The sequence below is a fragment of the Modestobacter sp. VKM Ac-2977 genome, from assembly GCF_026968045.1.
Taxonomy (GTDB): Bacteria; Actinomycetota; Actinomycetes; order Mycobacteriales; family Geodermatophilaceae; genus Modestobacter.
The window spans coordinates 55826-113145 of sequence record NZ_JAPVBQ010000001.1; the positions used below are offsets into that span (position 1 = coordinate 55826).

48 protein-coding genes, 1 tRNA gene, 1 other RNA gene and 1 pseudogene (2 of these 51 running past the window's edge) are annotated in these 57320 nt (G+C 73.5%); 31 read left to right on the plus strand and 20 right to left on the minus strand.

Annotation, left to right across the window (positions count from 1 at the left end; all coding sequences use genetic code 11):
* Nucleotides 1–251, minus strand: the 5' portion of a protein-coding gene (locus O2V63_RS00280; protein ID WP_269165585.1) for a serine/threonine-protein kinase. Its footprint begins 1654 nt before the window's first position; only the first 251 of its 1905 coding nucleotides appear in the window; the start codon lies at nucleotides 249–251; the stop codon falls past the left edge of the window.
* A gap of 31 nt (nucleotides 252–282) precedes the next feature.
* Nucleotides 283–630, minus strand: a complete 348-nt coding sequence (locus O2V63_RS00285; protein ID WP_269165586.1) for a hypothetical protein — start codon at nucleotides 628–630, stop codon at nucleotides 283–285.
* A 139-nt stretch (nucleotides 631–769) separates the two neighbouring features.
* On the opposite strand from O2V63_RS00285, the gene O2V63_RS00290 reads away from it, so the two are divergent.
* Nucleotides 770–854, plus strand: a tRNA-Ser gene (locus tag O2V63_RS00290).
* Between the two features lie 66 nt (nucleotides 855–920).
* Here O2V63_RS00290 and O2V63_RS00295 read toward each other — a convergent pair.
* A pseudogene (locus O2V63_RS00295) lies at nucleotides 921–1766 on the minus strand (DMT family transporter); the annotation flags it as partial.
* Between the two features lie 71 nt (nucleotides 1767–1837).
* Here O2V63_RS00295 and ffs point away from each other — a divergent pair.
* The 3 genes from ffs to O2V63_RS00310 all read left to right on the plus strand — a co-directional run bounded on the left by ffs (nucleotide 1838) and on the right by O2V63_RS00310 (nucleotide 5033).
* Nucleotides 1838–1933: signal recognition particle sRNA small type (ffs, locus tag O2V63_RS00300), an RNA gene on the plus strand.
* Nucleotides 1934–2007: 74 nt separating this feature from the next.
* On the plus strand, nucleotides 2008–2676 hold the full coding sequence (locus tag O2V63_RS00305) for a YceI family protein (protein ID WP_269165587.1): 669 nt from the start codon (nucleotides 2008–2010) through the stop codon (nucleotides 2674–2676).
* A gap of 92 nt (nucleotides 2677–2768) precedes the next feature.
* A complete protein-coding gene (locus O2V63_RS00310) occupies nucleotides 2769–5033 on the plus strand; it encodes a DNA polymerase III subunit gamma and tau (protein WP_269165588.1) in 2265 nt (754 codons plus the stop codon).
* 15 nt (nucleotides 5034–5048) lie between these two features.
* Here the strand turns inward: O2V63_RS00310 and O2V63_RS00315 are convergent, their stop codons facing one another.
* The 3 genes from O2V63_RS00315 to O2V63_RS00325 form a co-directional block, all read right to left on the minus strand.
* On the minus strand, nucleotides 5049–6233 hold the full coding sequence (locus O2V63_RS00315) for a cation:proton antiporter (RefSeq protein ID WP_269165589.1): 1185 nt from the start codon (nucleotides 6231–6233) through the stop codon (nucleotides 5049–5051).
* Nucleotides 6233–6715, minus strand: a complete 483-nt coding sequence (locus O2V63_RS00320; RefSeq protein ID WP_269165590.1) for a cation:proton antiporter regulatory subunit — start codon at nucleotides 6713–6715, stop codon at nucleotides 6233–6235. Before O2V63_RS00320 ends, O2V63_RS00315 begins: the two co-directional genes overlap by 1 nt.
* Before the next feature lie 63 nt (nucleotides 6716–6778).
* Nucleotides 6779–8029, minus strand: a complete 1251-nt coding sequence (locus O2V63_RS00325) for an MFS transporter (RefSeq protein WP_269165591.1) — start codon at nucleotides 8027–8029, stop codon at nucleotides 6779–6781.
* Between the two features lie 96 nt (nucleotides 8030–8125).
* On the opposite strand from O2V63_RS00325, the gene O2V63_RS00330 reads away from it, so the two are divergent.
* The 5 genes from O2V63_RS00330 (at nucleotide 8126) to O2V63_RS00350 (ending at nucleotide 12028) form a co-directional block, all read left to right on the plus strand.
* Complete coding sequence (locus tag O2V63_RS00330; RefSeq protein WP_269161278.1) at nucleotides 8126–8461, plus strand: YbaB/EbfC family nucleoid-associated protein; 336 nt, start codon at nucleotides 8126–8128, stop codon at nucleotides 8459–8461.
* Between the two features lie 43 nt (nucleotides 8462–8504).
* The gene (recR, locus tag O2V63_RS00335) at nucleotides 8505–9104 is read left to right on the plus strand and encodes a recombination mediator RecR (protein ID WP_269165592.1); all 600 of its coding nucleotides are present in this window, start codon (nucleotides 8505–8507) and stop codon (nucleotides 9102–9104) included.
* A gap of 316 nt (nucleotides 9105–9420) precedes the next feature.
* Nucleotides 9421–10515, plus strand: a complete 1095-nt coding sequence (locus tag O2V63_RS00340; RefSeq protein ID WP_269165593.1) for a methionine ABC transporter ATP-binding protein — start codon at nucleotides 9421–9423, stop codon at nucleotides 10513–10515.
* Nucleotides 10512–11171, plus strand: a complete 660-nt coding sequence (locus O2V63_RS00345; protein WP_269165594.1) for a methionine ABC transporter permease — start codon at nucleotides 10512–10514, stop codon at nucleotides 11169–11171. Before O2V63_RS00340 ends, O2V63_RS00345 begins: the two co-directional genes overlap by 4 nt.
* 35 nt (nucleotides 11172–11206) lie before the next feature.
* Nucleotides 11207–12028, plus strand: coding sequence for a MetQ/NlpA family ABC transporter substrate-binding protein (locus O2V63_RS00350; RefSeq protein ID WP_269165595.1), 822 nt, complete (start codon nucleotides 11207–11209; stop codon nucleotides 12026–12028).
* 46 nt (nucleotides 12029–12074) lie between these two features.
* On the opposite strand, the gene O2V63_RS00355 is transcribed toward O2V63_RS00350, so the two are convergent.
* On the minus strand, nucleotides 12075–12428 hold the full coding sequence (locus O2V63_RS00355) for a Rieske (2Fe-2S) protein (RefSeq protein WP_269165596.1): 354 nt from the start codon (nucleotides 12426–12428) through the stop codon (nucleotides 12075–12077).
* A gap of 157 nt (nucleotides 12429–12585) precedes the next feature.
* Here O2V63_RS00355 and O2V63_RS00360 point away from each other — a divergent pair, with 157 nt between their 5' ends.
* The 7 genes from O2V63_RS00360 to O2V63_RS00390 all read left to right on the plus strand — a co-directional run bounded on the left by O2V63_RS00360 (nucleotide 12586) and on the right by O2V63_RS00390 (nucleotide 22746).
* Nucleotides 12586–13344 carry a VOC family protein gene (locus O2V63_RS00360; RefSeq protein ID WP_269165597.1) on the plus strand — a complete coding sequence of 253 codons (759 nt, stop codon included), beginning with the start codon at nucleotides 12586–12588 and terminating at the stop codon, nucleotides 13342–13344.
* Between the two features lie 166 nt (nucleotides 13345–13510).
* Entirely contained in the window at nucleotides 13511–15622 is a 2112-nt protein-coding gene (locus O2V63_RS00365; RefSeq protein WP_269165598.1) for a TPM domain-containing protein, read from the plus strand.
* A 181-nt stretch (nucleotides 15623–15803) separates the two neighbouring features.
* Entirely contained in the window at nucleotides 15804–17441 is a 1638-nt protein-coding gene (locus tag O2V63_RS00370; protein WP_269165599.1) for an ABC transporter substrate-binding protein, read from the plus strand.
* A gap of 89 nt (nucleotides 17442–17530) precedes the next feature.
* Nucleotides 17531–18640 (plus strand): ABC transporter permease, encoded by a 1110-nt coding sequence (locus O2V63_RS00375; protein ID WP_269165600.1) that lies wholly within the window; start codon nucleotides 17531–17533, stop codon nucleotides 18638–18640.
* 1 nt (nucleotide 18641) lies between these two features.
* Nucleotides 18642–19838 carry an ABC transporter permease gene (locus O2V63_RS00380; RefSeq protein ID WP_269165601.1) on the plus strand — a complete coding sequence of 399 codons (1197 nt, stop codon included), beginning with the start codon at nucleotides 18642–18644 and terminating at the stop codon, nucleotides 19836–19838.
* Nucleotides 19835–21523 (plus strand): dipeptide ABC transporter ATP-binding protein, encoded by a 1689-nt coding sequence (locus tag O2V63_RS00385; protein ID WP_269165602.1) that lies wholly within the window; start codon nucleotides 19835–19837, stop codon nucleotides 21521–21523. Before O2V63_RS00380 ends, O2V63_RS00385 begins: the two co-directional genes overlap by 4 nt.
* A 146-nt stretch (nucleotides 21524–21669) precedes the next feature.
* Nucleotides 21670–22746, plus strand: a complete 1077-nt coding sequence (locus tag O2V63_RS00390; protein ID WP_269165603.1) for a calcium/sodium antiporter — start codon at nucleotides 21670–21672, stop codon at nucleotides 22744–22746.
* Nucleotides 22747–22788: 42 nt separating this feature from the next.
* Here O2V63_RS00390 and O2V63_RS00395 read toward each other — a convergent pair whose 3' ends face one another.
* From O2V63_RS00395 to O2V63_RS00430, 8 genes are all read right to left on the minus strand, one after another.
* Complete coding sequence (locus O2V63_RS00395) at nucleotides 22789–23754, minus strand: pirin family protein (RefSeq protein ID WP_269165604.1); 966 nt, start codon at nucleotides 23752–23754, stop codon at nucleotides 22789–22791.
* Nucleotides 23755–23764: 10 nt separating this feature from the next.
* Nucleotides 23765–24763, minus strand: a complete 999-nt coding sequence (locus O2V63_RS00400) for a pirin family protein (protein ID WP_269165605.1) — start codon at nucleotides 24761–24763, stop codon at nucleotides 23765–23767.
* A 118-nt stretch (nucleotides 24764–24881) separates the two neighbouring features.
* The gene (locus O2V63_RS00405; protein WP_269165606.1) at nucleotides 24882–25832 is read right to left on the minus strand and encodes a glycoside hydrolase family 88 protein; all 951 of its coding nucleotides are present in this window, start codon (nucleotides 25830–25832) and stop codon (nucleotides 24882–24884) included.
* A gap of 13 nt (nucleotides 25833–25845) precedes the next feature.
* Nucleotides 25846–27243, minus strand: coding sequence for a GH1 family beta-glucosidase (locus O2V63_RS00410; protein WP_269165607.1), 1398 nt, complete (start codon nucleotides 27241–27243; stop codon nucleotides 25846–25848).
* A gap of 109 nt (nucleotides 27244–27352) precedes the next feature.
* The gene (locus O2V63_RS00415; RefSeq protein ID WP_269165608.1) at nucleotides 27353–28450 is read right to left on the minus strand and encodes an ABC transporter ATP-binding protein; all 1098 of its coding nucleotides are present in this window, start codon (nucleotides 28448–28450) and stop codon (nucleotides 27353–27355) included.
* A gap of 52 nt (nucleotides 28451–28502) precedes the next feature.
* Entirely contained in the window at nucleotides 28503–29414 is a 912-nt protein-coding gene (locus O2V63_RS00420) for a carbohydrate ABC transporter permease (RefSeq protein ID WP_269165609.1), read from the minus strand.
* Between the two features lie 9 nt (nucleotides 29415–29423).
* Nucleotides 29424–30410, minus strand: coding sequence for a carbohydrate ABC transporter permease (locus O2V63_RS00425; RefSeq protein ID WP_269165610.1), 987 nt, complete (start codon nucleotides 30408–30410; stop codon nucleotides 29424–29426).
* A gap of 147 nt (nucleotides 30411–30557) precedes the next feature.
* Nucleotides 30558–31889, minus strand: a complete 1332-nt coding sequence (locus tag O2V63_RS00430; protein WP_269165611.1) for an ABC transporter substrate-binding protein — start codon at nucleotides 31887–31889, stop codon at nucleotides 30558–30560.
* A 198-nt stretch (nucleotides 31890–32087) separates the two neighbouring features.
* Here O2V63_RS00430 and O2V63_RS00435 point away from each other — a divergent pair, with 198 nt between their 5' ends.
* From O2V63_RS00435 to mnhG, 12 genes are all read left to right on the plus strand, one after another.
* Nucleotides 32088–33116 (plus strand): LacI family DNA-binding transcriptional regulator, encoded by a 1029-nt coding sequence (locus O2V63_RS00435; protein ID WP_269165612.1) that lies wholly within the window; start codon nucleotides 32088–32090, stop codon nucleotides 33114–33116.
* Nucleotides 33117–33198: 82 nt separating this feature from the next.
* The gene (locus O2V63_RS00440; protein ID WP_269165613.1) at nucleotides 33199–34839 is read left to right on the plus strand and encodes a circularly permuted type 2 ATP-grasp protein; all 1641 of its coding nucleotides are present in this window, start codon (nucleotides 33199–33201) and stop codon (nucleotides 34837–34839) included.
* A complete protein-coding gene (locus O2V63_RS00445) occupies nucleotides 34833–35783 on the plus strand; it encodes an alpha-E domain-containing protein (protein ID WP_269165614.1) in 951 nt (316 codons plus the stop codon). Before O2V63_RS00440 ends, O2V63_RS00445 begins: the two co-directional genes overlap by 7 nt.
* A 5-nt stretch (nucleotides 35784–35788) precedes the next feature.
* Nucleotides 35789–36688 (plus strand): transglutaminase family protein, encoded by a 900-nt coding sequence (locus tag O2V63_RS00450; protein WP_269165615.1) that lies wholly within the window; start codon nucleotides 35789–35791, stop codon nucleotides 36686–36688.
* Nucleotides 36689–36757: 69 nt separating this feature from the next.
* Entirely contained in the window at nucleotides 36758–37402 is a 645-nt protein-coding gene (locus O2V63_RS00455) for a dihydrofolate reductase family protein (protein ID WP_269165616.1), read from the plus strand.
* A gap of 60 nt (nucleotides 37403–37462) precedes the next feature.
* Complete coding sequence (locus tag O2V63_RS00460) at nucleotides 37463–39280, plus strand: ABC-F family ATP-binding cassette domain-containing protein (protein ID WP_269165617.1); 1818 nt, start codon at nucleotides 37463–37465, stop codon at nucleotides 39278–39280.
* A gap of 169 nt (nucleotides 39281–39449) precedes the next feature.
* Complete coding sequence (locus O2V63_RS00465) at nucleotides 39450–42332, plus strand: Na+/H+ antiporter subunit A (RefSeq protein ID WP_269165618.1); 2883 nt, start codon at nucleotides 39450–39452, stop codon at nucleotides 42330–42332.
* Complete coding sequence (locus O2V63_RS00470; RefSeq protein ID WP_269165619.1) at nucleotides 42329–42856, plus strand: Na(+)/H(+) antiporter subunit C; 528 nt, start codon at nucleotides 42329–42331, stop codon at nucleotides 42854–42856. Before O2V63_RS00465 ends, O2V63_RS00470 begins: the two co-directional genes overlap by 4 nt.
* Entirely contained in the window at nucleotides 42853–44607 is a 1755-nt protein-coding gene (locus O2V63_RS00475; RefSeq protein ID WP_269165620.1) for a Na+/H+ antiporter subunit D, read from the plus strand. Before O2V63_RS00470 ends, O2V63_RS00475 begins: the two co-directional genes overlap by 4 nt.
* A complete protein-coding gene (locus O2V63_RS00480; RefSeq protein ID WP_269165621.1) occupies nucleotides 44604–45188 on the plus strand; it encodes a Na+/H+ antiporter subunit E in 585 nt (194 codons plus the stop codon). The genes O2V63_RS00475 and O2V63_RS00480 overlap by 4 nt, the downstream gene beginning before the upstream one ends.
* Nucleotides 45185–45532, plus strand: a complete 348-nt coding sequence (locus O2V63_RS00485) for a monovalent cation/H+ antiporter complex subunit F (RefSeq protein WP_269165622.1) — start codon at nucleotides 45185–45187, stop codon at nucleotides 45530–45532. The genes O2V63_RS00480 and O2V63_RS00485 overlap by 4 nt, the downstream gene beginning before the upstream one ends.
* A complete protein-coding gene (gene mnhG / locus O2V63_RS00490; protein ID WP_269165623.1) occupies nucleotides 45529–46041 on the plus strand; it encodes a monovalent cation/H(+) antiporter subunit G in 513 nt (170 codons plus the stop codon). The genes O2V63_RS00485 and mnhG overlap by 4 nt, the downstream gene beginning before the upstream one ends.
* Nucleotides 46042–46084: 43 nt before the next feature.
* Here mnhG and leuA read toward each other — a convergent pair whose 3' ends face one another.
* Nucleotides 46085–47818 carry a 2-isopropylmalate synthase gene (gene leuA / locus O2V63_RS00495; protein WP_269165624.1) on the minus strand — a complete coding sequence of 578 codons (1734 nt, stop codon included), beginning with the start codon at nucleotides 47816–47818 and terminating at the stop codon, nucleotides 46085–46087.
* A gap of 156 nt (nucleotides 47819–47974) precedes the next feature.
* Nucleotides 47975–48691 carry a helix-turn-helix domain-containing protein gene (locus O2V63_RS00500; protein WP_269165625.1) on the minus strand — a complete coding sequence of 239 codons (717 nt, stop codon included), beginning with the start codon at nucleotides 48689–48691 and terminating at the stop codon, nucleotides 47975–47977.
* A gap of 320 nt (nucleotides 48692–49011) precedes the next feature.
* Between O2V63_RS00500 and O2V63_RS00505 the strand changes: the two genes are divergently transcribed.
* Both O2V63_RS00505 and O2V63_RS00510 read left to right on the plus strand, forming a co-directional pair.
* A complete protein-coding gene (locus tag O2V63_RS00505) occupies nucleotides 49012–50277 on the plus strand; it encodes an aspartate kinase (protein ID WP_269165626.1) in 1266 nt (421 codons plus the stop codon).
* A complete protein-coding gene (locus O2V63_RS00510) occupies nucleotides 50274–51326 on the plus strand; it encodes an aspartate-semialdehyde dehydrogenase (RefSeq protein WP_269165627.1) in 1053 nt (350 codons plus the stop codon). Before O2V63_RS00505 ends, O2V63_RS00510 begins: the two co-directional genes overlap by 4 nt.
* A gap of 246 nt (nucleotides 51327–51572) precedes the next feature.
* Here the strand turns inward: O2V63_RS00510 and O2V63_RS00515 are convergent, their stop codons facing one another.
* Nucleotides 51573–53378 (minus strand): S9 family peptidase, encoded by a 1806-nt coding sequence (locus O2V63_RS00515; RefSeq protein ID WP_269165628.1) that lies wholly within the window; start codon nucleotides 53376–53378, stop codon nucleotides 51573–51575.
* Nucleotides 53379–53547: 169 nt separating this feature from the next.
* Between O2V63_RS00515 and O2V63_RS00520 the strand changes: the two genes are divergently transcribed.
* The gene (locus tag O2V63_RS00520; RefSeq protein ID WP_269165629.1) at nucleotides 53548–54822 is read left to right on the plus strand and encodes an MFS transporter; all 1275 of its coding nucleotides are present in this window, start codon (nucleotides 53548–53550) and stop codon (nucleotides 54820–54822) included.
* Nucleotides 54823–54855: 33 nt separating this feature from the next.
* Here O2V63_RS00520 and O2V63_RS00525 read toward each other — a convergent pair whose 3' ends face one another.
* Both O2V63_RS00525 and O2V63_RS00530 read right to left on the minus strand, forming a co-directional pair.
* Complete coding sequence (locus O2V63_RS00525) at nucleotides 54856–55947, minus strand: hemolysin family protein (RefSeq protein ID WP_269165630.1); 1092 nt, start codon at nucleotides 55945–55947, stop codon at nucleotides 54856–54858.
* Nucleotides 55944–57320, minus strand: the 3' portion of a protein-coding gene (locus O2V63_RS00530; protein WP_269165631.1) for a hemolysin family protein. The gene runs 15 nt beyond the window's last position; 1377 of the gene's 1392 nt are visible here — the last part of the coding sequence; its start codon lies beyond the right edge, outside the window — the gene reads right to left on this strand; it ends in the stop codon at nucleotides 55944–55946. Before O2V63_RS00530 ends, O2V63_RS00525 begins: the two co-directional genes overlap by 4 nt.

Below are 57320 nucleotides of genomic sequence, written 5' to 3' on the forward strand. Positions count from 1 at the left end.
TCGACCATGTCGTAGACGGCGACGGCGTGTGGATGGGTCAGCCGGGCGGCGATCCGGCCCTCGCGCATCGCCGCCTCGCGGTGCCCGGCCGTCGTCTCAGGGTCGCTGCCGAGCGGGATCAGCACCTGCTTGACCGCGACGTCACGGCCCAGCAGCTCGTCCCGAGCCAGCCAGACCGCCCCCATCGCCCCGCCGCCGAGCCGGGAGCGCAGTAGGTAGCGCCCGGCCACCCGGGCGCCCGGCGCCGTCACCCCAGCCCTGCTCGCACCCGGCCCACCCGCGTCAGGCGGAGACCGGGGCCCCGTACCGGCGCGCGTACTCGGTCTGGGCACCCTCGGGCAGCGCGTCGTAGAGGTCGGCCAGCTGGTCGACCGAGCTCTGCGGCAGCTCGTCGAACAGCTGCCGCCAGCTCGGCGGCTCGTCGTGGCTGCGGGTCAGCAGCAGCTCCCACGCCCGGGTCTGCCGCTCGCGCTGCGCCCGCCCGGCGACCAGGCCGGAGAGGTACTGGTCCTTGGCGGCGTCCTTCTCGGCGCGGGTGGCGTCGGGCGGGAGGTTGCTGGGGTCGGTCTCCTCCAGTGCGGTGACGATCGCCGCGACCACGTCGGGGCGTACCTGTTCAGCGCTGCTCATGTCGGTCCTCCCGGTGTCCGGTCCGTGCGGCGGTCGCCGTCCCGTAGATCACTCAACCACTCTCCGGCCCCGCTGGCCGCTCGGGTGGAGGGGAGCGGCTGACCGCCGTGGACCCGACCGGTACAGTGGCCCGCGCACTGGAGGATTCGCCTAGTGGCCTATGGCGCTCGCTTGGAAAGCGGGTTGGGTGCAAGCCCTCGGGAGTTCGAATCTCCCATCCTCCGCACGTAGAGCGCCGTCACGGCGCCGAGCATGAGCACGCCCCCGACCAGTGCGGTCGGGGCGAGCCGCTCCCCGAGCACCACGGCCGCCAGCGCGGTCGCGGTCAGCGGCTCCAGCAGCGTCACGATCGAGGCGACCGCGGCCGGCACGGCCCGTACCCCGGTGAAGAACAGCCCGTACGCCAGCGCGGTCGGCACCAGCCCGAGGTAGACCAGCAGCGCCAGCCCCAGCGGGTCGGCGGTGAGGTCGAGCCCCTCGGCCAGCGCCACCGGCGTCAGCAGCACGGCGCCCACCGTGAAGCCCACCGTCGTCGTCGGCACCCCGGCCGGGGCACCGGCCGACAGCAGCACGACGGCGGCGTAGGCGATCGCGCAGCCGACCGCGGCCAGCGCGCCCAGCACGACCGAGTCCCCGCCGTCGCCGCCCGCGGAGACCCCCACGAGCAGCACCAGCCCGGCCAGCGCGACGACCAGGGCGCCCCCCGTCGCCCGGTCGGGGCGGCCGTGCCCGAGCGCGGCGGCGCCCACGGCGACCAGCAGCGGCGCCAGGCCCAGCGCGACCAGCGTCGCGATGCTCACCCCCGCCGTGGCCACGGCGGCGAAGTAGGCGGCCTGGTAGGCCGCCAGCCCTGCGCCGACGCCGGCCAGCCGCCAGCGCAGCGACCGCGACCAGGCCACGGGCTGGACGGCGGACCGCGCCGCGCGGCGCCGTCCGAGCAGGTGGACGGCGAGCAGGGCGACGGCGCCGACGGCCATCCGGTGCCAGGCGACGTCCAGCGGGTCGAGGTCGGTGCGGTCGGCGACCAGGTCACCGCTGATGCCCGCGGTCCCCCAGCACAGCGCGGCGAGGACGACGAGCACGAAGCCCCGGGCGGACGGGGAGGCCGGGCCGGGCTGAGGGGTGCGCCCGGTCATGCGGCGGGAGCGTACGGGGGGTGCCGGCGGCGGGTGCGGCGTCCGTCGCGGTCGCGTCCTCTACAGTGGGCGTCGACCCCTCGTGCGGCGTCACCCTGTGAACCTCCCCAGGGCCGGAAGGCAGCAAGGATAAGCGGGCTCTGGCGGGTGTGCGGGGGGTCCTTTCTCTTTCCCGACGGTTCCCAGGCTCCTCCCAGGTTCGTGCGCTGCAATGCACCCACCTTCGAGCGGGGGAGTGGCCGTGCCCAGTCGTCGCACCTGGTGGATCACCGGCGGGGCCGTGGCGGTCGTCGCCGCAGGCGCGATCGGTGGGCCGCTGGTCTACGCCGCCCTCGAGGAGGACGCACCCCCGGCGCCGACGGTCCAGGCGCAGCCGGAGGAGGTCGCCCTCACGCCGGACACCGACGGCACCTGGACCATCGCCCCGAGCTCCACCGCGGGCTACCGCGTGGACGAGGTGCTCAACGGCGCCGACGTCACCGTGGCCGGCGTGACCGACCAGGTCACCGGCACCGTCGTCGTCTCCGACGGGGACCTCGCCGACGCCGACGTGACCGTGGACGTCGCCTCGATCACCACCGACAGCGGCCGCCGCGACTCCTACTTCCGGGACAACGTGATGGACGTCGACGCGCACCCCACCGCGACGTTCTCCGTCACCGAGGTGGCCGACCTCCCGGAGGTCACCGGCACCCCGGTCACCGTGCCGGTCACCGGCGAGCTGACCCTGGCCGGCGTGACCCAGCAGGTGCAGACCGAGATCTCCGTGGTCCGCACCGCCGAGGGCATCGACGTCTCCGGCTCCGTGCCGGTGACCTTCGACGACCACGGGATCGACCCACCGAACCTGGGCTTCGTCCGGGTGGAGGACTCCGGTTCCGTCGAGTTCCTCCTGCACCTCACCCTCTGACCGGGCCGCGTCAGCTCTTCGGCCTCGTCCAGAGGCTCGCCGCGAGCTTGCGAGCGGTGAGGGGGACGAGGTCCTTTGGGTAGCCTCGCGGCGTGGCTCTGGCGCTCTACCGCAAGTACCGTCCGGCGACCTTCGCCGAGGTGGTCGGGCAGGAGCACGTCACCGCACCCCTGATGAACGCCGTGGACGGCGGGCGGATCAACCACGCCTACCTGTTCAGCGGGCCGCGGGGCTGCGGGAAGACGTCGTCGGCGCGGATCCTTGCGCGCTCGCTCAACTGCGAGCAGGGGCCCACCTCGACCCCCTGCGGCGTGTGCGGCTCGTGCATCGCGCTGGCCCCCGACGGCCCCGGCTCGATCGACGTCATGGAGATCGACGCGGCCAGCCACGGTGGTGTCGACGACGCCCGTGACCTGCGCGAGAAGGCGTTCTTCGCCCCGGTCCACAGCCGCTACAAGGTCTACATCGTCGACGAGGCGCACATGGTGAGCTCGCAGGGCTTCAACGCCCTGCTCAAGGTGGTCGAGGAGCCGCCGGAGTTCCTGGTCTTCGTCTTCGCCACCACCGAGCCGGAGAAGGTCCTCCCGACCATCCGCTCGCGCACCCACCACTACCCGTTCCGGTTGGTGCCGCCCAGCACGCTGCGCGGCCTGCTGGAGAGGACGTGCGAGGCCGAGGGCGTCACCGTGGAGCCGACGGTGTTCCCGCTGGTCGTCCGGGCCGGCGGCGGCTCGGTGCGCGACTCGCTGTCGATCCTCGACCAGCTGCTGGCCGGCGCCGGCCCCGAGGGGGTCACCTACCGGTCGGCCGTGGGCCTGCTCGGTGTCACCGACGAGGCGCTGCTCGACGAGGCCGTCGACGCCCTGGCCGCCTCCGACGCGCCGGGCGTCTTCCAGGCCGTCGACCGGGTGGTCGAGGCCGGGCACGACCCCCGCCGCTTCGCCACCGACCTGCTGGACCGGCTGCGCGACCTGATCGTGCTGGACGCCGTGCCCGAGGCCGGCGGCAACGGCCTGCTCGACAGCCCGCCCGACCGGCTCGACGTGATGAGCCGGCAGGCCCAGGCGCTGGGGGCGGCCACGCTGTCCCGGCTGGCCGACACCGTGCACGAGGGCCTCACCGAGATGCGCGGGACGACGGCTCCCCGGCTGCTGCTGGAGCTGGTCTGCGCCCGGATGCTGCTGCCCGGCGTCGACGGCTCGGCCACGGCCACCCTGCAGCGCCTGGAGCGGCTGGAGCGGCGGATGTCGATCGCCGGCGAGCACGCCGGCCGCCCGGAGACGACGGCCGTGCCGGCACCGGTGCGCGAGCCCGCCCGGCCGGCTCCGGCGCCGGCCCCGACGGCCCCGGCTCAGGCAGCTCCGACGCCGGCTCCGGCGGCTCCGGCCCAGACCCCGGCCGCCGAGCCGGCAGCGCCCCCCGCCGCCGCGCAGCCCGGCCGGCCGGCCTACGTGCGTCCCTCGCAGGCCCGCTCGGCGCCGGCCACCCCGACGCCTGCCCCGGTGTCCCCGCCCGCTCCGGAGGGGGACGACGGCTGGCCGGTGACCGCCCGCCCGGGCGCACCGGCCCCGGCGCCGTCGGCCTCCCGGCCGCCGGCCGCCGAGCCCCCGCGGCCCCGGTCGGAGGGGTCCTCGACGTCCGAGGTCCCGCTGCCGCCCGAGCCCACCGACGACGAGGACTGGCCGCAGCCGTCCCGACCCGCCGCTCCGGAACCGCGCCGGGCCACCCCACCGGCCGCCGACGCCGCTCCTGCCCCCACGCCCACGCCCGCGCCCGGGGCGGCCGCGGAGTCGGCGCCTGCCCCACGCGGCGGCGAGCCGACGCCGCTGGTGTCGGCGACCCCGCAGGCGCCCGCCGATGACGACGCCGCGCTGACCACGGCCGACGTCCGGCGGATCTGGCCGGAGCTGCTCAAGGTGGTGCGCGGGCACAAGCGCACCACCGAGGCGCTGCTCAAGAGCGCCCAGGTGCACGACCTGACCAACGGGGTGCTCACCCTGGCGGCCACCTCGCCGGCGCTGGCCAAGATGCTGGGCGACGACCTGAACAAGGACGTCGTCCGGCAGTCGCTGCAGGAGCTGCTCGGCGTCCGCTGGAAGGTGCAGGCCGTCGTCGACGGCGGACCGGGTTCGGCCGGGATCGCGGGCGGCGGTCCGGGCGGGGCACCGGTGTCACCGGAGGCCGCGCGGGCCGCCGTGCAGGCCGCGGAGTCCGCCGAGGCCGACGAGCTGATGGCCGAACGGGCCGCCGACGCGGACTCCGGCGGCACCGCGGACAACGCACCGGCGCTGGACCCCGAGGCCGCCGCGCTGCAGCTGCTGCGCACCCAGCTCGGCGCGCGGCCGATCGACAGCTGACCGGCGCACCGGCTCCTACGGCGTGGACCGTGGCGGCGCGGACCGCTGGGCGAGCCGGCGCACCCAGGGGTCGACCAGCCGTGGGGTCAGCGGTCCCAGCACGGCGAGGATCAGCACGTAGGCGGCGACCGTCGAGCCGAAGGCCGCCGGGACGCTGCCGAGCACCAGCCCGGCGATGATGATCGAGAACTCGCCGCGGGCCACCAGCGCGGCACCGGCGCGCACCCGTGCGGGTGGCCCGACCCCGGCCCGGCGCCCGGCGATCCAGCCGGTGCCGAACTTGGTGACGATGCCGACGGCGGCGAGCGCGGCCGCGGGCAGCAGGGCGGCCGGCAGCTGGGTCGGGTCGGTCGAGAGTCCGAAGAAGACGAAGAAGACGGCGGCGAACAGGTCGCGCAGCGGCGAGAGCACGTCCCCGATCCGCTCGGCGACCTCACCGGAGAGGGCGATGCCGAGCAGGAACGCGCCGACCGCGGCCGACACGTGCACCGCCTCGGCGGCGCCGGCGACGAGCAGCGCCAGCCCGAGCACCCGGAGCAGCAGGATCTCGTTGGACCGCGCCCCCACGAACCGGGTCACGGAATGGCCGTGGCGCACCGCGACGGCCAGCACGACCGCGAGGGTGGTCAGCGCGACGGTGACCGACAGCACCGCGTCACCGGTGCTGCTGGCCGCCACGACGCCGGTGAGGACCGGGAGGTAGGCGGCCATCGCCAGGTCCTCGATGACCAGCACGCCGAGCACGGCCGGTGTCTCCCGGTTGCCGAGCCGGCCGAGGTCGGTGAGGAGCTTCGAGATGATCCCCGAGGAGCTGATCGCGGTGACGCCGAACAGGGCCAGCGCGGCCGTCGGGCCCCAGCCCAGGAACAACGCCAGCGCGGCGCCGGGCAGGCCGTTGAGCAGCAGGTCGGCGACACCGACCGGCGCCTGGCGACGCAGGTTCTCGACCAGGTCGCCGGCGGTGTACTCCAGCCCGAGGACGAGCAGCAGCAGCACGACGCCGACCTCGGCGCCGGTGGAGAAGAAGCCCTCCGGCGCGTCCAGCGGCAGCAGTCCGCCGGTGCCGAAAGCCAGCCCGGCCAGCAGGTACAGCGGGATGGGGGACAGGCCGATCCGGCCGGCCAGCGAGCCGAGCAGCCCCAGCCCGAAGACGACGGCGCCGAGCTCGAGCAGCAGGACCGCGGTGTGCCCGACCTCCATCAGCGGGGGTTGAGCAGGTCACCGACCGCTGCGACACCGTCCGACGTCCCGACCACGACCAGCCGGTCCTCGACCTGGAACCGGAAGTCCGGGGTGGGGGAGGCGATCATCTCCTCGCCGCGGACCACCGCGACCACGGAGGCGCCGGTGCGGGTCCGGATGGCCGCATCGCCCAGGGTGGCGGCGACGTAGGGGGAGCCGGGCTCGATCGGCACGCCCTCGGTGGCCAGGCTCTCCACCTGCTCGCGCAGCCGGGACAACCGCTCGGTGATCCGGGGCGCGCCCAGCAGCTCGGCGACGACCTCGCTCTCCTCGGCGGTCAGCTCGATCGTGGCCGCGGTGGCGTCCGGGTCCCGCTCGTCGTAGAGGACGACGTGCCGGGCCCCGTTGCGCTGGGAGATGATCCCGACCCGCCGGCCATGGGCGGTCACCAGGTCGTGGCGCAGCCCGATGCCCGGCAGCCGCGTCTCCTCGACGTCCATCCGGCGTCCCCTCCTCCTGCTCCGTGCCTGCGCCGTCCCGCCCATCGTGCCGGGCCGCGGTGCTCAGTGGGCAGCGACCCCCGGCGTCCGGTCCAGTGCCCGGAAGCGGGTCAGGGCGGCGACCGACAGCACCGGGCCGGCGGCGAGCAGCACCAGCGTCCACCGCCAGGAGACCGCGTCGGCCAGGTAGGGCAGCGCGCTGATCGTCACGGTGGTGAGCAGGAAGCCCGTCGCGGTCTGCACGGTCAGGGCGGTGCCGACCCAGCGCCGGTCGGAGACCTCGCTGAGCAGGGTGGAGAACATCGCCGAGTCGGCGATGACGCTGGCTCCCCAGACGCAGACGAAGACGGCGAACACCCCCGTCGGCCACGACCAGGCCCACGGCGAGAGCAGACAGCACACGCCGCTGGTGGCCACCGCGACGGTGGCGACCGGCGCCCGGCCCCACCGGCCGGCGAGCCAGCCGGCCAGCACGCAGCCCGCGGCGCCGCAGATCCCGAACGCGGTCAGGGTCAACAGGGCGATCCGGGCGGTCGGCAGGGTGGGGTCGTACACGTCCCGCGAGGCGGTCATCCAGACCGCGGCCCAGGTCCAGAGGGCGTAGAGCTCCCACATGTGCCCGAGGTAGGCGAGGTTCACCAGCCGCGGGCGGGCCGACCGGAAGCCGGCGAGGGCCTGCGCGGCGCGGGGGCGGGCGCCGACCGCCAGGTGCGGCCCGGCGCGCAGCAGCCCGAGCGCCAGCAGGGCGGCGACCGCACCGCTGGCCGCGGCGGCGACCAGCACGGTCCGCCACGAGTCGCCGAGGACGCCGACCAGCAGCTGCGGCAGCAGCGAGCCCAGGGTGAGCGCACCGATCAGCACGCCGAGCGCCAGCCCTCGGCCGCGGGCGCCGAACCAGGAGGCCATCAGCTTCATGCCGATCGGGTAGACCAGCGCCAGGCCCGCCCCGGTGAGGAAGCGCAGCGCGATGCCGACCAGCGGCCCGTCGGCCAGGACGGCGACGCCGAGGGTGCACGCGGCGGCGGCCCCGGCCCCGGTGGCGAGCAGCCGCTCGGGGCGCACCCGGTCGGCCAGCCCGGTCGTCGCCGAGGCCAGCGCGCCCACCACGAAGCCCAGCTGCACGGCGACGGTGAGGCCGACCCCACCGGCCGTGCCCAGCTCCCAGTCGCGGCGCAGCACCGGGAGCACCGCGGAGGCGGAGAACCACACCGCCAGCGCCAGCACCTGGGTCAGCGCGATGAGCGCCAGCTGCGACCACGGCCCGGTGCGTGCCCCGCCCACGGGGCTGCGGACCGGTACGCCGTCGGTGGCCACGGGACGACCCTGCCACCGACCCCGGCCGCACCACACGTCGGCCCGGCGCGGGAGCGCGTGCGGCGGGCTGTCGGTGCCAGCACCTACGCTCGGACCATGCGACCCGGTGGCCAGCCCGACATGCAGCAGATCATGAAGCAGGCACAGCAGATGCAGCAGCAGTTGGCTGCTGCGCAGGAGGAGCTGGCCCGCGCCGAGGTGACCGGTTCGGCCGGTGGCGAGCTGGTCACCGTGACCATGACCGGCAGCGGTGAGGTCACCGCCGTCACGATCGCCCCGGCCGCCGTCGACCCCGACGACGTCGAGAGCCTGCAGGACCTGGTGGTCGCGGCCGTCCGTGACGCCCAGCGCGCCGTCGGCGAGCTCACCGCCTCCACGATGGGCCCGCTGACCGGCGGTCTCGGTGGCGGGCTGGGTCTCCCCGGCCTCTGATCCACCCGGGTGCGCACACCGCCACCCGCATCGAAGGAGAACCGTGTACGAGGGCGCTGTCCAGGACCTCATCGACGAGCTCGGGCGGCTGCCCGGCGTCGGTCCCAAGAGCGCGCAGCGCATCGCCTTCCACCTGCTGGCCGCCGAGTCGACCGACGTCGGCCGGCTCGTCGCCGCGCTGCAGCGGGTGCAGGCCGAGGTCCGCTTCTGCGTGACCTGCCACAACGTCGCCGAGACCGAGCAGTGCCGGATCTGCCGTGACCCGCGGCGCACGCTCGACGTCATCTGCGTCGTCGAGGAGCCCAAGGACGTCGTGGCGATCGAGCGGACCCGGGAGTTCAAGGGCCGCTACCACGTGCTCGGCGGGGCGATCAGCCCGATCGAGGGGATCGGCCCCGACGACCTGAAGGTCAAGGAGCTGATGACCCGGCTGATGGACGGCCAGGTCACCGAGCTGATCATCGCCACCGACCCGAACCTGGAGGGCGAGGCGACCGCCGCGTACCTGGCCCGGCTGGTCGGCCCGCTGGGGCTGGCGGTGTCCCGGCTCGCCAGCGGGCTGCCGGTGGGCGGCGACCTGGAGTACGCCGACGAGGTCACCCTGGGCCGGGCGTTCGAGGGCCGCCGCCGCATCGACGCCTGATGAAGGACCCCCTTGCCCCCACGCCTCGCGAGCTCGGCGCGGGCCCCTGCAAGGGGGCCGTACTGGTTGAGCGTTCGATCACAGCGACCCCTGGGAACTGGCGGGTGCAGGAGTCACCGGGCACTCTGGACGAGTGGTCGGGCCCGGTTCGTTGACGCGTCGTCGCGCCATCGACCTCATGCGCCTGGCCGGCACGCTCTGTCGGTGAGCCGACACCCCTGACCGGAGGTCCGCGCCGCGCCGTTCGGCGCCGAGCCAGCTGGACTCCGGCCGTGGGGAGCTGTGCCCGCCGTCCGCTCCACCTGCGAGGACTCCCGTGATCGAGCTGTCCGACGTCCGCAAGGTCTTCCCCGCCCGCCGCACCGCCGGCGAGGTGGTCGCCCTCGACGGCGTGAGCATGTCCGTCGCCCGTGGTGAGTTCGCCGGCGTCGTGGGCCCCAGCGGCTCGGGCAAGAGCACCCTGGCCCGGCTGGTGAACCTGCTCGAGCGGCCGACCTCGGGCACGGTCACCGTCGACGGCCGGGTGCTCACCGACCTCGACGCCGCCGGAGTCCGGGAGGCCCGGCGCAGCATCGGCATGATCTTCCAGCACTTCAACCTGCTGGACTCCCGCACCGCGGCCGGCAACGTCGAGCACCCGCTGGAGCTGGCCGGGCTCGGCCGTACCGAACGCCGCCGCCGGGTCGCGGACCTGCTGGACCTGGTCGGCCTCGCCGACCGGCACGCCTCCCGGCCGGCGCAGCTCTCCGGTGGGCAGAAGCAGCGGGTCGCGATCGCCCGCGCCCTGGCCGCCCGCCCCTCCGTGCTGCTCTGCGACGAGGCCACCTCGGCCCTCGACCCGGCCAGCACGACCGGCGTCCTCGAACTGCTCCGGCAGGTGCGCGCCGAGCTGGGGCTGACCGTGCTGCTCATCACCCACGAGATGTCGGTCGTCCGGGCGGTCTGCGACAGCGCGGTGCTGATGAGCGAGGGCCGGGTGGTCGACGGCGGCCCACTGGCCGACGTGCTCGCCCGGCCGGGCTCTGCACTGGCAGCCCAGCTGGTCCCGGCGCCGGCCACGCCCGCCGTGGGGGAGCGCGGAGGCGCGCTGGTGCTGGTCACGGTCACCGACGCCACCCCGCACGGCGCCGTCCTGCAGACCCTGACCGCCGAGCTCGGCCTGTCGGTCGAGGTGGTCGGCGGGTCGGTGGAGACCGTCGCCGGCCGACGCTTCGGCCGGCTGCTGCTGCGGGTCGAGGGGGACGACGGCCGGCTGGACCCGGCGCTGGCGCGGCTGCGGGCCGGCGGAGCCCTGGTGGAGCGGGCCGCCGCCGGTGACCCCCGCCCCCAGCCGGACGCCGACGACGCACCCCGCCCAGATCGCGAGCCCGACGTGCAGCGGCTCGCCGACGCCCCGGACGTGCAGCGATGAACGACTGGTCCCGGATCGCCCCGCAGCTGCTCGACGCGACCGGAGAGACGCTCTACATGGTCGGCGTGGCCACGGCGCTGACCGTGCTGCTCGGCGTGCCCCTCGGCGTGCTGCTCACCATCACCGCGCCCGGGGCGCTCGCCCCGCACCCGCTGCTGAACCGGGTGCTCGGCCTGGTCGTCAACCTCGGCCGCTCGCTGCCCTTCATCATCCTGCTGGTCCTGGTCGCCCCGGTCACCCGCGGCATCGTCGGCACGACCATCGGCTCGACGGCGACGATCGTGCCGCTGACCATCGGCGCCGTCCCGTTCCTGGCCCGGCTGGTCGAGACCAGCCTGCGCGAGGTGGCGCACGGCAAGGTCGAGGCGACCCTGGCCATGGGCGCGCGGCGCCGCGAGGTCGTCCGCACCGTGCTGCTGCCCGAGGCGCTGCCGTCGCTGGTCGCCGGCGTCACCGTCACCGTCGTGGCGCTGATCAGCTACTCGGCGATGGCCGGCGCGATCGGCGGCGGCGGGCTCGGCGACTTCGCCATCCGCTACGGCTACCAGCAGTTCCGCACCGACATCACGTTGGCCACCGTCGTCCTGCTGCTCGTGGTGGTCCAGCTCCTGCAGTGGGCCGGCGACCGCTGGGCCCGCCGGCTCGCCACCTCCTGACCGTCCGTCCCGTTCCACCGAGGAGAGAACCGATCATGCGCACGAAGAACCCCCTGGCCGCTGCGGCCGCCGTCGCCACCGCCCTGACGCTGAGCGCCTGCGGTGGGGGCTCCGCCGAGCTGTCGGCCGAGGACGAGCCCCTGCAGGTCGGGGCGTCGCCGGTGCCGCACGCGGAGATCCTCCGTTTCGTCGACGACGAGCTGGCCGATGAGGCCGGTCTGGACCTGGAGATCGTCGAGTTCACCGACTACGTCCAGCCCAACGTCGCCCTGGACGACGGCTCGATCGACGCCAACTACTTCCAGACGATCCCCTACCTGGAGGAGCAGGAGGCCAACGCCGGCTACGACTTCACCGCGCTGGAGCCGGTGCACATCGAGCCGCTGGGCATCTACTCCGACACGCTGACCGACCTCGCCGCGCTGCCCGACGGTGCGACGGTGGCGATCCCCAACGACCCGACCAACGCCGGTCGGGCGCTGCGGCTGCTGGCCGCCAACGACCTGATCACGCTGGCCGACACCGGTGACGCGGCGCCCACCGCGCTCGACATCGAGGGCAACCCCAAGAACCTGGAGATCCAGGAGATCGAGGCGGCCCAGCTGCCCCGGTCGCTCGTCGACGTCGACGCCGCGGTGATCAACGGCAACTACGCGATCGACGCCGACCTGTCGCCGGCCGAGGACGCCCTCGCGCTGGAGGAGGCCGAGGGCAACCCCAACGCCAACCTGGTCGTCGTGCGCGCCGGCACCGAGGACGACGAGCGGATCGGCCAGCTGGAGGACCTGCTGCACTCCGACGAGGTGCGCACCTTCATCGAGGAGAACTACGGGGGCGCGGTCATCCCCGCCTTCTGACCCACTTCTCTCCCACCAAAATGGCCATTTTGGTGGGAGAGGAGGGTCAGGGCTCGACGACGACGTCCGGGCCCCGCCGGACCGCCCGGCGGACCCGCAGCCGGAACACCTGGCCGATCCGCTTGACCAGACCGGAGTAGCCCGGCGTGGGCCCGTGGTAGCCGAGGAACCCGCGCGGGCCGGAGACCATCTCGCCGGTGGACAGGTCGTACCGGGCCTGGTGCCACGGGCAGACCAGGCACCCCTCGGCGTCCACGGTCCCCTCGGAGAGGTCGGCGAGCTGGTGCCGGCACCGGCGGGAGACCGCGGCCAGCCGGTCGCCGGTGTTGGCCACCGCCCACTGCCCGGCGGGGCGCACGGCGCCCGGGGGCAGGTCGGCGGCGGGGACGCGGTCGGGCACGGGGCCTCCTGGTCTGGGGCGATCTGTCTCGGGCGGTCTGGTCTCGGTCGGTGGTCAGCCCCCTACCCCGTGCAGCGGCGGGCAGACGTGGCGCGCCGCGCCGGTCGAACTGTCGGTGTGCGGTGGGACGGTCGGCCTCCCGACACGAGGAGGAGCCATGCCCACTCGTACGACACCCTGGCCGGCCGGCACACCGTGCTGGATCGACCTCGGCACCCCCGACCCGGACGCCGCCCGGTCCTTCTACGCAGCCGTCCTCGGCTGGACCTACCGCGACACCGGTCCCGACTCCGGCGGGTACCTGTTCTGTCTGACGGACGGGCACGAGGCGGCCGGGCTCGGCCCGCAGCAGGACCCAGCCGACCCACCCCGCTGGACGACGTACTTCGCCACCGACGACGCCGACGCGACGGCCGCCCGGGTGACGGCGGCCGGTGGCACGGTGCTCGCCCCACCGATGGACGTCGGCCCGGCCGGCCGGATGGCGATCGTCGCCGACCCGCAGGGCAGCCCGTTCGGGCTCTGGCAGGCCGGCGCCACCACCGGCGTGCAGGTGTTCAACGAGCCGGGCGCACTGGCCTGGAACGAGGCGGCCGTCGACGACCCGGCGGCGGCGCAGGAGTTCTACACCGCCGTGTTCGGCTTCACCTGGGAGGAGATCCCGGACGCCGGCGGCTACAGCACCTTCGCCACCGGTGACCGCCCACTGGGCGGGCTGGGGGGCGTGGTCGAGGGGCTGCCCCGCGGCTGGAGCAACGCGTTCTCGGTCGCCGACACCGACGAGGCGGTCCGGGCGGTCGAGACCGGCGGCGGCAAGGTGCTGATGCCGGCCGAGGACACCCCGTACGGCCGGGTGGCCGTCGTCACCGACCCGTGGGGAGCGGCGTTCACGGTCATGCAGGAGCCGGCCGGCTGAGCCCCGACCGACGCTCGGGAACGGTGACCGGCACCTGCCCGGACGACGCGGGCAGGTGCCGGGACCGCGGCTCGCCCGCTGCGAGGACCAGCGGACGGGCGACCAGGGCCGGGGTGGTGCGGCCCTCGGCCACCCCCGACGCGGCGTGATCGGCGACGATGGACCCATGCGTCTCCTCTCCCGGCTGCTCGTCCCCCTGGCCGTCGGTGTGCCCGCCGTGCTCCTGACCGCGGGTCCGGCCCTCGCCGTCGAGCCGTTCCTGCCGACCGAGCAGCTCGTCGACCAGGCCGACGTCCTCGACGCCGGGGAGGAGGCCGCGGTCGAGTCGGCGCTGCAGGCGCTGGAGGCCGAGGACGGCACCCAGCTCTACGTCGTCTACGTCGACTCCTTCGATGGGATCGACGAGGAGATCTGGGTCGACCGCGCCTTCGACCTGGGGCTGGGCGCCAACGACGTGCTGCTCGCCGTCGCCCCCGGTGAGGAGCAGTACGGGTACCAGTCCGGGCCGGGCACCGGCATCGCCAACGAGGCGGAGCTGGACGAACTGGCCGCCGCAGTGGTGCTGCCGGAGCTGCAGGAAGGCGACTGGGCGGCCGCAGCGGTGTCGCTGGCGGAGGCGCTCCAGGTCGACGAGGCCGGCACGGTGGCCGGGGCCGACGGCGGCGGCGACGGCGGTGACGGCGGTGGGGGAGCCCTCGCCGTGCTGGTCGGGATCGCCGTGCTCGGCGGCGGCGGGTACGCGCTGATGAAGAGCCGGCGGCGCAAGAAGCAGCAGGCCGCCACCGCCCGGGCCGCCGAGGAGCGCGCCGCCGCGGAGGCCGCGGCCCGCGACCCGCATCACGGCACCTCCACCGAGCAGCTGACCTTCCGGGCCAGCCAGGAGCTGCTCGACCTCGACGAGGCGGTCAAGACCTCCGAGCTCGACCTCGCCTACGCCCGCTCGCAGTACGGCGAGCAGTCGGTCGCCGGCTTCCAGGAGGCCCTGGACCGGTCCAAGGCCGAGCTGTCCCAGGCGTTCGCCCTGCGCCAGGAGCTGGACGACGAGATCCCGGAGGACGAGCCGACCCAGCGCCGGATGCTCACCCAGCTCCTGCAGCTGACCGCGTCCGCCGACGCACGGCTGGCCGAGCAGGCCGACGCGTACGCGGAGCTGCGTCACCTGCAGGAGTCCGCGCCCGAGGCGCTGGCCGCGCTGACCCCGGCGATCCAGGGGGTCCGGGAGCGGGTCCCGGCGGCCGAGGCGACCCTGCAGGACCTGCAGCAGCGGTATGCCCGGTCGGCCTGGGCGCCGGTCGCCGACAACGTGACCGAGGCGCGCACCCGGACCGACTTCGCCGAGCAGGCGGTGGCCTCCGGGCAGACCGAGCTCGACCAGGGCCGGCCCGCCGGGGCGGTCCCGGCGATCCGCGCGGCGGAGGACGCGCTGGCGCAGAGCCGGACGCTGCTGGACGCGGTGGGCCGGCTGGCCGAGGAGCTGGGCAGCAGCGGCGCGCGCTTCGACGAGGTGCGCGCCGAGACCGAGCGGGACATCGCCGAGGCCCAGGCGATGCTGGCGCGCGGCGTCGACACCCCGGGGCTGCGGGAGCAGCTGGCCCGCGCCGAGAGCGCGCTGGCCGGCAGCACCGCGGAGCTGCAGCCGCGCGACGGCGCCCTGCCCGACCCGCTGGCCGTGGTCCGGCGACTGGACGAGGCCGACCTCGCGCTGGAGGCGGCCCTGGAGCCCGCGCGCGACGTCCGGCAGCAGCAGGAGCGGGCGGCGGCCCACCTCCAGCAGGCCATGCACGCCGCCGATTCCTCGGTCACCGTCGCCGGTGACTTCATCGCCACCCGGCGCGGCGCAGTCGGCAGCCCCGCGCGCACCCGCCTCGCCGAGGCCGAACGGCACCTGGACGAGGCCTCCCGGTCCGCCGCCGACGACCCGATCGCCGCGCTGCGGTCGGCGCAGCGTGCCGACGGCCTGGCCCGGCAGGCGCTGACCGCCGCCCAGCAGGACGTCGAGCAGTACATGGCCGGGGGCCAGGGCGGCCGCCCTGGCTACGGCGCGGGCCCCCGACGGGGGTACGGCGGCGGGGGCTTCGCCGGTGGCGTCGCCGGCGGCGTGGCCGGCGGCATGCTCGGCAGCATCCTGCTCGGTGGGCTCGGCGGGGGCTACGGCGGTGGCTTCGGTGGCGGCGGCGACGGCGGCGGCGACTTCGGTGGCGGCGGTGGCTTCGGTGGTGGTGACTTCGGTGGCGGGGGGAGCTTCGGCGGCGACTTCGGTGGTGGCGGCGACTTCTGACGGCCGGTCACCCGCCGTCCGCCGAGGCGTCGCCCGCGGTCACAACACCATCACGCCTCCACCCACCTGTCCCACCTCGTGGGAAGGGTGTGTTAGTCATGCATCTCCAGAAGGCCTTCGGCGGCCGTCGCGGCGCACCGTTGCGCCCACGGGCCGCCACCCCATGAGATCGAGGTAGCGGATGAACTCCGTGTCCAGGAGTGGCCGGCGTGCGCTGGTCGCCACAGCGGGCATCACGGCGACGGCCCTGGCGCTGTCGGCGTGCGGCGGCGATGACGGGGACGGCGGCGGTTCCGGCGGCGGCGACTCGCTGATCGTCGGCACCACCGACAAGATCACCACGATCGACCCGGCCGGTTCGTACGACAACGGCTCGTTCGCCGTGATGAACCAGGTCTACCCGTTCCTGATGAACACCCCGCTGGGCAGCCCCGACGTCGAGCCGGACATCGCCGAGTCGGCCGAGTTCACCTCGCCCACCGAGTACACGGTGACGCTGAAGGAGGGGCTGACGTTCGCCAACGGCAACGAGCTCACCGCCTCGGACGTCAAGTTCTCCTTCGACCGGATGGTCGCGATCAACGACGAGAACGGCCCGGCGTCGCTGCTCTACAACCTGGACAGCGTCGAGGCCCCGGACGACACCACCGTGGTGTTCAACCTGAAGTCGCCCGACGACCAGGTGTTCCCGCAGATCCTCTCCAGCCCGGCCGGCCCGATCGTCGACGAGGACGTCTTCGCCGCCGACGCGCTGACCACGGACCAGGAGATCGTCGAGGGCAACGCCTTCGCCGGCCCGTACGCGATCACCAACTACGACCAGAACAACCTCGTCTCCTACGAGGCGTTCGACGGCTACCAGGGCCTGCTGGGCGCGCCGGAGACCGAGACGGTCAACGTCCGGTACTACGCCGACTCGTCGAACCTGAAGCTCGACGTCCAGGAGGGCAACGTCGACGTCGCCTTCCGCAGCCTGACGGCGACCGACGTCGAGGACCTGCGCGGCGACGACTCCGTCCAGGTCGTCGACGGCCCGGGCGGGGAGATCCGCTACATCACGTTCAACTTCAACACCCAGCCCTACGGCGCGACGACGCCGGAGGCCGACCCGGCCAAGGCCCTCGCCGTCCGGCAGGCCGCGGCGCACCTGATCGACCGCGAGGAGCTGGCCGAGCAGGTCTACAAGGGCACCTACACACCGCTGTACTCCTTCGTGCCCGAGGGCCTCACCGGCGCCGTCGAGCCGCTGCTGGAGAAGTACGGCGACGGTTCGGGTGGCCCGGACGTCGAGGCGGCCCGGCAGGTGCTGGAGGCGGCCGGCGTGCAGACGCCGGTGGAGCTGAACCTCCAGTACTCCAACGACCACTACGGCCCGTCCTCGGGTGACGAGTACGCGCTGATCAAGGACCAGCTGGAGTCCAGCGGGCTGTTCACGGTCAACCTGCAGACCACCGAGTGGGTGCAGTACTCCGAGGACCGCGTCGCCGACGTCTACCCGGCCTACCAGCTCGGCTGGTTCCCGGACTACTCCGACGCCGACAACTACCTGACGCCGTTCTTCCTGACGGAGAACTTCCTGGCCAACCACTACTCCGACCAGGAGGTGAACGACCTGATCCTGCAGCAGGCCACCACCACCGACCCGGCGGAGCGGCAGGCGCTGATCGAGCAGATCCAGGGCGAGGTCGCCGACGACCTGTCGACGCTGCCCTACCTGCAGGGTGCCCAGGTCGCCGTCACCGGGACCGACGTGCAGGGCGCCGAGGACACCCTCGACCCGTCCTTCAAGTTCCGCTACGGGGCCCTCAGCAAGGGCTGATCGAGCCGGAGCAGACTGCCCCGGGTGACCCGCCGTCCGCGGGTCGCCCGGGGCACCGGCATGTCCGCCGCCACCTCAGGCTGGGAGAGATGACCACCACCACGACCGAACGCACCGGGAGCACGGCCGACCCCGCCGGCACCCCCGACCCCGCGCCGCGGCGCCGGCGGAAGGGCAGCGGGGGGCTGGGCAGCTACCTGCTGGTCCGGTTCCTGCTGATCTTCCCGACGATCTTCATCCTGGTCACGACCGTCTTCTTCCTGATGCGGGCCACCGGTGACCCGATCACCGCTGCGCTCGGCGGGCGACTGCCGGCCGACCAGCTGGCCGAGCGGATCCGGGAGGCCGGCTACGACCGGCCGCTGTTCACCCAGTACCTCGAGTACCTGGGCAACCTGGTGCAGGGCGACTTCGGCACCACCCTCAGCGACCGGCGGCCGGTCCTGGAGGTGCTGACCACCTTCGGCATCGCCACGCTGGAGCTGACGGTCTACGCGCTGATCGTGGCGTTCATCGTCGGCATCCCGCTGGGCATGCTGGCCGCCTACTCCCGGGACCGTTTCCCCGACGCCGTCCTGCGGGTCTTCGCGATCCTCTGCTACGCGACGCCGGTCTTCTTCGCCGGGCTGCTGCTCAAGCTGGTCTTCGCCTCCGGGCTGGGCTGGCTGCCGGTGGCCGGCCGGGCCTCCACCGGCACCGAGATCGAGCTGCAGTTCCTGGAGAACCCGACCGGCTTCTACCTGATCGACGCGTTCCAGACCGGCGACTGGGACGTCATCTCCGACGTCCTGGAGCACGCCGTCCTGCCCGCCATCGCACTCGGCCTGCTGACCGCCGGGATCTTCCTGCGGCTGGTGCGCACCAACGTGATCGGCACGCTGGGCACCGGTTACGTGGAGGCGGCCCGCTCCCGCGGCGTCGCGGAGTCCCGGCTGCTGCGCAAGCACGCCTACCGCCCTGCGCTGATCCCGATCATCACCGTCATGGGCCTGCAGATCGCGATCCTGCTCGTCGGCGCCGTGCTCACCGAGACGACGTTCGAGTGGAAGGGCCTGGGCTTCCAGCTGGCCCAGTACCTGCAGGCCCGCGACTTCGTGGCCGTGCAGGGCATCGTCGTGCTGCTGGCGGTCATCGTGGCCGTCACCAACTTCATCGTCGACATCATCGCCGCGCTCATCGACCCCCGGGTGAGGTACTGACATGGCCACGGCGACCTCCGTGCCTACCCAGGCCGGCCCGGCCGGCGAACCCGACGGGACGCCGGCCCGCCGGCGTCGCTCCTGGCGCCGGCTGCCGATCGTCCACCAGCTCGGGCAGAGCGTCGGCCTGCAGCGCGGCATGCTCGTGGCCGGGCTGGTGTTGATGGGCGTCTTCCTGCTCACTGCGCTGTTCGCGCCGCTGCTCGCGCCCTACGAGTACGGGCAGCTGCGCGACGCCGACGGCCTGTTCGGCGCCCAGCAGCCACCGTCGGGCGACCACCTGCTCGGCACCACCGTGGGCGGGTACGACGTGCTGTCCCGGGTGATCTGGGGCTCCCGGACGGCGCTGTACGTGATCGTCGTCGCCGTCCTGCTGTCCATCGTTGCCGGCGTGCTGCTCGGGCTGGTCTCCGGCTACTTCGGCGGCTGGCTGGACCGGGTCCTCGTCGTCATCGCCGACGCGATCTACGCGTTCCCGGCGCTGCTGCTGGCGATCATCGTGGCGATCGTGATCAGCGGCGGGCAGTCCAGCCTGTGGGGCGGCATCCTGGCCGCGGCCATCTCGATCACGGTGGTCTTCATCCCGCAGTACTTCCGGGTGGTCCGGGCCGAGACGGTGCGGATCAAGTCCGAGGCGTTCGTCGAGTCCGCCCGGGTCATCGGTGCGAGCAACCGCCGGATCATGCTCCGGCACGTGCTGCGCAACGCCACCCGCACGCTGCCGCTGATCCTCACGCTGAACGCGTCCGAGGCGATCCTCACCCTCGCCGGCCTGGGCTTCCTCGGGTTCGGCATCGAGGCCACCGAGGCCGCCGAGTGGGGCTATGACCTGCAGCAGTCGCTGTCCGACGTGACCAGCGGCATCTGGTGGACCTCGCTGTTCCCCGGCCTGGCGATCGTGCTGGTGGTGCTCGGGCTGACGCTGGTCGGCGAGAGCCTCAACGACCTCGCCGACCCCCGGCTGCGCACCCGCCGCCGGGTGGCCGACCAGGAGCCTGCGGAGGAGGGCGAGGTCGCCGCCGTCCCCGGTGGCGCGCTGACCAGGGGGCCGGCGGGCGTCGGTGGCCTGGGGGTCACGGTGGCCGGCGAGCGACCCGGGACGCCGGCCTCGGCCGGTGCCACCGGTGCCGAACCCGCCGAGGGGCAGGTGGCCGGGCCGGACGTGACCGGCCGGGACGGAGGAGGGACCCGCTCATGAGCGTCGTCGACATCAAGGACCTGCAGATCTCCTTCGCCACCGACGCCGGCACCGTCACCGCGGTGCAGGACGTCACCCTCGCCGTCCAGGCCGGTGAGGTGCTGGCCATCGTGGGGGAGAGCGGCAGCGGCAAGACCGTCACCGCGCGCAGCATCCTGGGGCTGCTGCCGGAGACCGCGCGAGTGCGCGGTGCGGTGGTGCTGAGCAGCAAGGACGGCACCGACGAGCACGACGTCGTCCCGCTGTCCGGTGCCAAGCTGCGCGAGGTCCGCGGGCAGGACGCCGCGATGGTGTTCCAGGAGCCCTCGACCTCGCTGAACCCGGTCTACCCGATCGGCTGGCAGATCGCCGAGGGGCTGCGGGCACACGGCCAGTACAGCAAGAAGGAGGCCCGGGTCAAGGCGATCGACGTGCTGCGCCTGGTCGGCATCCCCGACCCCGAGCACCGGGTCGACCACTACCCGCACCAGTTCTCCGGCGGGCAGAAGCAGCGGATCGTCATCGCCCAGGCCCTGGTGCTCGACCCCGGCGTGATCATCGCCGACGAGCCGACGACGGCGCTCGACGTCACGGTGCAGGCGGAGATCCTGGAGCTGCTGCGCCGCTGCCGGGACGACTTCGGCGCCGCCATCGTGCTGATCACGCACAACATGGGCGTGGTCGCCGACCTGGCCGACCGGGTCGCCGTCATGTACCAGGGCCGGATCGTCGAGCAGGCCGACGTGCGGACGCTGTTCAGCGCACCGAAGGACCCCTACACCCAGCAGCTGCTGGCCGCCGTCCCGCGGCTCGGGCAGGGCGTCGAGCGCACCCAGGAGCGGGCCGTCCGGCGGACGGCCGGCTGGGAGCGGTCCGCGCCCGTCGTCGAGGCGACGGACCTGCGGATCGTCTACCCCGGCCGGATGCGCCGCCCGGACTTCGTCGCCGTGGACGGCGTGAGCTTCAGCATCCGGCCGGGTGAGGTGCTCGGTCTGGTCGGCGAGTCCGGCAGCGGGAAGACCACCATCGGGCGGGCGATCGCCGGCCTGACCAAGGTCAGCGACGGCTCGCTCACGGTGCTGGGCACCGAGATGAACGGGATGAAGGAGCGCACGTTCCGGCCGGTGCGCGAGCGGATCGGGTTCGTCTTCCAGGACCCGGCGTCCAGCTTCAACCCGCTGCTCACCATTGCCGACGCCGTGGCCGAGCCGCTCGTGGTGCACAAGCGCGCCAAGGACCCGCGCGCGGCCCGGCCGCGGGTCGACGAGCTGCTGGAGGCGGTGCAGCTGCCGAAGGCGTTCGGCGACCGGTACCCGCACGAGCTCTCCGGTGGGCAGCGGCAGCGGGCCAGCCTGGCCCGGAGCCTGGCGCTGCAGCCGGAACTGCTCATCGCCGACGAGCCGACCTCCGCGCTGGACGTGTCGGTGCAGGCCCGGGTGCTGGAGCTCTTCGACGAGCTGCAGCGGGAGCTCGGGTTCGCCGCGCTGTTCATCAGCCACGACCTGGCCGTCGTCGACCTGCTCGCCGACCGGATCGCGGTGCTCTACCGCGGCCAACTGGTGGAGGAGGGCACGGGAGCCGAGGTGCTGGGCGCGCCGAAGCACCCGTACACGCAGCGGCTGATCGCCTCGCTGCCGGTGCCCGACCCCGACGAGCAGGCCCGCCGCCGCACCCACTGGAACGCCCTCCGCGCCGCGGACAGCTGACCGGAGGGGCCGGAGTCGCGACGCCGGCCCCTCCGTGCGGCGCCCACGAGCACGCAGCTTGCGCCCGGTCGACGGGCAGGTGGCCACCCCGGGAACGGTCTCCGGTCGAGGCCTGATCCCGGGGCCGAGTGGGCACCGGGTCGGGCATGACGGTGCTCGAGCTGCTGGCCGGTCTCGCCCTGCTCACCGCAGGCGGGGAGCTGCTGGTGCGCGGGGGCTCGGCCCTGGGCCGCGCGGCCGGCATCTCCCCGCTGGTCATCGGGCTCACCGTGGTCGCCTTCGCCACCGCCGCACCCGAGCTGGCCGTCTCCCTGGGCGCCGCCCTGACCGGTGTGGCCGGGATCGCGGTCGGCAACGTGGTCGGCAGCAACATCGCCAACGTGCTGCTGGTCGGCGGCATCACCGCGCTCGCCGCGCCGCTGGCCGTGGACCGCAAGCTGCTGCGCGGTGACCTGCCGGCGCTCCTGGGCCTGTCGGTCCTGCTGTTCCTGTTCGCCGTGGACGGCACCGTCGCACTGTGGGAGGGGATGCTCCTGGTGGCCCTGGCGGTGGCGTACCTCAGCTGGAAGGTGGTGGCCGGTCGGCGCGAGGAGGCCCCGGACGCCACCGAGGCCGCACGGCCAGCTCTCCGGCCTCGCACGGTGTTCGCTCCCGTCGGCATGCTGCTGGGCGGGGTCGCCCTGCTGGTGGTCGGCGCCCGGATGCTGGTCGACGCCGCCACCGCGATCGCCTCCGCGCTGGGGCTCTCCGACCTGGTCATCGGGCTCACCGTGGTCGCCGTCGGTACCTCGTTCCCGGAGTTGGTCACCACGGTGGTGGCCGCGGTGCGCGGCCAGCGGGAGATGGCACTGGGCAACATCGTGGGCAGCAACGTGCTCAACATCGGGGTGGTGCTCGGCCTCACCGCCGTCGTCGCTCCGGGGGGCCTCCCGGTCGACGCCTCCGCACTGCGCCTCGACCTGCCGGTGATGATCGCCGTCACGCTCGGGTTCGTGCCGCTGCTGCTCACCGGAGCCAAGCTGGTCCGCTGGGAGGGCGGGCTGCTGCTCGCCTGGTACGCGATCTACCTCGCCGTCCTGGTGCTCCCCGCGGTGGGTTCGGCGGCCGCGCCGGCGTTCACCGCGGTGGCGCAGTGGGGGCTGCTGCCGCTGACCACCGTCGGGCTGGCGGTGCTCACCGTCCGGGAGGTCCGGACACGGCGACGGGCCCACGCCACGCCCTGACCCGGAGGGGCCGAGATCGCGACCTTGGCCCCTGGGGGTTCTCTACCGGACGCGGCCGCGGGGCTTGAGGGGGAGCGGGGGCAGGGCGGGGGCGCCGAGCCGGTGGCCGTCGAAGCCGGGGACGTCGGCGAACCGGTCGCCCTCGGCCCACTGCTCGGCGTACTCGGCGATCTCCTCACCGGAGCGGCCGACGAAGTTCCACCACATCACGATCCGCTCCTCGAACGGCTCGCCGCCCAGCAGCAGGAGCTGGGCGGCGGCCTCCGCGCGCAGCCGCACGGTCCGCCGGCCCGAGCCCAGGTAGAGCATCGCCCCCGGGGTGAGCGGCACGCCCTCGACGTCGGCGGACCCCGAGGCGGTGAGCACCGCGTACTCGAAGTCCGGCTCCAGCGGCAGTTCGACGTCGGCACCGGCGGAGAGCGCCAGGTCCACGCCGACCAGCGGGGTGTGCGCCGTCCCCGGTGAGGTGGCGCCGGCCATCGCGCCCATCAGCACGGTCGCCTGCACCCCGTCGGAGTCGAAGCCCGGCAGTGCGGTGTGGTGCTCGAAGGCCGGGGCGACGTCCCGGACGCCGTCGGGCAGCGCGACCCACAGCTGCGCGCCGTGGAGGTACCGCGGGTGCACCGCCGGCGATTGCTCGGCGTGCGCGATCGCGTGGCCGGCGGTCATCAGCGCCAGCTCCCGCGGCCGGATCAGCACGTCGCTGCCGAGCGAGTCGCGGTGGTGCACCTCGCCGTCCAGCAGCCAGGAGACCGTCTGCAGCCCGGTGTGCGGGTGCGGCAGCACCTGCATCCCCGCGGAGCCGAACACGTCGTCGGGGCCGTAGTGGTCGACGAAGGCCCAGGCGCCGACCAGCCGCCGGCCGAGCGTGGGCAGCAGCCGGCGGACGTGCGTGGCCTCGCCGAGCAGGACCTCCTTGCCCGGCAGCAGGTCCAGCGCCGGCCCGGCCGACGCCTGGGCGCGCCCGCCCAGCTCGTGCGGCGCGGGCCGCGGCTCGAGGTTGCTCATGGCCGCCTTCCTACTCGCTCAGGCCGTGCACGTCACCGTGCGCGACCCGCGCGGCCGGGATGGTGCCGAGCCGGCCGGCGGAGGCGTCGGTCATCGCGTCCAGCACCTCCTGCCGGGTGTTCATCACGAACGGCCCGTACATCGCGATCGGCTCCCGGATCGGCAGCCCGCCGAGGACGACGACGTCCAGGTCCGGCGTGCGGGCCTCGGCGTGCCGGTCGCCGGGCCGGGTCCCGTGCACGGTCACCGTGTCGCCGGGGCCGAGGACGGCGAGCTGCCCGGTGTGCACCGGCGCGGCGTCGATGCCGACCGCGCCGGACCCGGAGAGCACGTAGACCAGCGCGTTGAAGTCCGGCCGCCAGGGCAGGTCCAGCGAGGCACCGGGGGAGACGGTCGCGTGCACCATCGCCATCGGCGTGTAGGTGCTGCCCGGGCCGCGGTGCCCGCCGACGTCGCCGGCGATCACCCGCAGCAGCGCGCCGCCGTCCGGGCTGGTCAGCAGCACCGACTGGCGGGCCCGCAGGTCCTGGTAGCGCGGCTCCACCCACTTCTGCGCCGCGGGCAGGTTCACCCACAGCTGCAGGCCGTGGAACAGCCCGCCGCTGAGCACCAGCGCCTCCGGTGGCCGCTCGATGTGCAGGACGCCGCCGCCGGCGGTCATCCACTGGGTGTCGCCGTCGCTGATCGTGCCGCCGCCACCGTGGCTGTCGGCGTGCTCGAACGTGCCGTCGAGGAGGTAGGTGACGGTCTCGAAGCCGCGGTGCGGGTGCCAGGAGGTGCCCTTGGGCTCACCGGGGGCGTACTCGACCTCGCCCATCTGGTCCATGTGCAGGAACGGATCGAGGGCACGCAGGTCGACGCCGGCGAAGGCGCGCCGGACCGGGAACCCCTCGCCCTCGAAGCCGGACGGCGCAGTCGTCACCGAGCGCACCCGGCGGCGGACCGTGCGGGGCGCGGGCAGGGGGACCCGGGCGAGGGCGGTGGTGTCCTCGACGGTCACGGCGGGCATGGCGGCTCACTTCTGTTGAGGGCTCAACTAGCAGTCACTGTAGGCCGCGGCAGCCGGGCTGTCTCCTCCTCAGCCGACCAGCCGGACGACGCCCGTCCCGCTCGGCCGCAGCGCCGGTTCAGCGTCCGGCGCGCCAGCGCCGGCAGGCCGCGTCGGCCAGCAGCAGGAACGCCTGGGCCTCGGGGGAGTGGCCGGGCCGGTCGAAGTGCGGCGCCGCGCTCGCGCCGGTGACCCGGCCGAGGTCGTCGACCCGCTCGCCCACGGCGGCGACCAGCGACTCCCCGACGCTCCCGTACCGGTGCGGTAGCCAGCCCTCTGCCGCCCCGGTCAGCGCCGCGACGCCGAGCATCGCCGCGACGTTGGTGTCCGCCGGCGTCGCCGGGTCGTCGAGCACGTCGCCGAAGAGCCCGTCGGGACGGCGCAGGGGCAGGACGGCGTCCAGCAGGGCGCGCACCTCACCGGCGACCGCCGTGCCGGCGGCCCCCGGCAGCCAGCGCACCGCCCGGGCCGCGCCGGCGGCGACCCAGCCGTTGCCGGTGCCCCAGGCGCGCGGGTCGGCCAACGCCCCGGCGTCCTCGTCCCAGCGGGCCGCCCACAGGCCGGTGGCCGGGTCGCGCAGCCGGGCGCGGTGACCGGCCAGCTGGGTGACCGCGGCCGCGCCATCGCCCCGGCAGGCCAGGAACGGCACCACCATGTAGACGGAGTCGGCCCAGACCTGGCGGCTGCCCAGCAGGTGGAACAGCGTCCCGTCGGCGGCCCGTGGCGCACCGGAGAGCAGCCAGCCGTGCTGGCGGGTGGCGGCTGCGGCCAGCGCCGGGTCGCCGAGCCGGTGGGCCAGGGAGTCCACGAACTCACCCACCGCCGCGCCGTTCACCGCGCAGGCCGGGTCCAGCTCGGCCAGCCGGCCGTCGGGCAGCTGGCGGGCCACCGCGTCGTCGACCAGCGCACGCAGCGCGGCCGCCGCGCCCGAGTCCTCGAGCACGGCGGCCGTGAGCCCCTGGTCCCACGAGTGGCGCTGCCCCACCAGCAGGCAGGTCAGCACCCGTTCGCGGACGTCGTCGTCCAGCACCGTCAGGTGGAGGTCACACGCCGTCCTTGGCGTTGCGGATGACGTCGGCGTAGGTGCGGGCGCTGTCCTTCGGCGTCCGCACCTGGGTGGCGTAGTCGACGTGCACCAGACCGAAGCGCTGCGCGTAGCCGCGGGCCCACTCGTAGTTGTCCAGCAGCGACCAGGCGAAGTAGCCGCGGACGTCGGCCCCGGCGTCGATCGCCTCGGTCATCGCCGCGAGGTGCCGCAGCAGGTAGTCGACCCGCTCGGGGTCGTGCACCTGACCGTCCGCGGAGACCTCGTCCGGCCAGGCCGAGCCGTTCTCGGTGATGAACAGCGGCAGCCCGGGTGCGATCCCGGAGATCCGGGTGAGCAGCGCGGTGAACGCCTCCGGGGAGATGCCCCAGCCCATCGTGGTGGTCGGGCCCTCGGGCGCCAGGTCCTCCACGCGCTCGGCACCGATGAAGGTCGGGTGCTTGCCACTGGGCTCGCTGAGCCCGCGGACCGTCGACTCGAAGTAGTAGTTCACGCCCAGCCAGTCCAGCGGCGTGGAGATGACCTCCAGGTCGCCGTCCTCGATCGGCAGCGGTGCGCCGGCGTCCGCCAGGTCGGCGACGACGTCGGCCGGGTACTCGCCGGTGGCGATCGGCACCAGGAACATCCGGTTCTGCTGCCCGTCGAGGCGGCGGGCGGCGTCGACGTCGGCGGGGGAGTCGGTGGCCGGCGACATCGGCGTGAAGTTCAGCGTGATGCCCAGGTGGTCGGCACCCTTGTCCCGCATGACCTGGGTGGCCAGGCCGTGCCCGAGCAGCAGGTGGTGCACCGCGCGGGAGGCCTCGACCGGGTCCTGGTGGCCGGGGGCGTGCTGGCCGGCCATGTAGCCCAGCAGCGAGCTGCACATCGGCTCGTTCAGCGTCGACCAGTGCGGCACCCGGTCGCCCAGGGCGTCGTACACGATCCCGGCGTAGTCGGCGAAGCGCAGCGCGGTGTCCCGGTCGGCCCAGCCACCGCGGTCCTGCAGCGCCTGCGGCAGGTCCCAGTGGTACAGCGTCAGCCACGGGGCGATGCCGTTCTCCAGCAGCTCGTCGACCAGCCGGCGGTAGAAGTCCAGGCCACGCTGCTCGATCGCACCGGCGCCGGCCGGGAGCACCCGGGACCAGGAGACGGAGAACCGGTAGGCGTCCAGGCCCAGGTCCTTCATCAGCGCGACGTCCTGGGGGTAGCGGACGTAGTGCTCGACGGCGACGTCGCCGGTGTCGCCCTGGAAGGTCTTGCCGGGGGTGTGGCTGAAGGTGTCCCAGATCGACGGCCCGCGGCCGTCGACGTCGACCGCGCCCTCGATCTGGTAGGCCGCGGTGGCGGCGCCGAAGACGAAGCCCGGCGGGAAGGTCAACCCGGCAGCGGTCTGCGGGCGCACGTCGGTGGAGGTCATGACAGGAGTGCTCCTTGCGAGGGCGTGTTGGGACCGCACGGCGAGGTCAGCCGTGCGGAGGTGGGAGGGAGCGGCCCCCCTGCAGGGGCGGGGGCAGGGGGGCCCTTTCTCAGTCGACCCGCTGCTGGGTCTGGGCGTCGAACACGTGCAGGGCGCCGTGGTCCGTGCCCAGCCAGAGCTGCTGCCCGGAGGCGACCGGGGTGCGGGGCTCGGTGCGCACCACGAGGTCCGCGGAGTGCAGGACGTCGTCGGGGGCGTCGGCGAGCGAGGTGTAGAGGAAGGCGTCCGAGCCCAGCTGCTCCACCACGTTGACCCGGACCGGCAGGCCCTCACCGGGGCCGGTCAGGCGCACGGCCTCGGGGCGGAACCCGACGGTCACCTTCCCGTTGCTCGCCGCGGCGCGGGTCAGCTGGTCACGGGGGACCGGCAGCACCGCGCTGCCGACCTGCACGCCGCCGTCCACCGCGTCGCCGGTGACCAGGTTCATCGCCGGGGAGCCGATGAAGCCGGCGACGAAGACGTTGGCCGGCCGGTCGTAGAGGACGCCGGGGGTGTCGCACTGCTGCAGGACGCCGTCCTTGAGCACCGCGACCCGGTCGCCCATCGTCATCGCCTCGACCTGGTCGTGGGTGACGTAGACGGTCGTGGTGCCCAACCGGCGCTGCAGGGCCGCGATCTGGGTGCGGGTCTGCACGCGCAGCTTGGCGTCCAGGTTGGACAGCGGCTCGTCCATCAGGAAGACCTGCGGGTTGCGCACGATCGCCCGGCCCATGGCCACGCGCTGGCGCTGGCCGCCGGAGAGGGCCTTGGGCCGGCGGGACAGGTAGTCCGACAGGTCCAGGATCTTGGCCGCCTCGCGGACCCGCGTGGCGCGCTCGTCCTTGGAGATGCCGGCGAGCTTGAGCGCGAAGCCCATGTTCTCCTCCACCGTCATGTGCGGGTAGAGGGCGTAGTTCTGGAACACCATGGCGATGTCCCGCTCCTTGGGCGGGGAGTCGGTGACGTCCCGGTCGCCGATCACGATCGACCCGGAGTCGACCTCCTCCAGCCCGGCGAGCATCCGCAGCGACGTGGACTTGCCGCACCCGGAGGGCCCGACCAGGACGAGGAACTCGCCGTCGGCGATCTGCAGGTCCAGGGAGTCGACCGCGGGCCGCTCGGACTTGGGGTAGATCCGGCTGGCCTGCTGGAAGGACACGGTGGCCATGGTCAGGCACCTCTCGGGGGGAGGGAGGGGGAGGACGGGGTCGCGCAGTGGGTCATCCCTTCACCGCGCCCTGCATGATGCCGCCGACGATCTGCTTGCCCAGGATCGTGAAGACGATCAGGACGGGCAGGGTGCCCAGCAGCGTGCCGGCCATGATCACCGAGCGCTGGGGCACGTAACCCGAGCCCAGTCCGGCCAGCGCCACCTGGACCGTCGGGTTGGCGGTGGTCAGCGCGATGAGCGGCCAGAAGAACTCGTTCCAGGCGGTGAGGAACGTGAGCATCGCCAGCACGGCCATCGCCGGCCGGGCGACCGGGACGACGATCGACCAGAAGATCCGGAAGGTCGAGGCGCCGTCGACCCGGCCGGCCTCCAGGAGTTCGTTGGGCAGCGCGGAGATCAGGTACTGCCGCATGAAGAAGACGCCGAAGGCGCTGACCAGCGTGGGCAGGATGACCGCCTGCAGCTGGTTCACCCACTGCAGCTCGGCGATCATCATGAACAGCGGGATCACCGCCAGCTGGGTCGGCACCATCATCGTGCCGATCACCAGCGAGAGCAGCAGGCCCTTGCCGCGGAACTGCAGCTTGGCGAAGGCGAACCCGGCCAGGGTGCAGAAGAGCACGGTGCCGACGGTGATGCTGCCGGAGACCAGGACCGAGTTGATGATCGCCTTGCCGATCGGCGCCTGGTCCAGGGCCGCCCTGAAGTTGTCGAACAGGCTGGCGTTGGGCAGGAACGGCGGCGGGGTCGCGGCGATCTCGGCGTTGGTGTGCGAACCCGCGACGAGGGTCCAGTAGAGCGGGAAGATCGAGACCAGTGCCACCAGGGTCAGCAGCGTGTAGGTCACCGGGCCGGGCTTGCCGGCCTTGCTGCCGCCGCGGTGGCCGCGGCGGCGGGTCGCCGGCGCAGCGGGCGGGGTGTCCCGGCCGGTGTCGGTGGCGGGGATCGCGAGGGTCGCCATGCCGGTCTCCTACCGGTCGGCCCGGGCGCGGAGGCGGCCGATGACGGCGTTGACCCCCACGATCACCAGGATGATCATGAACATGGCCCAGGCGGTGGTGGCGGCCTGGCCGATGTGGAAGTTGCTCCAGCCCTGCTGGTACATCAGCAGGCCGAGCGTCTGGTACTGCCCGGAAGAGCCACCGGAGGTGGTGCCGTTGCCGGCGAACAGCAGCGGCTCACCGAACAGCTGGACCGCGCCGATGGTCGACACGACGATGGTGAACAGGATCGTCGGGCGGAGCGACGGGATCGTCACGTGCAGGAACTGCTTCCACTTGCTCGCGCCGTCGATCTCCGCGGCCTCGTAGAGCTCGCCGGGGATCGACTGCATCGCGGCCAGGTAGATCAGCGCGTTGTAGCCGGTCCAGCGCCAGGTGACGATCACCGCGATGGCGACCTGGCTGCTGACCGTCCCGGCCTCCCAGTCGATCGCCTGGAGGCCGACGGCCTCCAGCATGGTGTTGATCAGGCCGTATTCGCGGCCGAACAGTTGGGAGAAGACGAGCGTCGCCGCGGCGATGGACGTCGCGTAGGGCATCAGCATCACGGTGCGGAAGAAGGTGCGGCCGCGGAGCTTGTAGTTCAGCAGGTGGGCCAGCCCCAGGGCCATGCACAGCTGCGGCACCGTGGCGAGGATCCCGATGGTGAGGGTGTTGCGGGCGGCGTTCCAGAAGAACTCGCTCTGCAGCAGGTTGCGGTAGTTGTCCAGACCGACCCAGGTGCCGCCGTTGATGTTCGACAGGCTGGTCTCGTGCAGTGAGACCCAGGCGGTGTACATGAACGGGTAGAGGCTGAACGCCGCGAACACCAGGAAGAAGGGTGCGACGTAGGCGTAGCCCCAGCGGTTGCGGGTCAGCTGCCGGCGCTTGCGCGGGCGGGCGGGGGAGGTGGCGGCCGGGGCCGGTGGTGGTGCGGCGATCGCCGCCTCGCGGACGGTGCCACTGGCGATGGTCATGCAGGGTCCTCGACGGGTGGGTGCGCGGATCGGGCCGGAAGGGTCCCGGGGGCTCGAGCGGGCCGGGACGGCGGGCCGGGGCAGGTGCCCGGGGGCGTTCGACGCCCCCGGGCACCGCGTTCCGGTCGGCAGCTGCTGGAGCTGGGGTCAGCCGCCGGTGGCCTGGCGAGCCGCCTGCAGGGCGTTCTCCCAGCCCTCCTCGGGATCCGCACCGCCGGAGGCGATGTCGGTCAGCGCCGTGGTGAACGCCTCCTGGATCTGGGTGTCGTACGGGCCGATCGGGGTGCGCTGGATGTTCGCTGCCGCCTCACCGAAGATCTCGCCGGTCGGGGCGTTGCCGAAGTACTCGTTGGTCGCCCCGACGACCTCGGGGTCCTCCGCGGCCTGCGGGCTGGAGGGGAAGTGCGCCGCGCGGGTGAACATCTTCACCTGCTGCTCCGGTGCGGTCAGCCACTCGACGAGGTCCTTGGCCGCCTCGACGTTCGGGCCGTCGGCCGGGACGCCGAGGAAGGAGCCGCCCCAGTTGCTGGCGCTCTCGTCGCTGCCGGGCAGCGGGGCGATGTCCCAGAGGCCGGCACCGGCCTCACCCATCTGGGAGTTGATGTAGCCGAGCATCCACGCCGGGCAGGCGATCGTGGCGAACGCACCGTTGGAGAAGGCGGCGTTCCACTCGTCACCGAACTGGCTGAGGTTGGCGGTCAGCCCCTCGTCGGCGGCCTGGCTCGCGTAGTCCCACGCCTGCTGCACGCCGTCGCTCTCGGCCGGGATCGGGTTGCCCTCCTCGTCGTTGTAGGCCAGGTCGCCCTGGTACACCGAGGAGGAGAAGATGCTCGCCGGGCTGTCGACGAACGCGCTGTCGGCGGGCTTGGTCGGCGAGGCCATGTACTGCTCCGCGACCTCGAGGTAGGCCTCCCAGGTCGGCCAGAGCTCCGCGACCTCGGCCCGGTCGGTGGGCAGGCCGGCCTGCTCGAAGAGGTCCTTGCGGTAGCACATGGCCTGCGGGCCGGTGTCGGTGCCGAGGGCGATCGTCTCGCCGTCGGCGGTGGAGGCCTGGCCCCACTTCCAGTCGTAGAAGTTGCCCTCCAGCTCGTCGGCGTTCTCCTCGGCGGCGAAGTCGACGAAGGCGTCGGCGTGGTTGCGCACGACGTCGGCGATGAAGCCGATCTCCATGGCCTGGACGTCGTCGAGGCCGGAGTTCGCGGCCAGCCGGGTCTGCAGCGACTTGTAGTAGGCCGCGGACTGGGCGACGTTGTTCTGCTCGATCGTGACGTTCGGGTGGAGCTCCATGTACTCGTCGTAGAGCCCCGCGTTGTCCAGGTCCATGGTGCCGAACGTGCCGACGGTCAGGGTGACCGGGGCGTCCGGGTCGTAGTCGGCGGCGTCGGCGCTCGCATCGTCCGAACCGCCACAGCCGGCGGTCAGCAGGACCGCGGCCAGTGCCGCTCCCCACGCCGCCCTGCTCTTCGAGGAATGGAACATCTGACCTCCTGGGTGGTCCCGGGACGTGTGCTCCACTGCATCGTCCACCGGGGGCGTGAGAACGCTCTCACGGCCGTGGCGCACAGAGTGGTCTGGGCCACAACCGGCTGTCAAGTAACAGGTGGATAACGCCGGGGGACTGTTGGAGAGCGCTCTCACGGTGCACCATGAGCACACCGGCTCGAGCACTGGAGACACATGACCGACACGACCCCGCGCGCCGCGGTGCCGACGCTGGACGAGGTCGCCGTGCTCGCCGGCGTGTCCCGCGCCACGGTGTCCCGGGTCGTCAACGACTCACCGCGGGTGAGCCCGGAGGCCCGGGAGGCGGTGCGGTCGGCGATCGCCGAACTGCGCTACGTGCCGAACCGGATGGCCCGGAGCCTGGTCACCCGGCGCACCGACACCATCGCGCTGGTGCTCAACGAGCCCAACACCCAGGTCTTCTCCGACCCGTTCTTCGCCAGCATCGTGCGGGGTGTGTCCGCGACCCTCGCCGACACCGACCTGAACCTGGTGCTCCTGACCGCCCAGGACGAACGCGAGCAGCAGAAGATCGGCCGGTACGCCCGCCTGGGCCATGTCGACGGCGTCATCCTGATGTCGGTGCACAGCGACGACCCGCTGCCCGACATCCTCGCCGAGGCCGGGGTGCCCCTGGTGATGTGCGGGCGGCCGTTCGACGACCGGGCGGTGGCCTTCGTCGACGCCGACAACCGCGGCGGTGCCGAGGTCGCCACGGCGCACCTGATCGCCACCGGGCACCGCCGGATCGCCACCATCACCGGGCCGCTGGACATGATCGCCGGGGTCGACCGGCTCGCCGGCCACCGGGCGGCGCTGGCCGCGGCCGGGCTGCGGACCTTCCCCGAGCTGGAGGCGGAGGGCGACTTCACCGAGGCCGGTGGCGCCCGGGCGATGGAGTCGCTGCTGGGTCGCGACCCCGAGCTGGACGCGGTCTTCGTGGCCTCGGACCCGATGGCGGTGGGGGCGCTGAGTGCGCTGCGCCGCGCCGGGCGGCGGGTGCCGGACGACGTCGCCGTGGTCGGCTTCGACGACGCCGCCGTCGCCACCCGGTGCGACCCGCCGCTGACCACGATCGCCCAGCCGCTGGCCGACATGACCCCGCTGCTCACCGAACTGCTGCTGCGCCAGATCGAGGGCGTGGGGGAGGCGGTGGAGTCCCGGGTGTGCCGCACCTCGCTCGTCCGGCGCGCCTCGGCGTAACAGCCCGCGCCGCCCACCGGTGGAGGTCGCGGTCGGGTGCCGTCGAAACGCGCGGGACACAGGCCCTGTCTAGGTTCGTCGCATGGCGGACCTCTTCGACGGCTACCCGCTCGGGCAGCAGTGGGACGAGATGTTCGCGGCCCCCGGCCAGCCCCGCGCCCCCTACACCGGCCTGTTCAGCTCGCTGCAGCCGATGTCGGGGGAGGAGCTGGCCGCGCGGGCCGACGTCCTCTCGCAGACCTACCGCGACGCCGGGGTGACCTTCGCGCACGCCGGCGAGGAGCAGCCCTTCCCGCTGGACATCGTGCCCCGGGTGATCGGCCACCAGGAGTGGTCGGTGATCGAGCGCGGGGTGGCCCAGCGGGTGTGGGCCCTGGAGGCGTTCCTGGCCGACGTCTACGGCGCCGGCGAGGTCTTCGCCGACCGGATCGTGCCGCGCTCCGTGGTGACCACCAGCGCGCACTTCCACCGGGCCGCGCACGGGCTGGTGCCGCCCAACGGCGTCCGGGTGCACGTCAGCGGCATCGACCTGGTGCGCGACGAGGCCGGCGACTTCCGGGTGCTGGAGGACAACCTGCGCTCGCCGTCGGGCGTCAGCTACGTGATCACCAACCGCGCGGCGATGACCTCGGTGCTGCCGGAGCTGTTCGGTGACCACCGGGTGCAGCCGGTCGCGGAGTACCCGGGCCGGCTGCTCGCCGCGCTGAAGGCCTCGGCGCCGGCCGGCGTCAGCGACCCCACGGTCGTGCTGCTCACCCCCGGCGTCTACAACTCCGCCTACTTCGAGCACGCGTTGCTGGCCCGGCAGATGGGCGTGGAGCTGGTGGAGGGCCGGGACCTGGTGTGCTCCGGCGGCCAGGTCAGCATGCGGACGACGGACGGCCAGCAGCGGGTCGACGTCATCTACCGCCGGATCGACGACGAGTTCCTCGACCCGGTGCACTTCCGCTCCGACTCGGTGATCGGCTGCGCCGGCGTGCTCAACGCCGCCCGCGCCGGCCGGGTGACCATCGCCAACGCGGTGGGCAACGGCGTCGCCGACGACAAGCTGCTCTACACCTGGGTGCCCGACCTCATCCGGTACTACCTGGGCGAGGAGCCCGTGCTCGCCAACGCCGAGACCCACCGGCTCGACGAGCCCGACACCGTCGAGTGGGTGCTGGCCTCGCTCGACCAGCTGGTGCTCAAGCCGGTCGACGGCTCGGGTGGCAAGGGCATCGTGATCGGGCCGCGGGCGGACGAGCGGACGCTGGAGGAGCTCGCGGTCAAGGTGCGCAGCAGCCCGCGGGACTGGATCGCGCAGGCGCCGATCGGCCTCTCGACGTCCCCGACGCTGATCAACGGCCGGATCGCCCCGCGACACGTCGACCTGCGGCCGTTCGCGGTCAACGACGGCACCGACGTCTGGGTGCTGCCCGGTGGGCTGACCCGGGTGGCGCTGCCGGAGGGGGAGCTGGTGGTCAACTCCAGTCAGGGCGGCGGCTCGAAGGACACCTGGGTGATCAGCGCACCGCGGCCGGCGGTCGAGCCGGCCCCCGAGCACGACGTGACCCGGATCGAGTTCACCACCGAGGACCTGTCGGTCGAGCCCCCGGCCCAGGACCCGGGCCCACCCAACGACAACGCCCTCGCCCAGTCCCAGCAACAGCAACAAGCCACCACCACCAGAATGGCCATCTTGGCGGAACGGGACGGCGGGGGACGGGGGAGTGCGCCGTGCTGAGCCGGATCGCGGAGTCGCTGTTCTGGATCGGGCGCTACGTCGAGCGCGCCGACGACACCGCCCGGATCCTCGACGTGCACACCCAGCGGCTGGTCGAGGACCCGTGGATCGACGAGCAGCGGGCCTGCGCGAACCTGCTCGCGCTGATGGGCGCGCCCTGCCCGCCCGAGGAGGCCGACACCGAGCGGGTGCTGGCCACCCTGGCCTTCGACCGGGCCAGTCCGAGCTCGATCACCGGTGCCCTGTCGGCTGCCCGGGAGAACGCGCGCGGCGCGCGTGAGGTGCTGTCGGCGGAGATCTGGGAGTCGCTCAACGTCACCCACAACGCGTTGCCGCAGCAGCGCACGATGGCCCGCCGGTACGGCCCGCACTCGCTGTTCCGGTTCGTCCGGGAGCGCTCGGCGATGGTCTTCGGCCTGGCCGACGCCACGATGAGCCGCGACGAGGGCTGGCTGTTCCTGGTCCTGGGGCGGTCGCTGGAGCGGGTCGACATGACCGCCCGGATGCTGTCCACCCGGGTGCTGGCCGGTGACGCCGCGCCGTCCTGGACGCTGGTGCTGCGCTCGACCGGCGCCTACGAGCCCTACCTGCGCACCTACCGCGGCGCGGTCAACTCCAGCCGGGCCGCGGAGTTCCTGCTGCTGGACCGGCTGTTCCCGCGCTCGGTGTTCGCCTCGCTGGAGCGGGCGGAGGGGTGCCTGGCCGAGCTGGAGCGGGCCAACGTGCGCGAGGGCCACCGGATCGGCGTGGCCGGCGAGGCGCACCGGATCGTCGGCCGGGCCCGGACGATGCTGGAGTTCATGCAGACCGACGAGATCCTGGCGCGGCTGCCGGCCCGGCTGGACGAGCTGCAGCGCACCTGCTCGGCCGCCAGCGAGGCGGTCACCAACCGGTTCTTCACCGAGCAGGCACCCCAGGTCTGGGTGCCGGAAGGCGCGGGGTGAGCGCGGTGCCGCAGTCCCAGTCCCAGTCGCAGGTCCAGTCCGGCCCGGTGCGGGTGCCCAGCGACCGCTGGCGCTTGCAGGTCGTGCACCGCAGCGCGTTCCGCTACGGCGGGCCGGTCCGCTCCTCCTACAACGAGGCCCGGATGACCCCGGAGAACAGCAGCCGGCAGACCACGCTGCGCTCCCGGGTGGAGATCGAGCCGACCGCCACGGTGCACGCCTACCGCGACTACTGGGGGTCCACTGTCACCGCCTTCGACACCCACGGCCCGCACACCGAGCTCGTCGTGCAGGCCACCTCGGAGGTCGAGGCCGGCCCGGAGCCGCACGTCCCGGACCCGGTGCACTGGGCCGACCTGGCCGTCGCAGACCTGCAGGACCGGTTCGGGGAGATGCTCCGGCCGACGCCGCTGACCGCGATGGACGACCCGGTGGTCGCCGAGGTGCGGGCCGTCGTCGGGGACGCCGGCCCGCGGGAGGCCGGGCACCTGGTCTGCGGCTTCGTGCACGAGCACATGGCGTACCTGACCGGTTCGACCAACGTGAAGACCAACGCGATGCAGGCGTGGACGCACCGCAAGGGCGTCTGCCAGGACATCTCGCACGTCTCCGTCGGTCTGCTCCGCGCCCTGGGCCTGCCCGCCCGGTACGTCTCCGGGTACCTGCACCCCGAGCCCGCGGCGGGGATCGGGCAGACGGTCACCGGCGAGAGCCACGCCTGGGTGGAGTGGTGGGACGGCGGGTGGTCCGGCTTCGACCCGACGAACTCCGTGGAGATCGGGCCCCGGCACGTGACCCTGGCCCGGGGTCGCGACTACTCCGACGTCCCGCCGCTCAAGGGCATCTTCTCCGGCCCGCGGAGCGAGGGGTCGAGCGTGACCGTGGAGGTCACCCGCCTCGCCTGAGCGGGCGGCGATGAGTTCTGCGGCCGGCGGCGGTCCCTCCTGACAGCGACCACGTCAGAGGAGGCTCCCGTGCAGCAGCTGCTCAGGGTCCACAACGTCATGCTCTCCAGCGACGGTTTCGGTGCGGGGGAGGGCCAGAGCCTGGAGCGGCCGTTCGGGCACGCCGACCCGGCGGTGCTGGGCGCCTGGGCGTTCGCCACCGCGAGCTGGCCCAACCGCACCGAGCCCGGCGGCACCCGCGGCCTGGACGACCACTTCATGCGTGAGTTCGGGCGCAACATCGGCGCCGAGATCATGGGCCGGAACAAGTTCGGGCCCCAGCGCGGACCGTGGCGCGACCACGAGTGGCGGGGCTGGTGGGGGGACGATCCCCCGTTCCACACGCCGGTGTTCGTGCTGACCCACCACGAGCGGCCCTCGTTCTCGCTGTCGGACACGACGTTCCACTTCGTCAGCGGTGCGCCGGCCACGGTCCTCGAGCAGGCGAAGGAGGCGGCCGACGGTCGCGATGTCCGGCTCGGCGGGGGAGCCGCCACCATCCGGCAGTTCCTGGACGCCGACCTGGTCGACACCGTGCACGTGGCAGTGGCACCGGTCGAGCTCGGCGCCGGGTCGCGGCTGTGGACGTCGCCCGACGAGCTGCTCGACCGGTTCCACCACGAGGTCGTCCCCAGCCCGAGCGGGGTGACCCACCACCTGTTCTGGCGGCGCTGACGCCCCGGCCGCCGCGGGCTGGCGGGAGCCGGTCCGGCGGACCTGGGATGCTGGGTGGTGATGAGCGCACCCCTGAACCTGGTCAACCTCGAACGGGTGCACAAGGCACACGGCACGACGGTCATCCTCGACGACGTCTCCCTCGGGGTCGCGGCCGGTGAACGGATCGGCATCGTCGGCCGCAACGGGGGCGGCAAGTCCACCCTGCTGAGCGTGCTCACCGGCACCGACGAGCCCGACTCCGGCCGGGTCACCCGCCGCGGCGACCTGGCCATGGGGGTCCTCGACCAGACCGGCACCCTCCCGGCCGGTACGACGGTGCGCGACGTCGTCCTGCCGACGTCCCGGTTCGCCGAGGAGCACGAGTGGGCCGGCGACCCCGCCGTCCGGTCGGTGCTGACCGGGCTGGAGCTGGACCGGATGGGCTTGGACGCCCCGGTGGCGCCGATGTCCGGTGGTGAGCGGCGCCGGGTCGCGCTGGCCGCCCAGCTGATCCGGCCGCTGGACCTGCTGGTGCTGGACGAGCCGACCAACCACCTCGACGTCGAGGGCGTCGCCTGGCTGGCCGAGTACGTCAAGGCCCGCGCCGGCGGTCTGCTGGTCGTCACCCACGACCGGTGGTTCCTGGACGAGGTGTGCACGACGACCTGGGAGGTCGCCGACGGCGACGTGCACGCCTACGAGGGCGGCTACTCCGCCTACACGCTGGCCCGGGCCGAGCGGGCGCGGATCTCCGCGGTGACCGAGGACCGCCGGCTCAACCTGGTGCGCAAGGAGCTGGCCTGGCTGCGCCGGGGCCCGCCGGCCCGCACCAGCAAGCCCAAGTTCCGGATCGAGGCCGCGCAGGCGCTGATCGCCGACGAGCCGCCGGCCCGGGACACGATGGCGCTGGCGGGCTTCGCCGCCCGGCGGCTGGGCAAGAGCGTCTACGACGTCGAGGACGTCGACTACGCCGTGCCGACCGACGACGGTCCGCGCACGCTGTTCCGCGACCTCACCTGGCACGTCGGGCCGGGCGACCGGATCGGCATCGTCGGGGTCAACGGCGCCGGCAAGACCTCGCTGCTCAAGCTGCTGGTCGGGGAGAACGAGGCCGACTCCGGCACGGTCGCGGTGGGGCAGACGGTCGCACCGGCGTACCTGTCCCAGCACGTCACCGAGCTGGACCCGCGGCAGCGGGTGCTCGAGGCGGTGCAGGACGTCGCCCGGATCGCCAAGATCGGCAACCAGGAGATCTCGGCGTCCTCGCTGGCCGAGCGGTTCGGCTTCGCCGCCAACCGCCAGTGGACGCCGGTCGGTGACCTCTCCGGCGGCGAGCGCCGGCGGCTGCAGCTGCTGCGCCTGCTGATGGGCGAGCCGAACGTGCTGCTGCTCGACGAGCCCACCAACGACCTGGACATCGACACGCTGACCGCGTTGGAGGACCTGCTCGACGGCTTCCCCGGCACGGTGCTGGTGGTCAGCCACGACCGGTACTTCGTCGACCGGGTCTGCGACAAGGTGGTGGCGCTGCTCGGCGACGGCTCGCTGGCCGAGCTGCCCGGTGGGGTGGAGGAGTACCTGGCCCGGCGGGCGGCCGGCGGCGCCCCGCTGACCACCGCGTCCGGCGGGTCCTCGGCCGGGACGGCGGGGAGGACGACGTCGTCCCCGGCCACCTCGGCGGCGGACTCCCGCGCCGCGCGCAAGGAGGCGGCCAAGCTGGAGCGCCGGATGCTCAAGCTGGACGCCGACGAGAAGAAGCTGCACGAGCAGTTGGCCGCCGCGGCGACCGACTACGCCCGGGCGGCCGAGCTCGACGCCCAGCTGAAGGCGCTGCAGGCGGAGAAGGAGCAGGTCGAGACCGACTGGCTGGCCGCCGCAGAGGTCGCCGACGCCTGACGCGGGCCACCGCCGTCCCGCGGGGAGCTCGTGACCGGCGGGATCATCGGGGGTCCGTTCGAGTCGCCGGGACCGGCGGCGCGCCGGAGGATGGTGCGCAACGATCGAATGCGCCGAACGACGGCGCGTGCCGCCGCACGCCCGCTCGAGGACGACCGGAAGGGACCCGTTGGGCCTGCTGCTCCTGCTCCACCTCCTCGCCGCGGTCGGAGCTCCGCTGCTCGTGCGGTGGTGGGGGCGACAGGCGTTCCTGGCTCTCGCCCTGGTGCCGGCGGCCGCCTTCGGGTGGGTGCTCACCCGGCTGGGCACCGTCGTCGGCGGGGGAGAGGTCCGCGAGACGCTCTCCTGGATCCCGGCGCTGGACCTGCAGATCGCGCTGCGGCTGGACGCGCTGGCGCTGACGTTCGCCGCCCTGGTCACCGGGGTCGGTGCGCTGGTGCTGGTCTACTGCGCGCGCTACTTCGAGCCGGACGAGGAGGGCGTCGGCCGGTTCGCCGCCGTCATGACCGCCTTCGCCGGGTCGATGCTCGGCCTGGTGCTGGCCGACGACGTGCTGGTGCTCTACGTCTTCTGGGAGCTCACCACCGTCTTCTCGTTCCTGCTGATCGGCGGTTCGGGGGCCAAGCTGGCCGGACGGCGGGCGGCCAGCCAGGCGCTGCTGCTGACCACCGCCGGCGGCCTGGCGATGCTCGTCGGGCTGCTGATGATCTCCGGGGTCAGCGACAGCCGGCTGCTGTCGGAGATCGTCGCCGACCCGGGCAGCGGCCCGGTGATGGTGGCCGGCACGATGCTCGTCCTGGCCGGTGCGGTCACCAAGTCGGCGATGGTGCCCTTCCACTTCTGGTTGCCGGCGGCGATGGAGGCCCCGACCCCGGTCAGCGCCTACCTGCACGCCGCGGCGATGGTGAAGGCCGGCATCTACCTGGTCGCGCGGCTCGCCCCCGGCCTGGCCGACGTCCCCGGCTGGCGGCCGGTCGTCCTGGGGCTGGGTGTGGCCACGATGCTGATCGGCGGCTGGCGCTCGCTGCGGCAGAACGACCTCAAGCTGCTGCTGGCCTTCAGCACCGTCAGCCAGTTGGGCTTCCTGATCACCATGGTCGGCGCCGGCAGCCAGGAGCTGGCCGCGGCCGGCCTGGCGATGACCATCGCGCACGCGCTGAGCAAGTCGACGTTGTTCCTCTCCGTCGGCGTGATCGACCATGCGACCGGGGTGCGCGACCTGCGGTTGCTCTCCGGCCTCGGACGGCGCATGCCCGTCCTCGCCGTCATCGCCACGCTGGCCGCCGCCAGCCTCGTCGGGCTGCCCCCGTTCCTGGGCTTCGTGGGCAAGGAGGCGGCGTTCACCGCGCTGTGGGACGGCGGGCTGCCCGACCGGGTCAGCGCTGTCGTCGTCCTGGTCGGCCTGGTGCTGGGCTCGGTGTTCACCGCCGCCTACTGCGCCCGGTACCTGTGGGGGGCGTTCGCGCGGAAGCCGGGCCTGCCGGACAGTGCGCCGGAGGAGCTGGAGCACCACCCCGGCCCGTTGTTCCTCGCGGCGCCGGCCGTCCTCGCGCTCGCCGGGCTGGCGGCCGGCCCGGCCAGCCCGCTGCTGGACCACCTGGTGGTCGTGTACGCCGAGACCCTGCCGCTGATCGCCCCGGAGGCGGAGCACCTGGCGCTCTGGCACGGCCTGCAGCCGGCCCTCGCGCTGTCGGCGGTCACCCTGCTCGGCGGTGCCGCGCTGTTCGCCCTCCGGTCACAGTTCACCCGGCTGCAGCACCGGCTGGCCGTGGGCGCCTCCGCCGACGAGGGCTACTGGAACACCCTGCAGAGCCTGGACCGGCTCGCCGTCCTGGTCACCGGGACGACGCAGCGCGGGTCGCTGCCGACCTACCTGGGCACGATCCTCGTCGTCGTCCTGCTGGTCCCCGGAACAGTGCTGCTGGCGCGGACCCCGTGGCCCGACCAGTGGCGCGCCTGGGACAGCCCGCTGCAGGCGCTGGTCGGCGCGATCGTGCTGATCGCCGCCGTGCTGACGGTGCGGATCAAGCAGCGGCTGTCCGCGGTGCTCGCCCTCGGGATCACCGGGTACGGGCTGGCCCTGCTGTTCGTGCTGCACGGCGCCCCGGACCTGGCCCTCACCCAGTTCCTGGTCGAGACGCTGAGCCTCGTCGTCTTCGTGCTGGTGCTGCGCAAGCTGCCCAAGGACATCGGCGCCCGTCACCGGCCCGCCGAGCGGACGGTGCGGGCGGCGATCGCGGTCTGCGTCGGCCTGGTGATGGCCGGGGCGGGGGCCGCGGCGCTCGGCGCCCGGACAGCCACCCCGGTCTCCGTGGCCATCCCCGAGCTCGCGCTCGAGGAGGGCCACGGCCAGAACGTGGTCAACGTGATCCTGGTCGACATCCGCGCCTGGGACACGCTGGGCGAGCTGTCGGTGCTGGTGGTGGCCGCCACCGGGGTGGCCAGCCTGGTCTTCCTGCGGCGTCGCACCGGCGCTGTCGACCGGGCGAGCGAGGAGGAGGCGTCGGGCGGAGGTGACGCCCGCCGGGCGCCGAAGGCGCAGTGGCTGTCGGCATCGGGCACGCTGGCGCCGCAGCGCCGGTCGGTGGTGCTGGAGGTGGCCACCCGGTTCCTCTTCCACACCATCGTGGTCTTCTCCCTCTTCCTGCTCTTCTCCGGGCACAACGACCCCGGCGGCGGCTTCGCCGGTGGGCTGGTGGCCGGGCTCGCCCTCGTCCTGCGCTACCTGGCCGGCGGTCGCTACGAACTCGGCGAGGCCGCGCCGGTCGCCCCGGGCCTGCTGCTCGGCGGTGGCCTCGTGTTCGCCGGCGGCACCGGGGTGGTCGCGCTGCTGCTGGGCGGAGCGGTGCTGGAGTCGGCCTACCTGGAGGCCGACCTGCCGGTGCTGGGGCACGCCAGCCTGCCGACCGCGCTGTTCTTCGACATCGGCGTCTACCTGATCGTCGTCGGGCTGATCCTGGACATCCTGCGCAGCCTGGGCGCCGAGCAGGACCGCCAGGAGGACGAGGAGGACCCGATCGACGCTGCTCCCGACGAGGTGATCGTCCGATGACCCCCACCATCGTCCTGCCGGTCGTGATCGGCGGTCTCTACGCCGCCGGGGTCTACCTGCTGCTGGACCGCAGCCTCACCCGGGTGATCCTGGGCTTCGTCCTGCTCGGCAACGCCACGAACCTTCTGCTGCTGTCCGCCAGCGGGCCGGCGGCGTTGGCGCCGATCTTCGGGTACGCCGAGGCCGAGGAGATGAGCGACCCGCTGCCGCAGGCGCTCGTGCTCACCGCCATCGTGATCACCTTCGGTGTCACCGCGTTCCTGCTGGCGATGGTGCACCGCTCCTGGCGGCTGGTCCGCCAGGAGGTCATCGAGGTCGACGAGGAGGACCGCCGGGTCGCCCGCCGGGAGGGCATGGACGCCGACGACATCGACCCCGATGACCTCCCGACGGAGGACCGCCCGGCCGGGAAGGGCAACACCCTGCACTCCGACGTGGACGTCGAGGAGCGGCTCGCCCAGCGTTACGAGGGCATCCCCTCCGACGACGTGACCCTCCCGCCGACCCGCGGGGGACGGTCGTGACCGGCGTCCTCGCGCCGCTGCCGGTGCTGCTCCCGCTGCTCGGCGCCGCCGCCGCCCTGCTGGTCGGCCGGCACTCCCGGCTGCAGCGGGCGGTCAGCATCCTCGTGCTCAGCGCCGTGGTGGCCGTGTCGGTCGCCCTGCTGTTCATCGCCGACGCCAACGGGGCGGCTGCGGTCGCCGTCGGAGACTGGCCGGTCCCGGTGGCGATCGTGCTGGTGGTCGACCGGCTCTCGGCGCTGATGCTGGTGGTCGCCAGCACGGTGGGGCTCGGCGTGCTGGTGTTCGCGGTCGGTCAGGGCACGGCCGACGGCGACGAGGACACCCCGCTGTCGATCTTCCACCCGACGTACCTGGTCCTCATCGGCGGCGTGAGCTACGCCTTCCTGGCCGGCGACCTGTTCAACCTCTACGTCGGCTTCGAGGTGCTGCTGACCTCCAGCTACGTGCTGCTGACCATGGGCGGCTCGGCGCCGCGGATCCGGGCGGGCATCACCTACGTGGTGGTCAGCCTGCTGAGTTCGCTGCTGTTCCTGGCCTCCATCGCCCTCATCTACGCGGCGACCGGCACGGTGAACCTGGCGCAGCTGTCGCTCAGGATCGCCGAGCTGCCCGACGGCACCCAGCTGTTGCTGCACGGCCTCCTGCTCATCGCCTTCGGCATCAAGGCAGCCGTCTTCCCGCTGTCTGCCTGGCTGCCCGACAGCTACCCGACCGCCCCGGCCCCGGTCACGGCGGTGTTCGCCGGGCTGCTCACCAAGGTCGGGGTCTACGCGATCATCCGCACCCAGACCCTGCTGTTCCCCGACGGGGCGCTGGACGACGTGCTGATGTGGGCGGCGCTGGCCACCATGCTGATCGGCATCCTCGGCGCCGTCGCGCAGAGCGACATCCGCCGGATCCTCTCCTTCACGCTGGTCAGCCACATCGGCTACATGGTCTTCGGGATCGCACTGGCGTCGACGGCCGGCCTGGCCGGGGCGATCTTCTACGTGGTCCACCACATCGCCATCCAGACCACGCTCTTCCTGGTCGCCGGCCTCGTCGAACGGCGCGGCGGCACGATGGCGACCGGCCGGCTCGGCGGACTGGCCACGGCGTCCCCGCTGCTGGCCGTGCTCTTCTTCGTGCCGGCGATGAACCTGGCCGGCATCCCGCCGTTCTCCGGGTTCATCGGCAAGGTGGGGCTGCTCGGCGCCGGGATCGCCGACGGCGGCTGGGCCGCGTACGTGCTGGTGGGCGGCGCGGTGGTGACGAGCCTGCTGACCCTGGTGGCGATGTCGCGGGTCTGGACGCGGGCCTTCTGGCGCCCGCCGGCGCAGGCGGCGTCCGCAGACACGGCTGCCGCCGCGGCCCGCGACGCCGGACCCGACGACGGCCCCGAGGACGACCCCACCGGGGCGGACGGGACGGACGACGACGGCCTGGACCTGGGCCCGGCCGGTGGGGCGACCTCCACGACCGAGGCCCGGCAGTCGGGCCGGCGCGGGGGCTGGGCCCGGCACGTGGCCGTGGCGACGGCGGCGCCCGAAGGCGGCGAGGGCCGGCCCAGCGGCGGCGACGATGACCGGGACCCGTCGCTGGAGCCCCTGCCGGCGGTGATGACCGCCGCGACCGGGGTGATGGTGGCCCTCACGGTCGGCCTCACCCTCATCGCCGGTCCGCTGTACGGGCTGACGGCTCGGGCCGCGGACGACCTGCGCGACCGCCTGCCCTACATCGAGGCCGTGTACGGCGAGCAGGTCCCCCGATGAGCGGCGCGATGCGGCTGCGGCACCAGCTGCCGGTGCTGATCTGGCTGGTGCTCATCTGGATCCTGCTGTGGGGCACCTGGTCCTGGGCGAACCTGCTGTCCGGGATCCTGGTCGCGGTGGTGGTCACCAACGTCCTGCCGCTGCCCGCCGTCATCGCCGGGGCGCGGTTGCGTCCGGTCCCCCTGCTGCGCTTCGCGGGGTACTTCCTCAAGGACCTGGCCGTCTCCAGCGCACAGGTCGCCTGGCAGACGATCCGGCCCGGCGGCATGAACCAGGGGGCGATCATCGCGGTGCAGCTGCGCACCGACTCCGACCTGCTGCTCACCCTCATCGCCGAGTCGCTGACCTTGGTCCCGGGTTCGATCGTGCTGGACCTGGACCGTCCGCGGCGGACGCTGGGGATCCACCTGCTCAACGCGGCCGACGCGGACGACGTGGAACGGCAGCGGGCCGGGGTGTTCACGACGGAGGAGCGCATCGTGCGGGCGTTCGGCACCCGGGAGGACATCGCCCGGCTGGAGTCCGGCGAGCCGGTCGGCGAGCCCGCTGCCGGGACCGATCGTGCGGAGGCGGGGCGATGACGGTCTTCTCGGTCGTCGTCTACTCGATGCTGGGGGTGGGTTCGCTGCTGGCGGCCGGCCGGCTGGCGCTGGGCCCCTCGCTGCTGGACCGGGTGGTCGCCACCGACACCCTGCTGGTGATCATCACCGCCGGGCTGGCGGTGTACGCGGCCCTGGAACGAGACCCGACGATCGTCCCGGTGCTGGTGGTCGTCTCGCTGCTGGCCTTCGTCGGGTCGGTGGCCGTGGCGCGCTACGTCGGCGGCATGCTGATGCGCTCGACGGACGACGACAGCGAGGAGACCGGGCTGGGGCCCGCGGGTGCCGGGCAGAGCCCGCCCCGGAGCGGGGAGGCGAGCTCGTGAACGACTTCGACTCGGTGCCCGACTGGATCGCGGCGGGCCTGCTGCTGGTCGGCGCCTTCCTGTGCCTCACCGCCGGCCTGGGCGTGCTCCGCTTCCCCGACGTGCTCGCCCGGATGCACGCCGGGACCAAGCCCCAGGTCATGGGGGTCCTGCTGATCATGATCGGCGGTGCCATCCGGCTCACCGGCTGGTCGGCGACCTGGATGTTGTTGCTGGTCGCGGCCTTCCAGCTGATCACCGCGCCGGTCAACGCGCACATGGTCAGCCGGATCGCCTACCGCCGCCGGCACGTCCGCCGGGACCTGCTGGTCGTCGACGAACTGGTGGACGCCCCTCGGGGAGCCGAGCTGCGCGCCGGGCAGGAGGGCATGCGCGGCGACCAGCCCGCGGACGCGCCGACGGGGGACGAGACCGAGCCGGAGGTGTCCGAGGACGAGGACGTGCCGGGCGACGACGCCGGCGAGCAGGAGGCGGCGGCGGACGAGCCGACGCGGGGTCCGCGCGGCTGAACCGTCCGGGTGCGTGTCCTGCCGCACCCGGACGGCTCGGGTCCTACCGCTGGGCCCGGTTCACCGCGGAGACGACCGCCCGCAGTGACGCGGTGACGATGTTGGCGTCGATCCCGACGCCCCACAGCACCCGCTCGCCGACGGCGCACTCGACGTAGGCGGCCGCCCGTGCGTCGCCGCCGGAGGAGAGCGCGTGCTCGGCGTAGTCGAGCACCCGGACGTCGACGTCCATGCTGGCCAGCGCGTCGACGAACGCGGCGATCGGGCCGTTGCCGCGGCCGTGGACCGTGGTGGGCACGCCGGAGTCGCTGAGCTGGGCGGTGAGCTCGTCGGGGCCGGCGCCGGACGCGGTGTGCTCGTGCCCACTGAGGGCGAACCGGCCCCAGGGGGCGTCGGCGTCGGGCAGGTACTCGCTGGAGAAGGCGCTCCACATCTGCTCGGCGGTCACCTCGCCGCCCTCGTCCTCGGTGTGCCGCTGGACGACGGCGCTGAACTCGATCTGCAGCCGGCGCGGGAGGTCCAGGTGGTTCTCGGTCTTCATGATGTAGGCGACGCCGCCCTTGCCGGACTGGCTGTTCACCCGGATCACGGCCTCGTAGCTGCGGCCGACGTCCTTGGGGTCGATCGGCAGGTAGGGGACCGCCCACGGGATCTCGTCGACGCTCGTGCCGGCCGCCTCGGCGTCGGCCTTCATGACGGCGAACCCCTTGTTGATCGCGTCCTGGTGCGAGCCGGAGAACGCGGTGTAGACCAGGTCGCCGCCGTAGGGGTGCCGCTCGTGCACGCCCAGCTGGTTGCAGAACTCGACGGTGCGCCGGATCTCGTCGATGTCGGAGAAGTCGATCTGCGGGTCGATGCCCTGGCTGAACAGGTTCAGGCCCAGGGTCACCAGGTCGACGTTGCCGGTGCGCTCGCCGTTGCCGAACAGGCAGCCCTCGATCCGGTCCGCACCCGCGCGGTGGCCCAGCTCGGCGGCGGCCACCGCGGTGCCCCGGTCGTTGTGCGGGTGCAGGCTCAGCACGACGGAGTCGCGGCGGCCCAGGTTGCGGTGCATCCACTCGATCTGGTCGGCGTAGACGGTCGGCTCGGCCATCTCCACGGTCGCCGGCAGGTTGAGGATGGTCGGCCGGTCGGGGGTCGGCTCCCAGACGTCGGTGACGGCGTTGCAGACCTCGACGGCGAACTCCAGCTCGGTGCCGGTGAACGACTCGGGGGAGTACTGGAACCGGATCTCGGTGTCCCCGGCCTGCTCGGCCAGCTTGCGCACCAGCTGTGCGCCGTGGACGGCGATGTCGGTGATGCCCGCGCGGTCCTGGCCGAACACGACCCGCCGCTGCAGCGTGGAGGTCGAGTTGTAGAGGTGCACGATCGCCTGCTTGGCGCCGCGCAGGGACTCGAAGGTCCGCTCGATCAGCTCGTCCCGGGCCTGGGTGAGCACCTGGACGGTGACGTCGTCGGGGACCAGGTCCTCCTCGACCAGTTCGCGGATGAAGTCGAAGTCGGTCTGGCTGGCCGCCGGGAAGCCGACCTCGATCTCCTTGTACCCCATCCGCACCAGCAGCTCGAACATCCGCCGCTTGCGCTCCGGGGTCATCGGGTCGATCAGCGCCTGGTTGCCGTCCCGCAGGTCGACGGCGCACCAGCGCGGCGCGGCCGTCGTGGTCGTCTCCGGCCACGTGCGGTCGGGGAGCGCCACGGGAGTGAAGGGCGCGTACTTGCCGATCGGCATCGGTGAGGGGCGCTGGGGATTGCGGACGTGCGGGTGGTTCTCGTTCACGGGGGCTCCTCTGGCGGGCTGCGAACAGCTCCGGGATGCGGTCAGCTGGCGCCCGGGGGCGCGCGATCACCGCGGCGAGGGAGCCGACCTAGGAGAGGGCCTCGCCGCGGCTGATAAGCAGGAGGCGGCCGCGCACGGCGCAACCGTAGCAGCGGGTCAGGCGACGTCGCAGCCGCAGGCGCAGGCCGGTACGTGCCCGAGGTCCTCGTTGGTCTCCTCGGCGTACTCGCAGCCGGGCGGGCAGGTGCAGCCGGTGCCCCAGTCAGGGCGGCCGAGGTCGCCGGCCGCGAGCCACGCTCGCCACGCGGCCTCTCGCTGTTCCCGCTGGCGGAGGAGTGTCGCCCACCTCCGCGCGGCGGCCCGCTCCGCCAGGGAGTCGCCGGGGCGGGGCACGTGGTGGTCGTCCGGGGTGCCCAGCTGCCGGCGCCAGGAGTCCCGGCTGCGGCGGTCCCGGTCGAAGGTGACCTCCGGCTGGGTGCGGGTGTGCCGGTGCGGGCCGGACCACCAGTCCTCGTCCCCGTGCCGGGTGTCCAGGTGCGCGGGGAAGCGCCGTCCGGCCCGGTCCCGGACGGCGACAGCGGACATCGGTGCGACCTCCTGCCCCTCGGCGTCCAGCAGGACCAGGCGCAGCCCGGCCAGCGACACGAGGCGGGCGAACTCGCCCACGCGCAGATCGCCACGGCCGGTCTCCGCGCGCCCCAGGCGACCCCGAGAGACGTCGCTCGCCTCGGCCAGCTCACGCTGCGACATGTCGGCCAGCCGGCGCACCCGCCGCAACGTCCCCGCCACGTCGACCCCCGGAGCGACCGGCACGGTCTCGGTCTCGGTCTCGGTCTCGGGCACGGACTCGGCCTCGGGCTGGGGCGCGGACACCTGCCGAGCGTGTCGGTTCAGCCGCCCGGTGACGCCACCCCGGGCGAGAGCTGTGGACGGCGCCCACCGTGTGGGCGGAGGGAGGCACGTCGCGGGCACTTGTGCTCTGGCTGCACTGCTGCGCCAGAGCACAACTCGCCCGGACTCCTGTCGCACGGGGGAGCGGCTCACGGAGGACCTGCGGCGCGAACGTGCGGAGGAGCCCCGTCTTCCGGTGGGCGGCCGCAGTCTGCGCAGAGCTTGCGGGCGCGGTGGGCGAGGTGGAGGCGGCGCGCCGTGCGGACGTCGGGCCGGCCACGCCGCGCCGGTAGCCTGAGCCCGTGGCCTTGGTGGTACAGAAGTACGGCGGCTCCTCTGTCGCGAACGCCGAGCGCGTCAAGCGCGTGGCCGAGCGCATCGTCGAGGCGAAGAAGAACGGCGACGACGTGGTCGTCGTCGTCTCCGCCATGGGCGACACGACCGACGAACTGCTCGACCAGGCGAGCCAGATCACCGCGAACCCACCGGGTCGCGAGCTGGACATGCTGCTGACCGCCGGTGAGCGCATCTCCATGGCGCTGCTGGCCATCGCGATCTCGACCCACGGGTACGAGGCGCGGTCGTTCACCGGCTCGCAGGCCGGGGTGATCACCACCTCCAGCCACGGCAAGGCGCGGATCATCGACGTCACGCCGGGCCGGCTGCGCGATGCGCTGGACGACGGCTCGATCGTCATCGTCGCCGGCTTCCAGGGCGTCAGCCAGGACACCAAGGACGTCACCACCCTGGGTCGCGGCGGCTCGGACACCACCGCCGTGGCCGTCGCGGCCGCGCTGCGGGCCGACGTCTGCGAGATCTACACCGACGTGGACGGCGTCTTCACCGCCGACCCGCGGATCGTGCCGAACGCCAAGCGGCTGGAGACCATCACCTACGAGGAGATGCTCGAGCTGGCCGCCTCCGGGGCGAAGGTGCTCATGCTCCGCTGCGTCGAGTACGCCCGCCGGTACGGCATCCCGGTGCACGTCCGCAGCTCCTACTCACAGCTCCCCGGCACGATCGTGGCCGGCTCGATGGAGGACCTCACCGTGGAACAGGCGATCATCACCGGCGTCGCGCACGACCGGAGCGAGGGCAAGATCACCGTCTCCGGGGTGCCCGACCGCCCGGGTGAGGCAGCGCAGATCTTCCGCGTGCTCGCCGACGCCGAGGTCAACATCGACATGATCGTGCAGAACGTCTCCAGCGAGGCGAAGCTGACCGACATCTCCTTCACCCTGCCGGTCAGCGACGGCCCCACCGCCATCGCCGCCCTGGAGCGGGTCAAGCACACGGTCGGCTACACCGGCATCAGCTTCGACCAGCACATCGGCAAGGTCTCCCTGGTGGGCGCGGGCATGCGCTCGCACCCGGGCGTCTCGGCCAAGTTCTTCGGCGCGCTCGCCGACGCCGGGGTCAACCTCGAGCTGATCAGCACCTCCGAGATCCGGATCTCGGTGGTCTGCCGGGACGCCGACGTCGACCTCGCCGTCCGCGCGGTGCACGACGCCTTCGACCTCGGCTCCGACGCGGCCGAGGCAGTGGTCTACGGAGGGACCGGACGATGAGCACCTTCACCACCGACGGCCTGCGGGTCGGCATCGTCGGCGCCACCGGTCAGGTGGGCGGCGTGATGCGCGAGCTCCTGGCCGCACGCCGCTTCCCGCTCAGCGAACTGCGGTTCTTCGCCTCGGCCCGGTCGGCCGGCAGCACGCTGCCCTGGGGCGACGGCGAGATCACCGTCGAGGACGCCGCGACCGCCGACCCGACCGGCCTGGACATCGCGATCTTCTCCGCCGGCGCGACGACCTCCCGGGCCCAGGCGCCCCGCTTCGCCGCCGCCGGCGTCACGGTCATCGACAACAGCTCCGCCTGGCGGCGCGACCCCGACGTCCCGCTCATCGTCAGCGAGGTCAACCCGCAGGCGCTGAGCGAGATCCGCAAGGGCATCATCGCCAACCCGAACTGCACCACGATGGCCGCGATGCCGGTGCTGCGCCCGCTGCACGACGAGGCCGGCCTGGTCCGGCTGATCGCGAGCACCTACCAGGCGGTCTCCGGCAGCGGCGTCGCCGGCGTCGAGGAGCTGCACGGGCAGGCGAAGGCGGTCGTGGACAAGGCCGACGCGCTCGCCCACGACGGCTCCGCGGTCACCTTCCCCGATCCGGTGAAGTACGTGGCGCCGATCGCGTTCAACGTGCTGCCGCTGGCCGGTTCGATCGTGGACGACGGCAGCTTCGAGACCGACGAGGAGCAGAAGCTCCGCAACGAGAGCCGCAAGATCCTCAGCATCCCCGACCTGCGGGTGTCCGGCACGTGCGTCCGGGTGCCGGTCTTCACCGGGCACTCGCTGTCACTGAACGTCGAGTTCGCCCAGCCGCTGTCGGTGGCCCGGGCGACCGAACTGCTGTCCCGGGCACCGGGCGTGCAGCTGGTCGACGTCCCGACCCCGCTGCAGGCGGCCGGCAACGACCCGAGCTACGTGGGCAGGATCCGGCAGGACCCCGGCGTCGACGACGGCCGCGGGCTGGCGCTGTTCATCAGCAACGACAACCTCCGCAAGGGTGCGGCACTCAACACCGTGCAGATCGCGGAGTTGATCGCTGCTTCACGGTGAGGTGCACCCTGTGACCCTCCGGGTCACACCGCGGCCAGGAGCCGTGCCCGGGCTGCGCTGAGCCGTTTCGCCGTCCTCCGTCGGGCAGCCTCCGGCCGCCGCAACCGAGGACGGCCGCGGCACGCTGGTGATCACCCGGCGGGAGCCTCCGGCCCCGCGCCGGGCGATCACCAGCAGCTTCGCTGCGGTGCCGCCGTCCGTACCCGTCCCCGTTGCTGGCGGCCGGGGCACTGCGGTGCCGTGCTCCTATGGCTTCACGTGGCGGAGGGCGAAGCTGAGGGCGACCTCGACCTGGCGGATGGTCTCCTCGATCACCAGGGAACCGTGGCCGGCGTCGAAGCGGTAGACCTCGTGGTCCTGGCCGCGCTCGGTCAGCGCGGCCAGGTAGTTGTCGATCTGGCGGATGGGGCAGCGCGGGTCGTTGGCGCCGGCGACCACGAGCACCGGGGCGGCGACCGCGTCGACGTAGGTGATCGGCGAGGAGCGCACGTACACGTCGCGCACCTCCTCCGGTGAGCCGCCGAACAGGGCGCGGTCGTAGGCGCGCAGCCCCTCCATCTCGTCCTCGTAGGCGGCCAGGTAGTCAGCGACCGGCACCTCGGCGATCCCGGCCGACCAGCGCTCGGGCTGGGTTCCCAGGCCCAGCAGGGTGAGGAAGCCGCCCCACGAGCCGCCCGAGAGGATCGTCCGGGTCGGGTCGACCACGCCCTCGGCGACCAGGGCGTCGTAGACGGCGCCGACGTCCTCCAGCTCGGTCAGCCCCGGCCGCCCGGTGAGCGCGTCGCGCCACTCGCTGCCGTAGCCGGTCGAGCCCCGGTAGTTCACGTGCACGACCGCGTACCCGGCGTCGACGTAGGCCGCCCGGCGCGCGCGGTAGGAGTCGTCGTCCTGCGACTCCGGGCCACCGTGGACGAGGAACGCGGTGGCGAACGGTCCGTCGCCGGCCGGCCGGACCAGGAGCGCGTGCACGTCGCCGCCCGGACCGGGCACCCAGCGGTCCTCGACCGGGTAGGCGTCCGGCGGTGCCTCACCGGGCGCGGCGAGCACGACCGGGCCGTCGGCCCGGCGGATCACGGGCGGCAGCTCGGACGACGACCAGGCCAGCTCCACGGTGCCGTCCGGGCGCGCGGTCGCGCCACGGACCACGCCGCGGGGGGTGTCCAGCTGCTCCAGCGACCCGGAACCCAGGTCGTAGCGGTACAGCTCGCTGCGCGCGGCGTGGTCGTGCCCGACCAGCAGCGCCGAGCCGTCCGGGTGCCAGCCGGCGGTGACGTCGCCGGGCAGGTCGAGCACGAGCTCGGTCTCGGTGCCGGCGGCGATGTCCCAGATCAGCAGTTCCTCGCGGCCACGGCGCTCGTGGCCCACCAGCAGCCGCTGGTCACCGGGGGAGGGGGAGAAGCTCAGCGCGTGCAGGCCGCGGCCCTCGCCGTCCCACTTGTCGGCGACCAGGGAGAGGTCGGCGGTGCGCAGCACGCGCAGCGCCGGGTACCGCGGGTCGCCGTGCTCGGAGTGCGAGAAGACCAGCAGCGAGTCGTCGCGGGAGAGCGCGTCCACCCCCGCGGTGTCCGGCGAGGAGTAGAACACCGACGGCGTGCCGCCGGCGGGGGCGATCCACAGCTCGCTGCCGTCGTCGGTGGAGCGGCCCACCGCGGTGACCGTGTGGCCGAGCTCCAGGCCGGCGGGGTAGGCCGGGCCCACCTCCGGCAGGGCGACGGCGTCCGGTCCGCCGGCGAAGGGCTGGGTCATCCAGATGCCGAACTCGTCGCCGTCGGTGTCGGCGAACCACCAGATCGTCTCGCCGTCAGGGGTCAGCGTCGCGGCCAGGGTGCCGTTGGCCCGGTCGGTGACCTGCCGGTGGGTGTCCGTCTCACGGTCCCAGGCGTACTGCTCGACGACACCACTGACGTCGGAGGCGTACAGGCTGCGCTGCGGGGCGTCCTCGGCCCAGTCGGGCAGGCTGACCCGCGGAGCGCGGAACCGGGCCTGCCAGCGCGCGGTGACCTCCTCGGGGAGGGCGGCTGCAGGCTGTTCCGGGGTGGGCTCGGGAGTCACCGGGTCATCTTCCCCCTGTCGGTGTCGAGTCCTCCGGGGAGTCCCGGCGGCGAGTGGGGCGCTGGCCGGTCCGCGCTTGACGGACGACGTGATGCCCCTCACGCTACCGCTCACCGGACAAACGTCCGCGTACCGGACAGGTCATCGCTGGCAACCCACAGGAGCCCTCATGTCCCACTCGACCCTCCCACCGGCTCCCGGTGAGGACGCCCCGGCGGTCAGTCGGACGGGCGGCCCCGCCACGACGGTGGCAGTGGCGGTCGGCTTCGCCGCGCTCTGCCTCTCCTACATGCTCAACGCGATGGACCGGCAGGTCTTCTACCCGCTGCTGCCGCAGATCCGCGAGGAGTACGGGTTCTCCCTCGACCAGACCGGGCTGCTGGCGACGGGCTTCACGCTGGGCATCGCGCTCACCGGCGTCCCGGCCGGCTACCTGCTGGACCGGCTGTCCCGCAAGCTGATCGTGGTCGTCAGCGTGGTCGTCTACTCCCTCGGCACGCTCGCCATCCCGCTGGCCACCGGCTTCGGCGACATGGCGGTCTACCGGCTGATCTCCGGTGTCGGGGAGGGCGTGCAGGCCACGGCCATCTATGCCATCGTCGGCGCCTACTTCTTCCACCGCCGGGCGGTCGCCGCCGGGTTCATCGGCGTCGCCTTCGGCCTCGGCGTGTTCCTCGGACCGATCGTCGGCCAGCAGCTCGCTCTCGCCGTCGACAGCTGGCGGGCGCCGTTCGTGGTCTTCGGTGTCGCCGGCCTGGTCATGGCCGTCGTGCTGCTGGCCGTCGTCCCGCGGGGGATGAGCGAGGCGCTGGCCGGGCGGGGTGGCACCACCGACACCGCCGACTACACGCACGTGCCCGCGAGCCCCTACAACCGCGGCACTCTGGGCATGGGGGTCGCCTCGGCGATCTCGGGCCTGGTGTTCTACGGCTTCCTCGGCCTCTATCCGACCTTCCTGCGGGAGGAGCTCCTCCTCTCGCCTGCCCAGGCTGCGCTGGCTGCCTCCCTGGTCGGCTTCGGTGCCATGACGGCGCTGCCGGTGGGCTGGCTGGCCGACCGGTACGACCAGCGCATGCTGCTCGCCGTCGGCTTCGTCGGCTCGTCCCTCACGGGCCTGGCGATCTACCGCTTCGCCGACGGTGCCTCCGCGCAGTACGTGCTGGCGTTCCTGATGGGCGCCTTCGCCAGCGGTGTGCTGTTCACCAACTGCACCACTGGCATGCAGCGTGCGGTGCGTCCGGAGCACGTCGGGCGCGGCGCCGGGCTGTTCATGTTCAGCTACTACGTCGCCGCGGCGTTCTCCGGGCTGTTGTTCGCCCGGCTCGTCTCCGCCTTCGACTGGGCCGGGGCCGGCCTGGTGCAGGTCACCCTGCTCCCGATCATCGGATTGGCCGCGCTGGCGCTGGTCGACGTCCGCCGGATGGTGCTCCCGCCGCGCCACTGATCCGTCGACCCGCACGAGTCGGCGCCGGCGGGATCATCTGCCGCCGGCGCCGACCACGGCCTCCGCGGCAGGTGCCCGGCCGGCAGCCGGCCGTTCGACCCCGGCATCCCGGACGTCGCCGATGAGCTGCTCCAGCACGTCCTCCAGCGCCACCAGGCCGAGCACCCGTTCACCGTCCCGCACCAGCCCCAGGTGTGCGCCGGAGCGGCGCATCTCCCGCAGCACCTCCGGCAACGGCTCGGCCGGGGTCAGCTCGACGAAGGAGATCACCGCCTGCTGGGGCACCGGCTGGTCCCGGGACGTCGGGCCGGTGCCGAGCACGTCCTTGACGTGCACGTAGCCGACCAGCGCGCCGCTGTCGTCGCGCATCGGGTAGCGGCTGTAGCCGTGCTCGGCGACCACGCCCTCCAGCTGCCGGGGGGTGGAGTCGCGGGGCACGGTGACCAGGGAGTCCGGTGGCAGCAGGACGGAGGTGACGTCGTGCTGCTCGAAGGTGAGCGCGCCGGCGGCGAGGTCGCTGACCTCGCTGCCCAGCAGCCCCTCCCGCCGGGACTGGGTGATCATCGACTGGATCTCGTCGTGGTCGAAGCTGGCCGAGACCTCGTCGGTGGGGGTGACCCCGAACAGCCGCACGAAGCCGTTGGCCACGGTGTTGAAGAACCAGATGAACGGCTTCAGCACCCGCACGATCAGGGCCAGCGGCGGGCCGAGGGCGATCGCGGCCCGGTCCGGACCGGCGATGGTGATGTTCTTCGGCACCATCTCGCCCAGCACCATGTGCAGCACGGTGACCACCGACAGGGCGATCACCAGCGCGATCGGGTGCAACAGCGCCTCCGGCGCCCCGACGGCCTCCAGCGGCACCTCGATCAGGTGCGCGACGGCGGGCTCGCCGATCGCGCCGAGCCCCAGGGAGCACAGCGTGATCCCCAGCTGGGCGCCGGCCATCATCTGGCTGACGTTGCGCATCGCCACCAGGGTCTTCTGGGCGCGCACCGACCCGGCTTCCGCGCGGGGCTCGATCTGGTCGGCCCGGGCGGAGACGAGCGCGAACTCGGCGGCGACGAAGAAGGCGTTGCCCAGCAGCAGGACGACCAGGACCAGCAGCGCCAACCCGTCGCTCACGCCTGGGCCACCTCTCGTGCGGGGCGGACGGCGGTGGCGCCGGCCGGTCGTGCGGTGTCGTCGGGCACGGTGCCGTCGGGCATCGTGTCGTCGTCCTCGGTCGGGGTGGGCGTGGCCCGGAGTCGTGAGATGCGTCGTCCCTCGATCTCGTCGACGGTGAGCCGCCAGCCCTCGATCTCCACCGACTCGCCCTCCTCGGGCAGCCGGGCCAGCCGCTCCACCACGAAGCCGGCGACGGTCTCGTACCGGCCCTCGGGCACCGAGATGCCGGTGCGCTCGCGCAGCTCGTCGGGCCGCAGCAGGCCGGACAGCACCCAGGTGTCGGCGTCGCGGCGCAGCTGGCGCAGCGGCCGGTCGGTCTCGTCGGTGATCTCGCCGACCAGCTCCTCGACGATGTCCTCCAGCGTCACGATGCCGTGGGTGGCACCCCACTCGTCGACGACCAGGGCCAGCTGGAGCCCCTGCTCGCGCAGCAGGTCCAGCAGCGGGTCCAGGTGCAGCGAGGAGGGGACGGCGAGCACCGGCTCGGCCAGCTCCCCGGCCGTGCGCTCGAGCCGCTCCTCGTCCGGGACGGAGACCGCGTGCTTGACGTGCACCACGCCGGTGACCTCGTCCAGGTCGGCGCCGTACACCGGGAAGCGGGAGTTGCCCGACCGGATGGCGGCGTCGATGACGTCGGCCGCGGTCGCCGCCGAGCTGAGTGTCCACAGCCGGGTGCGCGGGGTCATCACGTCGGTGGCCAACTTCTCGCGGAGGCCGAGGGAACGGGCCAGCAGCCGAGCGGCGACGGGGGAGAGGTCACCCTCCTCGGCCGAGCGCCGGGCGACCGCGGCCAGGCCCTGGGCGTCGCGGGTGTCGTCGAGCTCCTCGCGGGGCTCGAAGCCCAGCCGGCGCACGATCGCGTTGGCCAGGGCCTGCAGGTTGCGCACCACCGGTCCGGTCACCGTGGTGAACAGCCGCATGCCGGGGGCGACGACGGAGGCGGTCGGCAGCGGCCGGGCGATCGCCAGGTTCTTGGGACCCAGCTCGCCGATGATCATCTGCAGGAACGTGGCCAGGAAGATGGCCAGCGCGATCGCGATCGGGGTCGTGGCGTTCTCCGGGAACCCGACGGCCGCGAGCACCGGCTCCAGCAGGCCGCCCAGGGCCGGCTCGGCGAGGAAGCCGACGACCAGCGTGGTCAGCGTGATGCCGAACTGCGCCGCCGAGAGCTGGGTGGAGAGGCCCCGCAGGGCCGTGACGACGCCGGCGGCGCCCTGGTCGCCGGCCCGGGCGGCCTCTTCGGCCTTGCCGCGGTCGACGGTGGTGAGGGAGAACTCCGCCGCGACGAAGAACCCGGTGAACGCGGTCAGCAGCACGGCTGCCAGCAGGAG

What these genes read in the sequence shown, in the direction of transcription:
- O2V63_RS00400 (WP_269165605.1), bottom strand. Translation starts at nt 24,763, where the DNA reads ATGCCCGCCGTGACCGTCGAGGACACCACCGCCCTCGCCCGGGTCCCC.
- O2V63_RS00390 (WP_269165603.1), top strand. Translation starts at nt 21,670, where the DNA reads ATGACGGTGCTCGAGCTGCTGGCCGGTCTCGCCCTGCTCACCGCAGGC.
- O2V63_RS00315 (WP_269165589.1), bottom strand. Translation starts at nt 6,233, where the DNA reads ATGGAGGTCGGGCACACCGCGGTCCTGCTGCTCGAGCTCGGCGCCGTC.
- O2V63_RS00375 (WP_269165600.1), top strand. Translation starts at nt 17,531, where the DNA reads ATGACCACCACCACGACCGAACGCACCGGGAGCACGGCCGACCCCGCC.
- O2V63_RS00430 (WP_269165611.1), bottom strand. Translation starts at nt 31,889, where the DNA reads ATGTTCCATTCCTCGAAGAGCAGGGCGGCGTGGGGAGCGGCACTGGCC.
- O2V63_RS00420 (WP_269165609.1), bottom strand. Translation starts at nt 29,414, where the DNA reads ATGGCGACCCTCGCGATCCCCGCCACCGACACCGGCCGGGACACCCCG.
- O2V63_RS00285 (WP_269165586.1), bottom strand. Translation starts at nt 630, where the DNA reads ATGAGCAGCGCTGAACAGGTACGCCCCGACGTGGTCGCGGCGATCGTC.
- O2V63_RS00360 (WP_269165597.1), top strand. Translation starts at nt 12,586, where the DNA reads ATGCCCACTCGTACGACACCCTGGCCGGCCGGCACACCGTGCTGGATC.
- O2V63_RS00385 (WP_269165602.1), top strand. Translation starts at nt 19,835, where the DNA reads ATGAGCGTCGTCGACATCAAGGACCTGCAGATCTCCTTCGCCACCGAC.
- O2V63_RS00330 (WP_269161278.1), top strand. Translation starts at nt 8,126, where the DNA reads ATGCGACCCGGTGGCCAGCCCGACATGCAGCAGATCATGAAGCAGGCA.
- O2V63_RS00365 (WP_269165598.1), top strand. Translation starts at nt 13,511, where the DNA reads ATGCGTCTCCTCTCCCGGCTGCTCGTCCCCCTGGCCGTCGGTGTGCCC.
- O2V63_RS00470 (WP_269165619.1), top strand. Translation starts at nt 42,329, where the DNA reads ATGACCCCCACCATCGTCCTGCCGGTCGTGATCGGCGGTCTCTACGCC.
- O2V63_RS00415 (WP_269165608.1), bottom strand. Translation starts at nt 28,450, where the DNA reads ATGGCCACCGTGTCCTTCCAGCAGGCCAGCCGGATCTACCCCAAGTCC.
- O2V63_RS00380 (WP_269165601.1), top strand. Translation starts at nt 18,642, where the DNA reads ATGGCCACGGCGACCTCCGTGCCTACCCAGGCCGGCCCGGCCGGCGAA.
- O2V63_RS00425 (WP_269165610.1), bottom strand. Translation starts at nt 30,410, where the DNA reads ATGACCATCGCCAGTGGCACCGTCCGCGAGGCGGCGATCGCCGCACCA.
- O2V63_RS00510 (WP_269165627.1), top strand. Translation starts at nt 50,274, where the DNA reads ATGAGCACCTTCACCACCGACGGCCTGCGGGTCGGCATCGTCGGCGCC.
- O2V63_RS00395 (WP_269165604.1), bottom strand. Translation starts at nt 23,754, where the DNA reads ATGAGCAACCTCGAGCCGCGGCCCGCGCCGCACGAGCTGGGCGGGCGC.
- O2V63_RS00485 (WP_269165622.1), top strand. Translation starts at nt 45,185, where the DNA reads ATGACGGTCTTCTCGGTCGTCGTCTACTCGATGCTGGGGGTGGGTTCG.
- O2V63_RS00520 (WP_269165629.1), top strand. Translation starts at nt 53,548, where the DNA reads ATGTCCCACTCGACCCTCCCACCGGCTCCCGGTGAGGACGCCCCGGCG.
- O2V63_RS00350 (WP_269165595.1), top strand. Translation starts at nt 11,207, where the DNA reads ATGCGCACGAAGAACCCCCTGGCCGCTGCGGCCGCCGTCGCCACCGCC.
- O2V63_RS00460 (WP_269165617.1), top strand. Translation starts at nt 37,463, where the DNA reads ATGAGCGCACCCCTGAACCTGGTCAACCTCGAACGGGTGCACAAGGCA.
- O2V63_RS00440 (WP_269165613.1), top strand. Translation starts at nt 33,199, where the DNA reads ATGGCGGACCTCTTCGACGGCTACCCGCTCGGGCAGCAGTGGGACGAG.
- O2V63_RS00480 (WP_269165621.1), top strand. Translation starts at nt 44,604, where the DNA reads ATGAGCGGCGCGATGCGGCTGCGGCACCAGCTGCCGGTGCTGATCTGG.
- O2V63_RS00410 (WP_269165607.1), bottom strand. Translation starts at nt 27,243, where the DNA reads ATGACCTCCACCGACGTGCGCCCGCAGACCGCTGCCGGGTTGACCTTC.
- O2V63_RS00435 (WP_269165612.1), top strand. Translation starts at nt 32,088, where the DNA reads ATGACCGACACGACCCCGCGCGCCGCGGTGCCGACGCTGGACGAGGTC.
- O2V63_RS00320 (WP_269165590.1), bottom strand. Translation starts at nt 6,715, where the DNA reads ATGGACGTCGAGGAGACGCGGCTGCCGGGCATCGGGCTGCGCCACGAC.
- O2V63_RS00370 (WP_269165599.1), top strand. Translation starts at nt 15,804, where the DNA reads ATGAACTCCGTGTCCAGGAGTGGCCGGCGTGCGCTGGTCGCCACAGCG.
- O2V63_RS00345 (WP_269165594.1), top strand. Translation starts at nt 10,512, where the DNA reads ATGAACGACTGGTCCCGGATCGCCCCGCAGCTGCTCGACGCGACCGGA.